At 60.5% G+C, this 57,671-nt stretch carries 49 protein-coding genes and 3 tRNA genes (2 of these 52 cut by a window edge); 33 read left to right on the forward strand and 19 right to left on the reverse strand.

Annotation, left to right across the window (positions count from 1 at the left end; translation table 11 throughout):
- A protein-coding gene (locus tag M1D97_RS07715) for a 3-deoxy-7-phosphoheptulonate synthase (RefSeq protein WP_456270147.1) crosses the window boundary here: on the reverse strand, nt 1–514 show its start. 560 nt of this gene lie to the left of the window's left edge; the window shows 514 of its 1,074 coding nt (coding positions 1–514); it begins with the start codon at nt 512–514; its stop codon lies beyond the left edge, outside the window.
- Between the two features lie 312 nt (nt 515–826).
- On the opposite strand from M1D97_RS07715, the gene rpoE reads away from it, so the two are divergent.
- The 16 genes from rpoE (at nt 827) to M1D97_RS07795 (ending at nt 20,253) form a co-directional block, all read left to right on the forward strand.
- Nucleotides 827–1,435, forward strand: a complete 609-nt coding sequence (gene rpoE, locus M1D97_RS07720) for an RNA polymerase sigma factor RpoE (protein WP_456270148.1) — start codon at nt 827–829, stop codon at nt 1,433–1,435.
- Nucleotides 1,436–1,567: 132 nt separating this feature from the next.
- Nucleotides 1,568–2,251: a sigma-E factor negative regulatory protein gene (locus M1D97_RS07725; RefSeq protein ID WP_456270149.1), complete on the forward strand. Its 684-nt coding sequence runs from the start codon at nt 1,568–1,570 to the stop codon at nt 2,249–2,251.
- A 16-nt stretch (nt 2,252–2,267) separates the two neighbouring features.
- The gene (locus M1D97_RS07730; protein WP_456270150.1) at nt 2,268–3,299 is read left to right on the forward strand and encodes a MucB/RseB C-terminal domain-containing protein; all 1,032 of its coding nucleotides are present in this window, start codon (nt 2,268–2,270) and stop codon (nt 3,297–3,299) included.
- A 183-nt stretch (nt 3,300–3,482) separates the two neighbouring features.
- On the forward strand, nt 3,483–4,892 hold the full coding sequence (locus M1D97_RS07735) for a DegQ family serine endoprotease (RefSeq protein ID WP_456270192.1): 1,410 nt from the start codon (nt 3,483–3,485) through the stop codon (nt 4,890–4,892).
- A 205-nt stretch (nt 4,893–5,097) separates the two neighbouring features.
- Nucleotides 5,098–6,915 (forward strand): translation elongation factor 4, encoded by a 1,818-nt coding sequence (gene lepA / locus M1D97_RS07740; RefSeq protein ID WP_456270151.1) that lies wholly within the window; start codon nt 5,098–5,100, stop codon nt 6,913–6,915.
- Nucleotides 6,916–6,956: 41 nt separating this feature from the next.
- Nucleotides 6,957–7,757: a signal peptidase I gene (gene lepB / locus M1D97_RS07745; RefSeq protein WP_456270152.1), complete on the forward strand. Its 801-nt coding sequence runs from the start codon at nt 6,957–6,959 to the stop codon at nt 7,755–7,757.
- Between the two features lie 118 nt (nt 7,758–7,875).
- Nucleotides 7,876–8,559 carry a ribonuclease III gene (gene rnc, locus M1D97_RS07750; protein ID WP_456270153.1) on the forward strand — a complete coding sequence of 228 codons (684 nt, stop codon included), beginning with the start codon at nt 7,876–7,878 and terminating at the stop codon, nt 8,557–8,559.
- A gap of 75 nt (nt 8,560–8,634) precedes the next feature.
- On the forward strand, nt 8,635–9,573 hold the full coding sequence (era, locus tag M1D97_RS07755; RefSeq protein ID WP_456270154.1) for a GTPase Era: 939 nt from the start codon (nt 8,635–8,637) through the stop codon (nt 9,571–9,573).
- Nucleotides 9,574–9,575: 2 nt separating this feature from the next.
- Nucleotides 9,576–10,286, forward strand: coding sequence for a DNA repair protein RecO (gene recO, locus M1D97_RS07760; RefSeq protein ID WP_456270155.1), 711 nt, complete (start codon nt 9,576–9,578; stop codon nt 10,284–10,286).
- 10 nt (nt 10,287–10,296) lie between these two features.
- The gene (gene pdxJ, locus M1D97_RS07765) at nt 10,297–11,076 is read left to right on the forward strand and encodes a pyridoxine 5'-phosphate synthase (RefSeq protein ID WP_456270156.1); all 780 of its coding nucleotides are present in this window, start codon (nt 10,297–10,299) and stop codon (nt 11,074–11,076) included.
- 70 nt (nt 11,077–11,146) lie between these two features.
- Entirely contained in the window at nt 11,147–12,043 is an 897-nt protein-coding gene (gene cysM / locus M1D97_RS07770) for a cysteine synthase CysM (protein WP_456270157.1), read from the forward strand.
- A gap of 2 nt (nt 12,044–12,045) precedes the next feature.
- Entirely contained in the window at nt 12,046–13,419 is a 1,374-nt protein-coding gene (locus M1D97_RS07775) for a TRAM domain-containing protein (RefSeq protein ID WP_456270158.1), read from the forward strand.
- Between the two features lie 25 nt (nt 13,420–13,444).
- Entirely contained in the window at nt 13,445–15,712 is a 2,268-nt protein-coding gene (gene relA / locus M1D97_RS07780) for a GTP diphosphokinase (protein WP_456267180.1), read from the forward strand.
- A gap of 32 nt (nt 15,713–15,744) precedes the next feature.
- Nucleotides 15,745–16,584: a nucleoside triphosphate pyrophosphohydrolase gene (mazG, locus tag M1D97_RS07785; protein WP_456267181.1), complete on the forward strand. Its 840-nt coding sequence runs from the start codon at nt 15,745–15,747 to the stop codon at nt 16,582–16,584.
- A gap of 105 nt (nt 16,585–16,689) precedes the next feature.
- A complete protein-coding gene (gene ppc / locus M1D97_RS07790) occupies nt 16,690–19,413 on the forward strand; it encodes a phosphoenolpyruvate carboxylase (protein ID WP_456267182.1) in 2,724 nt (907 codons plus the stop codon).
- Between the two features lie 207 nt (nt 19,414–19,620).
- Nucleotides 19,621–20,253: a superoxide dismutase gene (locus M1D97_RS07795; protein ID WP_456267183.1), complete on the forward strand. Its 633-nt coding sequence runs from the start codon at nt 19,621–19,623 to the stop codon at nt 20,251–20,253.
- Nucleotides 20,254–20,347: 94 nt separating this feature from the next.
- On the opposite strand, the gene M1D97_RS07800 is transcribed toward M1D97_RS07795, so the two are convergent.
- Nucleotides 20,348–22,306 carry a DNA topoisomerase III gene (locus M1D97_RS07800; RefSeq protein WP_456267184.1) on the reverse strand — a complete coding sequence of 653 codons (1,959 nt, stop codon included), beginning with the start codon at nt 22,304–22,306 and terminating at the stop codon, nt 20,348–20,350.
- A gap of 4 nt (nt 22,307–22,310) precedes the next feature.
- A complete protein-coding gene (locus M1D97_RS07805; protein ID WP_456267185.1) occupies nt 22,311–24,212 on the reverse strand; it encodes a hypothetical protein in 1,902 nt (633 codons plus the stop codon).
- A 170-nt stretch (nt 24,213–24,382) separates the two neighbouring features.
- Between M1D97_RS07805 and M1D97_RS07810 the strand changes: the two genes are divergently transcribed.
- Nucleotides 24,383–26,215: an SEC-C metal-binding domain-containing protein gene (locus M1D97_RS07810; protein ID WP_456267186.1), complete on the forward strand. Its 1,833-nt coding sequence runs from the start codon at nt 24,383–24,385 to the stop codon at nt 26,213–26,215.
- A 39-nt stretch (nt 26,216–26,254) separates the two neighbouring features.
- Here the strand turns inward: M1D97_RS07810 and mltA are convergent, their stop codons facing one another.
- A complete protein-coding gene (mltA, locus tag M1D97_RS07815; RefSeq protein ID WP_456267187.1) occupies nt 26,255–27,388 on the reverse strand; it encodes a murein transglycosylase A in 1,134 nt (377 codons plus the stop codon).
- A gap of 71 nt (nt 27,389–27,459) precedes the next feature.
- Nucleotides 27,460–28,701, reverse strand: coding sequence for an AmpG family muropeptide MFS transporter (locus M1D97_RS07820; RefSeq protein WP_456267188.1), 1,242 nt, complete (start codon nt 28,699–28,701; stop codon nt 27,460–27,462).
- Between the two features lie 89 nt (nt 28,702–28,790).
- On the opposite strand from M1D97_RS07820, the gene M1D97_RS07825 reads away from it, so the two are divergent.
- Nucleotides 28,791–28,988, forward strand: coding sequence for a transcription termination/antitermination NusG family protein (locus tag M1D97_RS07825; RefSeq protein WP_456267189.1), 198 nt, complete (start codon nt 28,791–28,793; stop codon nt 28,986–28,988).
- A 398-nt stretch (nt 28,989–29,386) separates the two neighbouring features.
- Here the strand turns inward: M1D97_RS07825 and M1D97_RS07830 are convergent, their stop codons facing one another.
- The 3 genes from M1D97_RS07830 to M1D97_RS07840 form a co-directional block, all read right to left on the reverse strand.
- Nucleotides 29,387–29,941, reverse strand: coding sequence for a transglycosylase SLT domain-containing protein (locus M1D97_RS07830; RefSeq protein WP_456267190.1), 555 nt, complete (start codon nt 29,939–29,941; stop codon nt 29,387–29,389).
- A gap of 37 nt (nt 29,942–29,978) precedes the next feature.
- Complete coding sequence (locus M1D97_RS07835; RefSeq protein ID WP_456267191.1) at nt 29,979–31,685, reverse strand: proline--tRNA ligase; 1,707 nt, start codon at nt 31,683–31,685, stop codon at nt 29,979–29,981.
- A 412-nt stretch (nt 31,686–32,097) separates the two neighbouring features.
- Nucleotides 32,098–32,676: an outer membrane beta-barrel protein gene (locus M1D97_RS07840; RefSeq protein ID WP_456267192.1), complete on the reverse strand. Its 579-nt coding sequence runs from the start codon at nt 32,674–32,676 to the stop codon at nt 32,098–32,100.
- 358 nt (nt 32,677–33,034) lie between these two features.
- Between M1D97_RS07840 and miaE the strand changes: the two genes are divergently transcribed.
- A complete protein-coding gene (gene miaE, locus M1D97_RS07845; protein ID WP_456267193.1) occupies nt 33,035–33,652 on the forward strand; it encodes a tRNA isopentenyl-2-thiomethyl-A-37 hydroxylase MiaE in 618 nt (205 codons plus the stop codon).
- Nucleotides 33,653–33,712: 60 nt separating this feature from the next.
- On the opposite strand, the gene M1D97_RS07850 is transcribed toward miaE, so the two are convergent.
- Both M1D97_RS07850 and M1D97_RS07855 read right to left on the reverse strand, forming a co-directional pair.
- On the reverse strand, nt 33,713–34,468 hold the full coding sequence (locus M1D97_RS07850; protein WP_456267194.1) for a UDP-2,3-diacylglucosamine diphosphatase: 756 nt from the start codon (nt 34,466–34,468) through the stop codon (nt 33,713–33,715).
- A gap of 60 nt (nt 34,469–34,528) precedes the next feature.
- Nucleotides 34,529–35,026: a peptidylprolyl isomerase gene (locus M1D97_RS07855; protein ID WP_456267195.1), complete on the reverse strand. Its 498-nt coding sequence runs from the start codon at nt 35,024–35,026 to the stop codon at nt 34,529–34,531.
- A 207-nt stretch (nt 35,027–35,233) separates the two neighbouring features.
- On the opposite strand from M1D97_RS07855, the gene M1D97_RS07860 reads away from it, so the two are divergent.
- Together M1D97_RS07860 and cysS are read left to right on the forward strand one after the other, a co-directional pair.
- The gene (locus M1D97_RS07860; protein WP_456267196.1) at nt 35,234–36,913 is read left to right on the forward strand and encodes a glutamine--tRNA ligase/YqeY domain fusion protein; all 1,680 of its coding nucleotides are present in this window, start codon (nt 35,234–35,236) and stop codon (nt 36,911–36,913) included.
- A gap of 12 nt (nt 36,914–36,925) precedes the next feature.
- Entirely contained in the window at nt 36,926–38,302 is a 1,377-nt protein-coding gene (cysS, locus tag M1D97_RS07865; RefSeq protein WP_456267197.1) for a cysteine--tRNA ligase, read from the forward strand.
- A 92-nt stretch (nt 38,303–38,394) separates the two neighbouring features.
- Here cysS and folD read toward each other — a convergent pair whose 3' ends face one another.
- Nucleotides 38,395–39,252 carry a bifunctional methylenetetrahydrofolate dehydrogenase/methenyltetrahydrofolate cyclohydrolase FolD gene (folD, locus tag M1D97_RS07870; RefSeq protein WP_456267198.1) on the reverse strand — a complete coding sequence of 286 codons (858 nt, stop codon included), beginning with the start codon at nt 39,250–39,252 and terminating at the stop codon, nt 38,395–38,397.
- 208 nt (nt 39,253–39,460) lie between these two features.
- Here folD and M1D97_RS07875 point away from each other — a divergent pair.
- The 10 genes from M1D97_RS07875 (at nt 39,461) to M1D97_RS07920 (ending at nt 49,668) form a co-directional block, all read left to right on the forward strand.
- Nucleotides 39,461–39,537, forward strand: a tRNA-Pro gene (locus tag M1D97_RS07875).
- Between the two features lie 66 nt (nt 39,538–39,603).
- Nucleotides 39,604–39,680 (forward strand) — tRNA-Arg (locus M1D97_RS07880).
- A gap of 34 nt (nt 39,681–39,714) precedes the next feature.
- Nucleotides 39,715–39,789, forward strand: a tRNA-His gene (locus M1D97_RS07885).
- A 277-nt stretch (nt 39,790–40,066) separates the two neighbouring features.
- A complete protein-coding gene (gene tig / locus M1D97_RS07890) occupies nt 40,067–41,413 on the forward strand; it encodes a trigger factor (protein ID WP_456267199.1) in 1,347 nt (448 codons plus the stop codon).
- Between the two features lie 86 nt (nt 41,414–41,499).
- On the forward strand, nt 41,500–42,120 hold the full coding sequence (gene clpP, locus M1D97_RS07895; protein ID WP_456267200.1) for an ATP-dependent Clp endopeptidase proteolytic subunit ClpP: 621 nt from the start codon (nt 41,500–41,502) through the stop codon (nt 42,118–42,120).
- Nucleotides 42,121–42,186: 66 nt separating this feature from the next.
- A complete protein-coding gene (clpX, locus tag M1D97_RS07900; RefSeq protein ID WP_456267201.1) occupies nt 42,187–43,473 on the forward strand; it encodes an ATP-dependent Clp protease ATP-binding subunit ClpX in 1,287 nt (428 codons plus the stop codon).
- A gap of 160 nt (nt 43,474–43,633) precedes the next feature.
- A complete protein-coding gene (gene lon, locus M1D97_RS07905) occupies nt 43,634–46,048 on the forward strand; it encodes an endopeptidase La (protein WP_456267202.1) in 2,415 nt (804 codons plus the stop codon).
- Nucleotides 46,049–46,221: 173 nt separating this feature from the next.
- A complete protein-coding gene (hupB, locus tag M1D97_RS07910) occupies nt 46,222–46,494 on the forward strand; it encodes a nucleoid-associated protein HU-beta (RefSeq protein WP_456267203.1) in 273 nt (90 codons plus the stop codon).
- 213 nt (nt 46,495–46,707) lie between these two features.
- Complete coding sequence (locus M1D97_RS07915) at nt 46,708–48,546, forward strand: SurA N-terminal domain-containing protein (RefSeq protein WP_456267204.1); 1,839 nt, start codon at nt 46,708–46,710, stop codon at nt 48,544–48,546.
- A gap of 117 nt (nt 48,547–48,663) precedes the next feature.
- Nucleotides 48,664–49,668 (forward strand): NADP-dependent oxidoreductase, encoded by a 1,005-nt coding sequence (locus M1D97_RS07920; RefSeq protein ID WP_456267205.1) that lies wholly within the window; start codon nt 48,664–48,666, stop codon nt 49,666–49,668.
- 53 nt (nt 49,669–49,721) lie between these two features.
- On the opposite strand, the gene M1D97_RS07925 is transcribed toward M1D97_RS07920, so the two are convergent.
- The 7 genes from M1D97_RS07925 to M1D97_RS07955 all read right to left on the reverse strand — a co-directional run bounded on the left by M1D97_RS07925 (nt 49,722) and on the right by M1D97_RS07955 (nt 54,678).
- Complete coding sequence (locus M1D97_RS07925) at nt 49,722–50,021, reverse strand: YkgJ family cysteine cluster protein (RefSeq protein ID WP_456267206.1); 300 nt, start codon at nt 50,019–50,021, stop codon at nt 49,722–49,724.
- Nucleotides 50,018–50,866, reverse strand: coding sequence for a 6-pyruvoyl trahydropterin synthase family protein (locus M1D97_RS07930; protein ID WP_456267207.1), 849 nt, complete (start codon nt 50,864–50,866; stop codon nt 50,018–50,020). The genes M1D97_RS07925 and M1D97_RS07930 overlap by 4 nt, the downstream gene beginning before the upstream one ends.
- Entirely contained in the window at nt 50,866–51,510 is a 645-nt protein-coding gene (queE, locus tag M1D97_RS07935; protein WP_456267208.1) for a 7-carboxy-7-deazaguanine synthase, read from the reverse strand. Before queE ends, M1D97_RS07930 begins: the two co-directional genes overlap by 1 nt.
- Before the next feature lie 2 nt (nt 51,511–51,512).
- Entirely contained in the window at nt 51,513–52,196 is a 684-nt protein-coding gene (gene queC, locus M1D97_RS07940; RefSeq protein WP_456267209.1) for a 7-cyano-7-deazaguanine synthase QueC, read from the reverse strand.
- A gap of 146 nt (nt 52,197–52,342) precedes the next feature.
- Complete coding sequence (locus M1D97_RS07945) at nt 52,343–53,335, reverse strand: asparaginase (protein WP_456267210.1); 993 nt, start codon at nt 53,333–53,335, stop codon at nt 52,343–52,345.
- 161 nt (nt 53,336–53,496) lie between these two features.
- On the reverse strand, nt 53,497–54,114 hold the full coding sequence (locus tag M1D97_RS07950) for a CBS domain-containing protein (RefSeq protein WP_456267211.1): 618 nt from the start codon (nt 54,112–54,114) through the stop codon (nt 53,497–53,499).
- A gap of 63 nt (nt 54,115–54,177) precedes the next feature.
- Nucleotides 54,178–54,678: a hypothetical protein gene (locus tag M1D97_RS07955; RefSeq protein WP_456267212.1), complete on the reverse strand. Its 501-nt coding sequence runs from the start codon at nt 54,676–54,678 to the stop codon at nt 54,178–54,180.
- 205 nt (nt 54,679–54,883) lie between these two features.
- On the opposite strand from M1D97_RS07955, the gene M1D97_RS07960 reads away from it, so the two are divergent.
- The gene (locus M1D97_RS07960) at nt 54,884–55,474 is read left to right on the forward strand and encodes a hypothetical protein (protein ID WP_456267213.1); all 591 of its coding nucleotides are present in this window, start codon (nt 54,884–54,886) and stop codon (nt 55,472–55,474) included.
- A gap of 75 nt (nt 55,475–55,549) precedes the next feature.
- Here M1D97_RS07960 and M1D97_RS07965 read toward each other — a convergent pair whose 3' ends face one another.
- Nucleotides 55,550–56,146 carry a rhomboid family intramembrane serine protease gene (locus M1D97_RS07965; RefSeq protein ID WP_456267214.1) on the reverse strand — a complete coding sequence of 199 codons (597 nt, stop codon included), beginning with the start codon at nt 56,144–56,146 and terminating at the stop codon, nt 55,550–55,552.
- 158 nt (nt 56,147–56,304) lie between these two features.
- On the opposite strand from M1D97_RS07965, the gene M1D97_RS07970 reads away from it, so the two are divergent.
- Nucleotides 56,305–57,671: the 5' portion of an ethanolamine ammonia-lyase subunit EutB gene (locus M1D97_RS07970; protein WP_456267215.1), read on the forward strand. Its footprint extends 22 nt past the window's final position; the window shows 1,367 of its 1,389 coding nt (coding positions 1–1,367); the start codon lies at nt 56,305–56,307; its stop codon lies off the right edge, out of view.

Here is a 57,671-nt window from a genome sequence, read left to right on the forward strand (position 1 = left end):
TCTGCGATTCGGTGGTACGGGCACCGATGGCGGACCAGCTGATGCAGTCCTGCAGATACTGGGGCGAGATCGGATCAAGCGCCTCGGTCGCCAGCGGCAGCCCCATCTCGCACAGCTCCACCAGCAGGCCGCGCGCAATATGCAGCCCCTTTTCAATGTCAAAGGAGTCATTGAGATGGGGGTCGTTGATCAGCCCCTTCCAGCCGGTCGTGGTACGGGGCTTCTCGAAGTAGACCCGCATGACGATGAACAGCGAGTCACTGACGCGCTCCGACAGGGCCTTCAGACGCCGGGCATAATCCCTGGCGGCCTCGGTGTCATGAATGGAGCAGGGGCCGATGACGACCAGCAGGCGCGGGTCGTCACCGCTCAGGATGCGCTCGATCGTGCGGCGGCTTTCGATAACGGTGCTTTCGGCCTCCTGCGAAAGGGGAATCTCGCGCTTGAGGGCCTCGGGCGTGATAAGCACGTCCTGGGAGAGGACGTTGAGATTGTTGACCTGTTGCTGTGACATGAGCGTGCTATCCGGCAGTGCTTGAAAATCGAAATGAAAGGGGATCTGCATGATACGCGGCTGGCAGCGAATACTACCATGGAACCATGCTGCATTCTTGTGGTCTCAATACTTTACAGTCTTCGGGAGGCTCGTGTCCGTTGGACAGGATATCGACTTGATGAGGCGTCGATAAAGGGGAACACTAACGCCATGAATCAAGGCCCGGAGCTTTCAGGTTATCACCATGATTTCAATTGTTTGTTACTTTCCTGAAGGGCCTGGAAAGACAGGTTCGAAAGGTTTGAACCCTGTCGTTGCGGGGGATCGCGAATGGGGTTGAAGGAAACGGATCATCAGCTGGTCGAACGGGCGCAAAAGGGAGACAACCAGGCCTTCGATCTTTTGATACGCAAGTATCAACACAAGGTCATCGGCCTTGTGGGTCGCTACGTGCACGACCAGGCAGAAGTGCATGACGTGGCGCAGGAGGCCTTCATCAAGGCCTATCGCGCGCTGGGGCGCTTTCGCAATGAAAGTGCCTTTTATACCTGGATGTATCGCATCGCGATCAATACGGCGAAAAACCATCTGGTCGCTCGCGGGCGTCGTCCGCCCAACAGCGACATGGATATCTCTGATGCAGAAGTGCTGGATCAAAGCGGTCGGCTGGCGGACATCGATACGCCGGAGTCGGCCATTGCACGTGATCAGCTCGAAAAGGCGGTATTCGAGGCCATCGAAAACCTGCCCGAGGATCTGCGCACGGCCATCACACTTCGAGAGTTTGATGGACTCTCCTATGAGGATATTGCCAGCATCATGCAGTGTCCGGTCGGCACCGTGCGCTCGCGCATCTTTCGGGCGAGAGAGGCAGTGGATAATCGGATCCGGCCACTGCTTCATCCGGAGCAGCAGGATGACATGGTGCATGAGCAATGACTTTGAACACGGGAGTTACCCATGAGAAGGAGTGCCGACGGTGATCAGTGAGTCATGGGTAAAACTTAATCGGTTTTGGACTGTCTACCATAGCGTGACAATGCGTCACGACGGGTTTGAGGGTGTCTGGGTATGAATCAGAAAGTACGGGAATCCCTTTCGGCATTGATGGATGGCGAGTGCAGCGAGTTCGAGACTCGACGTGTACTGAAGTCGCTGTCCGAAGATGCCGGTGAAGAGGCCGATACCTGGCGTCGCTACCATCTCATGCGCAGCATCATGCAGCGTGACAGCGCAGTCGATGTATCGACCGATCTGTCTGCTTCCATTCGGGCGCGACTCGAGCAGGAGACCATGGAAGACGGGGTCGAACCGCCGGAAACACACCGGCGCACGGTCCCGTTTTCCTTCATGGGCAGTGCCGCCATCGCGGCGGCCGTCAGTCTGATGGTCATGACCGGGGTGCAGGTCTATCGGGCCAATACCGGCGCCGACAGTGTGCCGGGCGGCGCCGGCACCAGCCTGGCATCCCGCGATGCGACCATTAACGGCGGAGTCGTGACCGGCAATGAAGGTGCCACGGCATCCCTGGCCGCCTTCCGTGGCACCGGTGGCGACGAGAGCGGCAGCGTGATGCCCATTGGTGCACAGACCTCGTGGTTCATGGCCCCGGGGGAAGAGGATGCCGCGCGCAATGACCGTCAGCAGGTCGAAGTGCTTCAGGATTATCTGGATCGCCATGTCGAACAGGCAGGCTATCGCAGCAATGTCTGGATGGCGAACATGCAGGGGCTGGCACCTGCCAGCGGCGAGTAAGGCGGGTCTTTACGCAATGCGACAGTGGTTTTGTGCTTCCCTGATGGGCGCTGTGCTGTTTTCGCCCATGGCGGCCGTGGCTGCCCAGACCGACACCGGCGATTCACGCACCGATGGCAGGGCGCAGATTGCCTGCAGTCAGATGGATCAAGCGACGGGGGACGAGGGCGAGCAGTGGTTCCGACGCAGCCTGATGGCGGAGCGCTGCCATGCCTTTCAGGCGGTGGCCCTGCGGCTGGGCATGGGCTCGCTGCGTACCTTTTTGTTTGAACATCGTATTGATAACGGCCAGGAGCAGGAACGCATTCAGTTTCTGGATGGCCCCGCCGAGACCATCGAGCACAACGGGCATCCTCCGGGGCTCTGGTGGACAGGGCGTTCGGGCAGCTCACCCCGCCTGGCGTCCATCGATGACACGGTCGAACAGCTTCAGGATCACTACGATTTCAGCCTGATCGCGCGTGATGTCGTGGCGGGTCGCAAGGCGGTCGTGCTCGATATTACCCCGCGCGATGATCAGCGGTTTCCGCATCGGCTGTGGCTGGATGTCGCCAGCGGCCTGCCGCTTCGACAGCAGCTGTTGAACGCTCAGGGGCATGCCGTTGATACCGTACAGATCGTGCGTATCGATTCCCTGGTGCGCTCCGGCGAGACCCTCTATCTCGAGGAGCCGGACAGCGATGCGATCCCCGAGACCTCCTGGCAGGCCGAATGGCTGCCGCCGGGGTTCTACCGCCAGCCGGCAGCGCTGGAGGTCACCCTCAATGGTGCCAGTCTGCAGCGCGAAATCTACAGTGATGGTCTGGCGGCCATGAGCCTCTTTGCCGGCCCGGTCGATGAGGGAACGGCGCTGCGTGAAGGAGTCCATCAGCTGGGGAACTTTCGGGCCGCAGCGCGTCACGTCCAGCATGATGGCAGCACCTGGCAGATCATTGCCGTGGGCGCTCTGCCGGCTGACGTGCTGACCCGGGTGGTCTCTCGGGTACATCTGCAGGAGAGCACCGATCAACAAGGCAATGAGCATCACGACACGTCGAACGCTCCCTGAGTCGAGAACTTGATCGATGCTCAAGGGTCTACAAGAACGACAGGACAGGACATTAGCGGTCCTGAGCTGGTCACCGTATCCGCTACCGCCATAGCCCATAAGAGTATCCGGAGTTCCAAGATGGCCGATCTCTCTTTCACTGATACTTTCGTCAGCCGATACCGCACCCGTCGATGGCAGGCCATGAGCCTGATGCTGTTGATGATGACAGCGCTAATGGTTCTATCATTGCCGGTCAGGGCCGTTGAGCAGAAAAATGGCCTTCCCGACTTTACGGCTCTGGTCAAAAACGCCGCCCCCGCCGTTGTGAATATCTCGACCACCCGGGAAGCCGCCACCCGCTCCGGCATGATGGGCCCCGATCAGCAGCTGCCGGATATCTTTCGCCACTTCTTCGGTGATCAGCTGCCGCCCGGATTTGGCGGTCTGCCTGACCGGGGCGGTAGCAGAACGCTGAGCTCGCTGGGGTCGGGATTCATCATCAGCGAGGATGGCTACATCCTGACCAACGCCCATGTGATCGATGGTGCCGATACTGTCACTGTCAGGCTCAACGATCGCCGCGAATTGACGGCCGACGTTATCGGTCAGGATCAGAAAACGGATATTGCCCTGATCAAGGTGGACGCCGATGATCTGCCCACGCTCAGGATGGGCGATTCCGACGGCCTCGAAACCGGCGAATGGGTGGCGGCCATCGGTTCGCCCTTCGGCTTTGATCACTCGGTGACGGCCGGTATCGTCAGTGCCATCAACCGCACGCTGCCGACCGACAGCTATGTGCCCTTCATTCAGACCGATGTGGCCATCAATCCCGGCAACTCCGGTGGACCGCTGTTCAATCTGGATGGCGAGGTGATCGGCATCAATTCGCAGATATTTACGCGCAGCGGCGGCTTCATGGGCGTGTCGTTTGCCATCCCCATCAATGTGGCCATGGACATCGCCGATCAGCTCAAGGATAACGGACGCGTCGATCGCGGCTGGCTGGGCGTGGTCATTCAGCCCGTCTCCGATGATCTGGCCGACTCCTTCGGTCTGGATCGCGCTCGCGGCGCGCTGATCGCCGATGTGGCACCGGATAGCCCGGCGGCGACATCGGGCCTTCGTTCCGGTGACATCATCCTTCGCGCCGGCGACAGCGATATCGATACCTCTGATGCGCTGCCGCGCCTGATCGGGCGCGTCTCGCCCGGTGACAGCATTGATCTGCGCGTTCAGCGTGACGGTCGTGAGCAGACCATTGATGTGACAGTGGGACAGTGGCCCGACAGCGAGGGTGCCTCCAGTGACGTTGCCGACGCCGGCAGTGACAGCCTCGGACTGGCGGTATCGGCGCTGAGCGCCGAGCAGCGCCAGCAGCTGGGCATCGAGGCCGGGGTGCTGGTACAGCAGGTGGCGCCGGACAGCGCCGCGGCCCGTGCCGGTCTGCAGCCGGGCGATGTGGTCGTCGAGCTGGCGGGAGAGTCGGTGGATTCCGTCAATACGCTGCGTCGGCTGGTTGACCAGCTGGATGAGAACAAGGCGGTTCCCATGCGGATCAGCCGCGATGGCGCCACGCTGTTTGTGCCGCTGCGGCCGGGTGCGCGCTGATCGCATCGGCCGATCAAGGGGCCCGTACAGGGCCCCTGTCCTTGCGGTTGCGCCGCCCGGCGTCAGCGGTTGCAGCGCCATCGCGGAGTGGTTGCCTATCACCTGATTCGTCAACACGCTACAATGCGCCCATTTTCAGCCATGGTCAGCGCCGATCGTACAGCGGTGCCATGGCTCACGGCGCTTTAACAGGTGATCACCTCGAATGACGAATGACGCAAGCAACGGAACGCTGAAAAACATCCGTAACTTCTCGATCATTGCCCACATCGACCACGGCAAGTCGACGCTGGCGGATCGCATCATCCAGATCTGTGGTGGTCTGACCGAACGTGAGCTCAAGGAGCAGGTGCTCGACTCGATGGACCTCGAGCGCGAGCGTGGTATCACCATCAAGGCACAGTCGGTCACGCTCGATTATCGCGCCCCGGATGGCGAGCTCTATCAGCTCAACTTCATCGACACGCCCGGCCATGTCGATTTCTCCTATGAGGTGTCGCGCTCGCTCTACGCCTGTGAAGGGGCGCTGCTGGTGGTGGATGCCGGTCAGGGGGTCGAGGCACAGTCGGTAGCCAACTGCTATACCGCCATCGACCAGGGTCTTGAAGTGCTGCCGGTGCTCAACAAGATGGACCTGCCTCAGGCCGACCCGGCGAAGGTCAGCCACGAAATCGAGGAGATCATCGGGCTTGAGGCCGATAACGCGCCGCAGGTATCGGCCAAGACGGGCCTTGGCATGGAAGCGCTGCTGGAAGAGCTGGTCCGCTTTATTCCGCCGCCCAAAGGCGATGTCGACAAGCCGTCACAGGCGCTGATTATCGACTCCTGGTTCGATAACTACCAGGGCGTGGTGTCGCTGGTGCGTCTTTTTGACGGCACCATCAAAAAGGGCGACAGGATTCTGATGAAGTCCACCGGTCGCGAGTGGGAAGTCAGCGATATCGGCATTTTTACGCCACGCCAGAAAAGTACCGGCATGCTGCGGGCCGGTGAGGTGGGTTTTATCATCGCCGGGATCAAGGATATCCAGGGCGCGCCGGTGGGCGATACCATCACCCACGCAAAGACCCCTCAGGTCGAGCGTCTGCCGGGCTTTCAAAAGGTCAAGCCGCAGGTCTACGCCGGCATGTTTCCGATCAGTTCGGATGACTACGAGGATTTCCGCGACGCGCTCGAGAAGCTGGCGCTCAACGATGCCTCGCTGGACTACATCCCGGAAAACTCGGACGCGCTGGGCTTTGGTTTTCGCGTCGGTTTTCTCGGCACCCTGCACATGGAGATCATCCAGGAGCGCCTCGAGCGTGAATATGGTCTTGACCTGCTGACGACGGCGCCGACCGTTATCTATGAGCTTGAAATGAACGATGGGGAAGTCCTGTACGTCTCCAATCCTTCCAAGCTGCCGGACATGGGATCGGTCAACGATATTCGCGAGCCCATCGTGCGCGCCAATATCCTGGTACCACAGGAGTATGTCGGCAACGTCATCAATGAGTGCGTCGTGCGTCGCGGTGTGCAGCTCGACATGCAGGTGCTGGGCAGCCAGATGCAGCTGGTCTATGAGCTGCCGATGGGCGAAGTGGTGATGGATTTCTTCGACCGTTTGAAGTCGATCTCCAAGGGCTATGCGTCGCTTGACTACAGCTTCGAGCGCTTTGAATCCGCCCGCCTGGCCCGCCTTGATGTCCTGATCAACGGCGATCGGGTCGATGCGCTGGCCACCATCGTTCATCGTGACCAGTCCCATCAGCGTGGCCGTGCGCTGGTCGAGCGCATGCAGGAGATGATTCCGCGCCAGATGTTTGATGTGGCCATCCAGGCCGCTCTCGGTGGCCACGTTGTGGCACGCTCGACCGTCAAGGCCCTGCGCAAGAACGTTACGGCCAAGTGCTATGGCGGTGACGCGTCGAGAAAGCGCAAGCTGCTGGACAAGCAAAAGCAGGGCAAAAAGCGCATGAAGCAGGTCGGCAAGGTGGAAATCCCTCAGGATGCCTTCCTGGCCGTACTGAAAGTCAATGATTGAGCGCAGCCCGGCTGCGCTCCCGTGAGTCGGGAAAGCACGTAATGGATTTTTCACTTCTGCTGGTGGTGGCCGTTCTGGTAACAGGGGCAATCTGGCTGCTGGATATTACCGTACTGCGCCGCAGGCGCCACGCCTCGTCAGGAGAGAGTCGTCCGCCTGGAGAAGTGACACATGACACGGCAGCACCCGGGGCGCCCAAAGAACCCTGGTATGTGGACTACTCCAGGGCCTTCTTCCCGGTGCTGCTGGTCGTGCTGGTGCTGCGCTCCTTTATCATTGAGCCCTTCCAGATTCCGTCACGCTCCATGGAGCCCACGCTGGACGTCGGTGATTTCATCGCCGTCAGCAAGTTCTCCTACGGACTGCGCCTGCCCGTGATCAATACGAAGATCCTGGATATCGGCGAGCCCGAGCGTGGCGATATCATGGTGTTTCGCTTTCCCGGCGATACCTCGGTCAATTACATCAAGCGCGTCATCGGGGTGCCGGGGGATCGCATCCGCTATCAGGACAAGCAGCTCTATATCAACGGGCAGCCGGTGTCAAAGGAACTGCTGGATGACAGCAGCGGCATCAATAATGCCCAGACGCTCTACCGGGAGTCCTTCAGGGGCGTCGAGCACCATATCTTCAACAATCCGAATGCGCCCGGCCCGCAGATGAATGAAGTGACCGTCCCGCCCGGTCACTACTTCATGATGGGGGACAACCGCGACGACTCCAACGACAGCCGCTACTGGGGCTTCGTACCGGAAGAGAACATCGTGGGACGCGCCTTTGGCGTCTGGATGCACTGGGACAGCGGCCTGCCGGACTTCACGAAGGCAAGACTGCTGCACTGAGTGTCTTCACGCCTTTTCTGTCAGAATATCCTGATGGAAAATCCCGACTGACAGAAGCTGTCGAAGGACAGCTTCTGTTATCATTTGTGCCTGTTTCATTGAACAAAGCGACTATCTCGTGAGCAGCTCCCTCAATACCCTCAGCGATCGTATCGGCTATCGTTTTGACGACAAGAGCCGGCTTGAACTGGCCCTGACCCATCGCAGCTATGGCGGGGCCAACAATGAGCGACTCGAGTTTCTGGGCGATTCCATCGTCAATTTCGTCGTCGGCGAGGCGCTCTATGAACGCTTTCCTCAGGCCCGCGAAGGTCAGCTCTCAAGGCTCAGGGCGCGTCTGGTCAAGGGCGAGACGCTGGCCGAGCTGGCGCGCGAATTTGAACTGGGGCAGTTCCTGCGGCTGGGCTCGGGGGAGATGAAAAGCGGCGGCCATCGCCGTGATTCCATTCTCGCCGATGCCGTAGAGGCCATCATCGGCGCGATCTATCTTGATAGCGACATGAGTGCCGCCCGACGCTGTGTGCTGGCCTGGTATGACAAGCGCCTCGAAGCACTCAATCTCGAGGATACGCAAAAGGACCCCAAGACGCGCCTGCAGGAGTTTCTGCAGTCACGCCAGATTCCGCTGCCGCGCTATGAGGTGCTCAATATTGAAGGGGAGGCGCACGCCCAGCAGTTCACGGTCAGCTGTCATGTGGAAGTGCTTGATGCTCCGACCACCGGCGCCGGCGCCAGCCGACGTCACGCCGAACAGCAGGCCGCCGAAAAGGCGCTGAAGCAAATCGACGCGATACGTCGATGATCGGGAATCGTTGCCTGAGCGCTGCGGCATGTCTCACCTTTGCAACACCGGACACACGTTAACGTGGAGCATTTCATGAACGATATCACCACGGACGACACGCCCGAATCCGGTGCGCCCACGCGCTGTGGATTTGTGGCCATTGTCGGCCGCCCCAACGTGGGCAAATCGACCCTGATGAACCGCATTCTGGGTCAAAAGATCTCCATTACCTCCCGGCGTCCCCAGACGACCCGGCATCAGGTCATGGGCGTCAAGACCGACGCCGATACGCAGACCATCTATGTGGATACGCCCGGTATTCACCTCATGCAAAAGGATCGCAATCGGGCCATCAACGCCTTCATGAATCAGGCCGCCACCCAGGCGCTGCGTGATATTGACTGCGTGGTCTTTATCGTGGATCGCACGAAGTGGACCAGGGAAGACGATATCGTCCTCGAAAAGCTTGCCAGCGTGCAGGCGCCGGTGATCGTGGCCGTTAACAAGGTGGACTGGATCGAGGACCGCTCCAGGCTTCTGCCGTGGCTTGCCGAGCTTGAAAAGCGCCGCACCTTTGCCGCCATCGTGCCGATCTCGGCGCGCCATGGCACCAGCGTTGACGCGCTTGAGGCGGAAGTGGCCAAACATCTGCCGCAGAACGTGCATTTCTTCCCGGAAGATCAGATTACCGATCGCAGTCAGCGCTTTCTGGCCGCCGAGCTGGTGCGTGAAAAGGTCATGCGTCAGCTCGGCGATGAGCTGCCCTATCAGATGACGGTGGAGATCGAGCAGTTCCGCGATGAAGGCCACATCATCCACATTCATGCCCTGATGCTGGTCGAGCGTGAAGGTCAGAAAAAGATTCTGATCGGCGAGGGGGGCGAGCGCATCAAAAAGATCGGCCAGGAAGCGCGGCTGGAGATGGAGCGCGCCTTTGACTGCAAGGTCATGCTCAAGCTGTGGGTCAAGGTCAAGCACAACTGGTCTGACGATGCGCGGGCGCTGAAAAGCCTTGGCTACGACCTGGACTGATCATGGAACTGCAGCCGGCGTATCTGCTGCACCGCCAGGCCTGGCGTGAAACCAGCGCCCTGGCCGATATCCTGACACTGCATGACGGCCGCATCCGTGCCGTGGCACGTGGCGTCATGCGCCCGGGCAGCCGAACGCGCCATCGCCTGCAACCCTTTACGCCGCTGCATCTGACCTGGCAGGGCGAGGGCGAGCTGAAAACACTGCGAATCATCGAATCCCAGGGGCCGGGCGCCATGCTGGCCGGGGAAGGCCTTATCTGCGGGCTTTATGCCAATGAACTGATGACACGTCTTTTGCCCCTGTCGCTGCCGGTGGATACCCTCTTTGCCTTCTACGCCGCGCTGCTTGAGGCCCTGCCCTTTCCCGACCGGCGTGGCGGCGCGCTCAGGCGCTTCGAGATCACCCTGCTCGAGGCGCTCGACAGCGAGCCGGTCTTTCTTGACGAACAGGACAGACCGCTGGACCGTGAAGGGCGCTATCTTTATGACCCTGCCCTGAAACGGTTTCGTCCGGCACCTTTCGAGGGGCCGGCCTTTGAAGCGCGGGCGCTGGGCTGGCTGGCCCGCGGTGACTGGGACGCGCCGGGGCTTGCCGGTACCGCACGGGTGCTGACACGCCAGGCACTGGCGCCGCTGCTGGGCAGTCGTGAACTGCGCTCGCGTGAGCTGATGAATGAACTGTTGCGCCGTCGCCGCACGGGTGAGCGCTAAAGGAGACAGTATGTCGGATCAAGCCACCAGTGGCCTGCCACCGCGCCTTCTGCTGGGCGTCAATGTCGATCACATTGCCACGCTGAGACAGGCGCGCGGCACACGCTTTCCGGATCCGGTGCAGGCCGCGCTGGTCAGTGAGGAGGCCGGTGCTGACGGCATTACCATGCATCTGCGCGAGGATCGCCGCCACATTCAGGACCGCGATATCGAGCTGGCCATGCAGATGCTCAATACGCAGTTGAATCTTGAGATGGCCGTGGTCGAGGAGATGATCGCGCTGGCCGAACGATTGAAGCCGGCCAATGTTTGTCTGGTACCGGAAAAGCGCGAAGAGTTGACCACCGAAGGCGGGCTGGACGTGGTCGGCAGCGGTGATCGCATTCGGCGGGCCTGTCAGCGCCTTGAGGCAGCAGGTTGTGAGGTCTCGCTGTTTATTGATCCGGAGCCGGATCAGATCCGGGCCGCCTTCGATGCCGGGGCGCCGGCCATCGAGCTGCATACCGGCGCGTGGGTGGACGCCCCGCGTGCGCAGGCCGACGTTGAGCTTGCCCGCATCGCCGCGGCAGCGGAAATGGCCCATACCCTGGGTCTGACCGTCAACGCCGGTCATGGCCTGCACTACCACAACGTGGAAGCCATTGCGGCCATGCCCTGGTTTCACGAGCTCAATATCGGCCACGCCATTGTGGCCCGTGCGGCGCTGACCGGTCTGGGTGAGGCCGTACGTGAGATGAAGCGTCTGATGGTGCAGGCACGCACCTTCAGCACGTTCGATCGACCGGCCTGACGGCAAAGCGTTAAGCGGGCCGCGCTATAATAGGCTCTTTTCTGGTATCCCGTTGATTCTGGAGCGCTGCATGGATTACCCCACCATTGAATCCACCATCGGGCATACCCCGCTGGTGCGCCTCAAGCGACTACAGGTCGGCAGCAACACGCTGCTGGCCAAGCTGGAAGGCAACAACCCTGCCGGTTCGGTCAAGGATCGCCCGGCACTGTCGATGCTCGCTCACGCTGAAGCGCGCGGCGAGATCGCCCCGGGCGATACCCTGATCGAGGCCACGTCCGGCAATACCGGCATCGCCCTGGCCATGGCCGCGGCCATCCGCGGCTATAAAATGGTCCTGATCATGCCCGAGAGTGCCAGCAGCGAGCGCAAGCAGGCCATGGCCGCCTATGGCGCCCGGCTGATCGAGGTCACGAAAGAGCAGGGCATGGAAGGTGCCCGCGACCTGGCCGATGAGATGATCGCGCGCGGAGATGGCAAGCCGCTCAATCAGTTTGCCAACCACGACAACCCACTGGCGCACTTCGAGACCACCGGTCCCGAACTCTGGGAGCAGACCGGTGGCAACATTACCCATTTCATCAGTTCGATGGGCACCACCGGCACCATCATGGGCGTGTCGCGCTATCTGAAGTCGAAAAACGATGCCATTCAGATCATCGGGCTTCAGCCCGAAGACGGTGCCAGCATTGCCGGTATCCGGCGCTGGCCCGAGGCCTATCGCCCGAGCATTTTCGAGCAGTCGCGCGTGGACAGGGTGCTCGATATCGGCCAGCACGACGCCGAAGAGCACATGCGCCGTCTGGCGCGTGAAGAGGGCATTCTCGCCGGTGTCTCCTCGGGCGGCGCGCTGGCCGGCGCCCTCCGGATCGCGCGCGAAGTCGACAACGCCGTGATCGCCTTTATTGTCTGTGATCGGGGGGATCGCTACCTCTCCACCGGTCTTTATGCCCCGGAGCAGCACTGATCATGGCCATGTTGGGACAGCGCCGTCAAAAGCGGCCGTCGACGCGCAAGCGTCTGGAGTCGTCGGGCGCCGGACGCGACAATGAGGGCCGTGTCGTGATCGAGCGTCTGGCCCACGACGGGCGTGGCGTGGCACGCGATGGCCACGGCAAGACCCTTTTCATCGAGCAGGCCCTGCCCGGTGAAACGGTCGAGGTGGCGATCCATACCCAGCACGGCCGCTATGACGAGGGGCATGTACGTCACATCCTCGACGCCTCCGATGAACGGGTCACTCCCGGCTGCGCGCATTTTGGCCGCTGTGGGGGCTGTGATCTGCAGCATCTTGCCATCGAGGGCCAGCGACGCCACAAGCAGCAGGTACTGCGGGAGCATATGGCGCGTCATGACATCGCGCTTCCCGAGCCGGAGCTGCTGGCGGGCGAGGCATGGGGCTATCGTCGCCGGGCGCGTCTGGGGGTGCGTGTTGGCAGCGATGATCGCATTCATATGGGCTATCGGGTCCGGGGGCAGGACCGGCTGTTCAACATCGAGCAGTGCCCCATTCTTGAACCACGCCTGGAAGCGCTGCTCGAGCCGCTGCGGGCCCTGATCGGGACACTGGAAGCGCCGCGTCGGCTGGGACACATCGAGCTGGTGGCCGGCGATGACCATGTCATGGTCACCCTGCGCCAGCTTCGCCGCGTGCCCGGCGATCTGGCGCGCTGGCAGCAGTTCGCGCGTGAGCATGATCTACTGTTGAGCGTGCTGGCCGGCGAGGGCGAACAGCCGGTACTGGCGCGGCTGGACGACCGGCCTGATACATGGCCGCACTATCGGGCGCTGTCCGATGCTCACGGTGCGGCCATCAGCATTCACAGCGGTGATTTTCTGCAGGCCAATGCCGACGTCAATCATCAGCTGGTGGCCCGGGTGCTCGAGTGGGCCGACGTCCATGACGACATGACGGTCGTGGACCTTTTTGCCGGCGTGGGCAACTTCTCCCTGACGCTGGCCGCCGCCGGCGCCCGGGTCATCGCCTACGAAGGTCGGGAATCAATGGTGCAGCGACTGCGCGATAATGCACGGGCCTCGGGGGTATCGGATCGCATCGAGGCCCGCTGCAGCGATCTTGCCACTGCCCCGGCGGGGCTCGAGGACGCCGGATTGGTCGTGCTCGACCCGCCCCGTGCCGGGGCCCAGGGCATCTGTCAGTCACTGGCCGAGAGCGGACCTTCAAGGCTGCTCTACGTCTCCTGCGAACCGGCTACCCTGGCACGTGATGTGCATCATCTGGTCAGCGGCGGCTATCGCCCGGTTCGAGCGCTGGTCGCCGACATGTTCCCACAGACGGCGCATCTGGAATCGCTGGTGCTGCTCGAGCGTCAGCCGACATAACAAGACATGACGGGAAGTGCGTGACATGGTCAAGGTTCGCGAAGATCAGCCGCTCGATGCCGACGGACGGGTCGATATCACGACCTGGATTACCCATTTACAGGGGGAAGTGACCCTCAAGGACCCGGCCGAGCTCGAGCGCGCCTGCCGATTCGTGGCGAGCGTCAACCAGGAGGCGGCCAGCCGGCAGCCGGCCTGGCGCGATATCTATTCCGCCTTTCGCATCGGCCTCGAGATGGCCGATATCCTCAGCGAGCTCAAGCTCGATCAGCAGGCGATCACGGCCGCAGTGCTCTATCGCAGCGTGCGCGAGAATCTGGTGCGCCTGGACGTGGTCGAGCGCGAGTTCGGCAGCGAGGTGGCCACCCTGATTGATGGCGTGCTGCGCATGGCCGCCATCTCCCAGCTGCAGGCGCCGGGACAGTCCATGACCCAGCACAACCAGCAGGAGAACCTGCGCAAGATGCTGGTCGCCATGATCGACGATGTCCGCGTGGCGCTGATCAAGATCGCCGAGCGCACCTGCATGCTGCGTCAGGTACGCGACGGCTCGCGTGAGCGCGCCCTGCGCGTGGCGCGCGAGGTGTTCGATATCTATGCGCCGCTGGCCCATCGCCTGGGGATCGGTCAGATCAAGTGGGAGCTCGAGGATCTCTCCTTTCGCTATCTGCACGAAAGCGATTACATGACCATCGCCCGGCAGCTGGCGGAAAAGCGCCTCGATCGGGACCGCTACATTCATGATGTGGTGGACACGCTCAAGCGCCTGCTCGAGGCGCAGAACATCACGCGCTATGACATCTCGGGGCGTGCCAAGCATATCTATTCGATCTGGCGCAAGATGAAGCGCAAGCACATCGACTTCTCCCAGGTCTACGATGTCCGGGCGGTCCGGGTGCTGGTGCCCGAGGTCACCGATTGCTACACCGTGCTGGGCATCGTGCATTCGCTCTGGCACCACGTGCCCAACGAATTCGACGATTACATCGCCAATCCCAAGAAAAACGGCTATCAGTCGCTGCATACGGCCGTGTTCGGGCCGGAAGGCAAGGTGTTCGAGATTCAGATCCGTACCTTTGCCATGCATGAGGATGCCGAACTCGGGGTCTGTGCCCACTGGCGCTACAAGGGCACGGATGTCGATTCCAAGAGCCGCAGCTATGAAGAGAAGATCGCCTGGCTGCGTCAGGTGCTGGACTGGCAGGAGGAGGTCGGCGAACTGACCGATCTCACCGAAGGGCTCAACTCCGATATCGCGCCGGATCGCATCTATGTCTTTACCCCCGAAGGGCACGTCATCGACCTGCCGCGGGTTGCGACCCCCATCGACTTTGCCTACCGCGTGCATACCGAGGTCGGTCACCACTGCCGGGGTGCCAAGGTCGACGGGCGAATCATTCCCTTGACCTATCAGCTCAAAACCGGCCAGCAGGTCGAGATCCTGACGGCCACCCAGGGCGGGCCGAGCCGCGACTGGCTCAACCCGAACCTTGGCTATGTACGCACTTCCCGGGCGCGCGCCAAGATCCAGTCGTGGTTCAAGCAGCAGGCGCGCGACCAGAACGAGGAAGAGGGGCGGGCGCTGCTGGAGCGCGAGTTTCGCCGGCTTGATCTCGAACGGCTGGATCGCACGCGGCTGGCGCAGGCGGTCAACTACACCACACCCGAAGACATGTACGCCGCCATCGGCGCCGGCGATCTGCGTATTGGCCAGGTGCTCTCCCAGGCGCAGCATCTTTTTGGCGAGACCGACGATACCGACGAACTGGATCGTCTGCTGGCGCGCCCGCGCCGTCAGGGCGTGCGGGAAAATACCGATACCATTACCGTGCTGGGGGTCGGCAATCTCAAGACGCAGATGGCCAACTGCTGTCATCCGGTGCCCGGCGACGACATCGTGGGTTTCATCACCCATGGGCGGGGCGTGACGGTGCATCGCCAGGATTGCCCCAATATCCTGCAGCTTCGAAGCGATGAGCCGGCGCGTATCGTACAGGTCGAGTGGGGCCAGCAGCAGCCCATCCAGTATCCGGTGGATATCGAGATCAAGGCGTGGGATCGCTCCAACCTGCTGCGCGATGTCACCGGCATTCTGTCCAACGAAAAGGTCAATGTGCTGGGCGTCAACACAACGACCAATCGCGATGATCACATGGCCACGATGAAAATCACGCTGGAAGTCTCGGGACTCGATGTGCTTTCGAAAGTGGTCAATCGTATCGGCCAGCTGACCAACGTGACCGATATCCGCCGGCTGCGCCAGGGCGGCGGCAGCAAGCGAGTGTCTTCATAGGCCGGGATGGTCCGGAGAACAGGGGTATTTCGATGCAGGAATCACGGCGCTACACGCTGGATGATCTATTGACGCTGATGCAGGTGCTGCGCGACCCGCAGCAGGGCTGCCCATGGGACGTGGCCCAGCACTGGGACGCCATCGTGCCCCATACCCTTGAAGAGGCGCATGAAGTCGCCGATGCCATCGAGCGGCGCGCGTTCGACGAACTGCCCGGCGAGCTGGGGGATCTGCTGTTCCAGATCGTCTATTACGCGCAGTTTGGCAGTGAAGAGGGCCGGTTCGATTTTCACGATATTGTTCATGTGCTGACAGCCAAGATGATTGCCCGTCACCCGCATGTATTCCCCGACGGCCATCTCGGCTCGCGTCGACAGGGTGTGGCGGCGGTCGATGTGGATACCTCGCAGGTCAACCGGGGCTGGGAGGCTCGCAAGGCCGATGAGCGTGAGGCACGCGAGGCCACGTCCCACCTGGACGATATCCCGCTGGCGCTGCCGGCGCTGTCGCGCGCCGCCAAACTCTCCAGCCGCGCGTCCCGGGCGGGCTTTGACTGGCCGGATCATCGCGGGGCGCTCGAGAAGATTCGCGAGGAGCTGGCCGAGCTGGAAGCTGAAATCGAGACCGGCCATCAGGCCAACATGAACGCCGAGCTGGGGGATCTTCTCTTTGCCGTGGTCAATCTGGCCCGCCATCTGAAGATTGATCCGGAGCAGGCGCTGCGCGGCACCGGCCAGCGATTTGAGCGTCGTTTCCGCCATGTTGAGGGGGCCGTACGGGAGAGCGGGCAGGCCATCGACGCCACCGACCTCGAGACCCTCGAGCATTACTGGCAGGCGGCCAAGCGCACCGAGCGCGAGCCCCGGAGCTGAGGCCGGTGTCTTCGACTTTGGTCGCAAGTCATGGTTGTAGTGTTGTTGTTGCTCCCCGAGCGCGTCAGGCTCTTGCTTCCTGTCATGCGCCTTGCGGAGTCTTTCATGCAACACGCTTCTTCTTCTGCCCCTGACGCTGGCTCTTCAGGGAATGGTTCCAATAACGACAGTGCGCTGGAAGACAACGTGCTCCATGCGTCATTGCGTGAGCATGTGCGGCGGCTCGGCGACAGCCTGGGACACACCATCGCCGATGATCTTGGGGACGACTTTGTTGATCAGATCGAAAAGATCCGGGCGCTGGCCAAGCAGGGGCGCAAGGATGGCGCTGCGCGCGCCGAGCTGATCGACTATCTGCGCAACCTGCCCGAAGAGCGCATGCTGCCGGTTACGCGTGCCTTCAATCAGTTCCTGAATCTGGCCAATCTGGCCGAGCAGCACTATCGCGGCCGCTTCCGCCGGGTCGAGGATTATCGTCCCGGCACTCAGCCGCGTCTGGACGATCTACTCGAGCGTCTGTCGCAGACAGGCCATGACGGTGACGCCCTGATCGAGCGCATTGCCTCGATGCGCATCGAGCTGGTCATGACGGCGCATCCGACCGAAGTGGTCAGACGCACCCTGATTCGCAAGTATGACGCCATCAATGCCTGTCTCGGCGACATCAACGGCAGCGAAGAGTATCCCGAGCGCCTGGAGCAGCTGCAGGGGCGTCTGAACGAGCTGGTCAGTCAGGCCTGGCATACCAGCGAAATACGCGCCGAGCGGCCGACGCCGGTGGATGAGGCGCGCTGGGGGCTGGCGGTGATCGAACAGTCGCTGTGGCAGGCCGTGCCGACCTTTTATCGCGAGCTGGATCAGCTGCTGCTGTCACGCGCAGGCCGCCGTCTGCCGCTGGATGCCGCGCCCATCCGGTTTGCCTCCTGGATGGGCGGGGACCGCGATGGCAACCCCAATGTGACCTCGGCCGTCACCCGCGAGGTGCTGCTGCTCGAGCGTCATCGTGCGGCTGAAAGCTTTCGCCGGGATGTCGAGCAGCTGCGCCTTGAGCTGTCGATGTGGAAGGCCACGCCGGCGCTGATCGAACTGGCCGGCGGTCCCTGTCCCGAGCCCTATCGCAAGGTGCTCAGCGACCTCGAACAGCGCCTGGCCGCTACCCGTGACAAGGCACAGATGATCTGGGAAGGGCACGGCTGGAGCGGTGAGCGGCCCACGGTCGACACGCGTGAAGCGCTTCAGGCCCCGCTGGAAGCCTGCTATCACTCGCTGATGGCCTGCGGTCTTGACGTGATCGCCAATGGCGCGCTGCTGGATACCCTGCGCCGGGTGGCCTGCTTTGGTACCACCATGACCCGTCTGGACATCCGTCAGGAGTCCACACGCCATACGCAGGTGTTTGAAGAGCTGACCCAATATCTGGGGCTGGGCAACTATGGCGAGTGGGATGAGGCGACCCGTCGTGACTTTCTGCTGAAGGAACTGGCGTCGCCGCGTCCACTGATTCCGGCGCAGTGGCCCTGTTCGGACGAGGTTCGCGAGGTGCTCGACACCTTCGAGGTAATCGGCTCCGAATACAGCGAGGCGCTGGGATCCTACGTCATCTCCATGGCCGGGCAGGCCAGCGATGTACTGGCCGTGGCACTGCTCATGAAGGCGGTGGGCGGCCGGGTCAATCTGCCCATCTCACCGCTGTTTGAAACCCTCGACGATCTCGACCGCGCCGGCCACGTGATCGATGACCTGCTGGGCATGGCGGAATACCGCGCACTGATCGATGCCCGTCAGGAAGTGATGATCGGCTACTCCGACTCGGCCAAGGATGCCGGACAGCTGGCGGCGGCCTGGGCGCAGTATCGTGCCCAGGAGCGCCTGGTGGATATCTGTCGGGAACACGACGTGACGCTGACGCTCTTCCACGGTCGTGGCGGCACGGTCGGCCGCGGCGGCGGTCCGGCGCATGCGGCCATTCTGTCCCAGCCGCCGGGATCGGTGCAGGGCAGCCTGCGGGTGACCGAACAGGGTGAGATGATCCGCTTCAAGTTCGGCCAGCCCCGTATTGCCGTGCGCTCCATGGAGATCTATCTCAGTGCGGTGCTGGAAGCAACGCTTCTGCCGCCGGTCGAGCCGAAGCAGGAATGGCGCGAGGAGATGGACCATCTGGCCAGGCGTGCCCACGAGGTCTACTCGGGCATCGTGCGGGAAGATCCGGCCTTTGTGCCCTATTTCCGCGCTGTGACGCCTGAAACGGCACTGTCCGGGCTGCCGCTGGGGTCTCGTCCGGCCAAGCGCCGTGCCACGGGCGGTGTCGAAACGCTCAGGGCCATTCCCTGGATCTTTGCCTGGACACAGACGCGTTTGATGCTGCCGGCATGGCTGGGCAGCGACGCTGCCTTTGCCGAGCGCAGTGACAGCGAAGAGGGTATGGCGCGGCTGCGCGAGATGATGAATGAATGGCCGTTTTTCGGCACCTTCCTGGATATGCTCGAGATGCTGCTGGCCAAGGCAGACGCCGACATCAACGCCTATTACGAGGAGCGTCTGATCGAGGATGACGACTCCCGTGCGCTGGGCAGTTCGCTGCGCGAACGTCTGGAGGGGCTCGAAAAAACGCTTTTGAACATTCGCGGACAGCGCCAGCTGCTGGAGCATGCGCCATTGATTCGTCAGGCAGTGGATGTGCGCAACCCCTATATCGATCCGCTGCACGGACTGCAGGCGGAGCTGTTGTATCGAAGCCGCCAGCTCGAAGGCGATATCTCGCCGGATCTGCAGCGTGCCCTGATGGTGACCATGGCCGGCATTTCGGCGGGGCTTCGCAATACCGGATAGAGAGGGTGCGCGTTTTGATGTCACAAATGACCAACAAAGAATTGTGCCATCGACCTTGAAAAGACAGCGTGGACACCTAATGTCTTACAGGACACACACGGAGCTGGTCCGCCACGCTTGGTGTGTCCTCAACTTTCATGGCGATTGCAGGGATTAGAGGCAGTCGCCGGTTTAAATCCGCTCAGCGAGCGAAAAAGGAGTTTGACCATGGCTTACAAGCTTCCCGAACTGCCCTATGCATTTGATGCACTCGAGCCGCACATCGATGCGCAGACGATGGAAATCCACCATGGCAAGCATCACAACACCTATGTGACCAACGCAAACGCCGCGCTGGAAAAACTCCCTGAAGATCTGGCCGGGCTCGAGGCATCCGAGCTGCTCAAGCAGCTGGATCGCGTTCCGGAAGAGCAGCGTACCGCTATCCGCAATAACGCCGGCGGTCATGCCAACCATTCGCTGTTCTGGGAAATCATGACGCCCAACGCGCAGGGGCTGAAGGAATTCCCCACGCTGATGAACGACATCGAAAAGACCTTCGGCAGCGTCGAAGCCTTTGCCGAGAAGTTCGAAACGGCTGCCAAGGGTCGCTTCGGTTCCGGCTGGGCATGGCTGGTGGTCAAAAACGGCAATCTGGAGATCATCTCCACTGCCAACCAGGACAGCCCGGTCGCCTCGCCGGCTTACGGCGGCTATGACGCCACGCCGATCCTGGGCGTCGATGTGTGGGAGCATGCCTACTATCTGAACTACCAGAACCGTCGCCCCGACTATCTCAAGGCGTTCTGGAACGTGGTCAACTGGGCAGAAGTCGAAAAGCGCTACAACGCCGCCAAATAAGCGCGTCGTGCGCTGACAGGACTTCCTGTCTGCCACCCGCATCAGCGTACGCTGATGCGGGTTTTTTTTTGGGCCGGGCATGGCCCTCGCCACGCTACTGTCCCGTATTGCGACCTTTCGAAGTGCGTCGCCCGGTGCTCCTGCGCGCGCTGGACGCCGTACGCCGGGGGCTTTTTTTGCCGCGGCCGGAGGCGTTCCTTTTTCCGGGGGTGGCTGCCGGCTGTTCCCCGCCTGCCTGTTGCATGGCCTGCTTCAGACGTCCGGCATCGACATCCCCGACCAGGGTTTTCAATTCGCCGGCCATGTCATCGAGAAAGGCTTCCAGGCTATCACTGCCTTCCCGCACCCGGGACAAACGCTGCTCCCAGAGTGCCGTTCGCTCGGGGCCGGAAAGGCTCTCGGGCAGGGCGTCGATCAGTCCGCGCCCGCGTTGGGTAGCGCGAATGGCACCCGATTGCCGATGGATATACGCCCGCGTCAAGAGTGTTTCGATCATGCTGGCCCGTGTGGCCTCGTTCCCCAGGCCGTCCGTTTCCCTGAGCGTGGCCCGCACGGTGTCATCGGTCACGTAACGCGCCACATGGGTCATGGCATTGATCAGACTGGCATCGGTAAAGGGGTCGGGCGGGCGTGTCTGGCGCGTCTGCACCTCGCACGCGGTGACGCGGGCATCATCCCCCCGGGTCATGGCCGGCAGGATGGCATCCTCATCGGGGGCGTTGAACAGCGCGCGCCAACCCACCTGAAGGATTTCGCGCCCCCTGGTCATGAAGGCCTCGTCAAGCGCTTTTAGCGTGACGCGGGTATCCCGGTACTCAAAGGGTGGGTAAAACTGGGCCAGCACATTGCGTATTACCAGGGTGTAGACGTTTTGCTCCTCCCGGCTCAGCGTCTGCCAGCGCGGTGACTGTCCGGTGGGCGCGATGGCGTGGTGCGCCCCGATCTGCTTGTCATTGAAGGCGCGCGACACCCGGGTGGTGTCGATGCCGCCATGCCATTGCTGGAGCGTGTCATCGCCCTGACAGGCGTGGCGCAGCGTGGTGTCGATGCCCTTGAGATAGTCTCGTGGCAGGTAGCGACAGTCCGAGCGCGGATAGGTGATCAGGCGATGTCTTTCATACAGTCGCTGGGCACAGTCGAGTACCGATTGCGCCGACATTTTATAGCGTCTGGCGGCATCGATCTGAAGCGTCGACAGCGAGTAGGGCAGTGGCGCGTTCTGGCGCTGTTCCTTTTGTTCGACGTCCCGGACGGTGGCAGGCTGCCCCGGTAGCCTTGCGGCCAGTGCTCGAGCGGGGGCAGGGTCCAGCAGGCGGCCCTGATCATCCATGCGGTGCTGTTCGCCCGGCTGCCACCAGGCGCGCACGGTGCCTTCCCGGGTCGCAAAATCGGCCCATAGCGGATAGAAGTCCACCGGCTGAAAGTTTTCGATGGTTCGATCGCGCCGCACGATCAGTCCCAGCAGCGGTGTCTGCACCCGGCCGATGGAAAGCACGCCCTTGAGTCCCGCCTGCTGGCCCGTCACCGTCCAGGCTCGGGTCAGGTTGATGCCATACAGCCAGTCCGCTCGCGAGCGGGTCAGCGCCGCTCGGTAAAGCGACTGAAAGCGGGCATTGTCCTCGAGCGCCTGCCAGGCCCGCTTGATGGCGGGCGTGTTCATGTCGCTGATCAAAAGCCGGTCAATGGGGCCCTTCCAGCCCAGATATTCGATGGTTTCCTGAACGAGCAGCTGGCCTTCGCGGTCGGGGTCGCCGGCGTGAATGACCCTGTCGGCGGACTTGATCAGGCGGCGCAGGATGCTCAGCTGGCCGCGCGCCTTCGGCCGGGGCGCCAGTTTCCATTGCGAGGGAGTAATGGGCAGATCGTCCAGTCGCCAGCGCTTGAAACGCTCGTCGTAGACCTCGGGGGCCGCCTGCTCGAGTAGATGGCCAAAGCACCAGCTGACCGTGATATCAGCGCCCTGCAGTGCCCCTTCCGTCTGGCTGAAGCGTCCGGGCAGGGCGGTGGCAATGGCGCGGCCCAGCGAGGGTTTTTCGGCGATAATCAGCTGCATGACGTCAGTTCAGTGCTCGTTTGGCCTTGATCAGCGCCCGGTACCAGCGTCTGGGGATACTGCCGATGCCGGCAGGACGCTGGCTGAGCAGGCTGACATTGCGATGGGCGGTCTGATCGATATTGGAAAGAATGTTGAGCGTCGAGGCGCGGGCGCCGTATTGACGAATCAGAAAGTTGATCGCTTCGGGTTCCAGTGCGACCCGGTAGTGGCGTACCAGGGCGATGGCCAGCGATTCGGCGCTGCGTGACAGGTCATCATTGATCTCGTTGACCATGGCCGCACCCAGTGCCGCCTTGGCCGCGGCCGACAGGTCCGGCTCCAGATGGCCGAAGTAGGCGGCGTTGGTGGCGTTGATGGCGCGCTGTACTTCCGGGCGCGACAGATGGATGTGCGGCTCGAGGGCGAGGGCAATCTCGATGGCCAGATGCTTGGCCATCCCGATATCGCTGCCGTCGGCGGCACTGCCGCGGGCATGGTCATGCTGAAAGGCGCGCTCGCGGTCGGCCCGCGTATCGTTGAGATAGCGCGCCAGGTGACGACAGACGCGGGCCTTTTCGCCATCGGTCAGGGCAATATGGTTTTCGTGAATGCGCAGCCCGCGCTTGCCCGGCCCGACCTGCAGATGCGTGGCCTTGTCATTCATCCGCTCGGTAATGGCTTCCCAGCGCTGGGAGTGGCGAATCAGGGTGGCGTGACTGCGGGCGATCTGGCCGTGGTTTTCCTGCACGCTCTTGAACAGCTTCAGGGCGTTGGTCAGGATCTCGGCGCGCTCCTGCAGCTCCTGACGCAGATCGCCGCGGCCCTGCTGGACGCCGCTGGCCAGATGCTCGATCTGTTCGGCTAGTGCATCCATGGCCTGGCGACAGCGCGCCGTCAAAGTTTCGGCGCGAAGCCCCGCGGCGGCATCTTCGACCAGCGTGCCCGACTGTTCGGCCAGATAGACGGTCAACGCCTTGAGGCGTGACAGGCCGGTGGCCTGCTGAATGCGATAGCGAGAGCGCGTCTGCTCAAGGGCGTCGAGCGCTCGTGCCAGCTCCCACCGACCGCGGTACTCGAATGTCAGCATGGGGATGCGACGGCCGCAGAGCAGCTCGAATGCCAGGATGATCATCTCCTCGACATCCTGCAGCGTCATGAGCAGCGCGTTGTCCTGCTCGATGGCGGCCAGCACGCGTTCGATGAAATTTTCATCCCGATGCACCCCCTGGTGCAGGTCGGGCGCTCGTCCGGCAAACCGGTCACGCAGCAGTGAGATGGCCTCGGGGGCCACATCGGCCAGCTCGTTGAGACGTGGGTCGATATGCTCACGATGCAGGGCAACCAGGTCACGAATACGTGATTGCATGCCGATCCGTCGGTAGATATCGATCTGGGCAATGCGTCGGGCGCTCTTCCGGTCATCAAGCAGCTCCAGTGCGGCCAGCTCCACGCCCTCGGGCGAGAGATCATGCTTGCGCAGCAGCATTGCCGCAGCCTCGCGACGGCGGGCATCGCCTTCAAGGCTTTCAACGATCAGGTTGCGAGTGACCAGCACCAGCTCCGGCAGGGTATCCAGCACCTGGGAAACCCGGGCCGCGGCCCGCTCATGCTTGCGCCCCCGGGTCAGATGGTGTGCAAAGTTGGCGATGATACCGGCAAGGCCCGTAATCAGGGCGTAGCTGATGAAGAACACATAGTTCTCCATCGACGGCCCGCGGCCATAGCCCAGCAGATAACCAACCCAGGCCCCCAGCAGGGTGACGGGGCCGCTGACCCAGAGAATCTGCATGGTGCTGTTGGTCCAGGGGACCTTGTCCATCGCCTGGGTAATGCGACGGATACGGTCGCGGCCTTCACGCTCAAGGCGAACCCGGGGCTCATCAGGGTTCTGGCGTCGGCGAAACGGTAAGCGGACTGAGAACAAGCGGGGATTTCCGGAACTAGAGTAGACGTAGTGAATGCAGGTGTTGCGTCAGAGAATGGGCAGCAGGTACTGCTGATCGCTGATGGGGCATCAGGGTAACATGAGGGCGTTATCATGAGACGCATGCCGTCAGCGTGCTAGCATAAGCGTGATCATGGTGGAGGAACAATATGCTGGCAGCCTGGGTGGACCAACTCCTTGGGTTTTCGACGGGAGCGCTTGATGCCATACGTCGCGATGAGCGTTACCCCTCACTGATGGGCTGGGCGAGACAGGAAGGGGCCGAGCTGCTGGGCAAGGACGTGGCACTGGCCCAGGCGCTGGCGCCGGTGCTATGGAACCAGATGCCGCTCCAGCGCCTCGGCTTTCGGATCGAAACGCTGGCCATGCCGACTCCTCGGGAGCCGTGCTGGTGCGACTCCGGCAAGCGCTACGGCGACTGCTGTGCCCGCGTCACGCTGCCGGGTCAGGTACCGCCGCATCTGATGTGGATGCTGCTGTTGCAGCGCCTCAAGGGCAAGGAGCTGCATGAGGCGCTGGCCTCCGGCCATGTGCCGGCACAGGCGCTGCTCGAGGCCGGCATCGTCAGTGCCGAGGGTGGCCAGCCGGGGCGGGCTCAGAGCATCCTTGAAGCGCTTTTCAACGGTCCGGACTGGCAAGGACTGCCTCAGGAGAGCGAACCCGCTTTCGAGCTTTTGAGCGATCTGTATCAGGAGCGCGGCTTTACCCGCAAAAGAGCTGCATTAATGGACAGCGCCGTCGAGCATGGCCCCGACTTCCTGCGCGGCGCGGCCCTGAAGCGGCTGTGTCTGCGATACATGGACAGTGATGATCTGCCCAGCGCCCGCGAAACCTTTATTCGAACCCTGGAGGTCATGCCCAACGAGCCGGCGTTGGCCTATCTCGAAAGCATGCTGCTGCTGCATGAGGGCTGCCCCGAGCAGGCGCGTGCGCGGGCCGATTTCTGGCGCCGCCGGCTTGTTCATCGCAGTGATCTTGACGACGACCAGCAGGCATTTCTCGAGCAGCTGGCGGATGACCCCGAGGCCACGCTGGCCGAGCAGATGATTTACGCGGACGAGGAGCTGGCCGAGCCGCTGGATACCCTGACCCGGCTATTGCAGGAGGTTTCCAGCACCTCGCGGCTTTCGCTGTCGATCAATGCGGATGGACGGCTCGAGTATCAGCAGGGCGATCTGGAGAACGCCCGCTACCAGATGTGGCGACAGCACTTTACGACCGATAACGAAGAAGCCCCCGGCAGCGGGTTTCAGGGAGACCCTTGGTTTGATGCCCGGCCCTGGCTTGACGCGCTGTGTCTTCACCCTGAATGGCTGACGACGCCGGCCATTCTGCAGGAGCTGGCCATGGCGCTGGCAGGGCGTTTCGGCAATCTTCCGTGGATGTTCGAGTCTGTCTTTGCTCCCCTGGCCCGGCGTTTTGAAGACTGGCTGGTGGCGATCGAGGCGGCCGATACCCCCTTTGTGTGGGCCGATGGCGATAACCATGTTCTGTTTCGGCTCGGGCTCGGGCTGATCATCGGTATGGAACGCGGGGCACGTGAACAATCAAGGCAGCTGGCCGAGCGTCTGATTCGGCTCGACGGTGAAGACCGCATGGGGCTGCGCGAGCTGCTGCTGGAGCAGCTTTTGAGTGATGGCCAGAATGACCGGGCGCTGAGCCTTATCGAAGAGATCGAGCAGGACTGGGGCGATGGCGAGAGCTGGCTCGGGCTGCTGCTGGGCAAGGCACTGGCCCTTTACCGGCTGGCACGGCTTGATGAAGCCCGTCAGGCGCTGATCATGATCGAGCGGGCCAACCCCTGGATGCTCAAGCTGCTGGTGCGTGATAACCCCAGGCGTGAACCCGTCACCGGTCATTCACCGCTTCCCGGTTCACGAGCCGAGGCCTGGCAGTACCGGGTGCTCATGCGCCCCCACTGGGTGGCGACCCAGGGGGCGCTTCGATGGGTGGACGCCAGACTGCGGGCAAGCGTCGAGTAGCGCCACGGCCGTCCATGCCTCGCTACCGGGGCGTGTCGGCTATTGCCGGTTGGGCAGGAACACCCACATCTGCCCGGGCTGCTTCATGCGCCCGGCATTGAGACTGGCCTCGTCGCCGTGGCCCCAGAAGAAGTCCGCGCGCACTGTACCCTTGATGGCACTGCCCGTGTCCTGCGCCAGCATCAGACGCTGCATGCGCTGGTTGGACAGCGGTCGCGTAGTGGACAAAAAGACCGGCGCTCCCAGCGGGACCTTGTCGGGGTCGATGGCGATGCTGCGCTCCGGCGTCAATGGAACGCCCTGCGCTCCGATCGGGCCGTCGCTGCTCTTGTGACTGCTGTCGAGCTCCCTGAAAAAGACGAATCGCGGGTTGACGTTGAGCATCTCCTGCACCCGACCGGGATTGGCGTTGGCCCAGGCCTTGATACCCGGCAGGGTGGCCTGCGCCGGGGTGATTTCGCCATTGTCCAGAAGCCAGCGCGCAAAGGACTGAAAGGGCTGGTCGTTGGCGCCGGCGAAGCCTACCCGCATTTCGCCACCCTCTGCCAGGTTGATGCGTCCCGACCCCTGAATCTGCAGGAAAGCGGCCTCTACCGGATCATCCACCCAGACCAGTTCGCGGCCACGCAGTACGCCACTGCTGATCAGCTGGCTGCGGCTGGCGGCCATCAGGCTGCTGTCGCCCACGTTGCGATAAAGCGGTACCTGATAGGGGCCGTGACGCGTACGAGAGCCTTGAAGCACGGGTTCGTAATAGCCGGTAATGGTGCCCACCGTCGACCCATCGCTATTGATCAGGGTGAAGGGGGTAAAGCGTTGCTCGAAATAGCGCCGGATGGCGCGGCTGTCCAGCGGGTCGACGTGGCGAGCATCATTGCAGACCGAGGCCCAGTCCGGTTTGCGCGCGAGTTTTTCACAGCTGGTTCGAAAGGCGCTCCAGGCACTCAGCAGATTGTCGTCGTGCCAGCCGGGCAGTTGCTGCCAGCTGGTGGGCTGCATGGGGCGCTGATCGCTGGAGTAGTGCGGTGTTCCGGCCGGCTGAAATCCGGACTGGCCGGTCGAGCAGGCCGTCAGAAACACGCCGGCCAGCAGTATGCCGGCGCACTGGTGCATGATGCGAGCCAGAGAGGGAAGGCCCCGGGGACGACACATGGCGATGGATACAAAAGGCAAGATCAGGGTCTCTTCAAGTGGCGCGGCCCGAGGGGCCGGCGCCCGTGTCACGGAAAAAATGCAAAGCAGTATCACTGTCGGGGAGGGTCGGTGATATCGCGCCACTGGCGAAAATACCAGAGGATCATGAGCCCCGGAATAGCGGCCAGCGTACAGATCAGAAAGAAGCCGTCCCATCCCACGGCCTCCGACAGGATGCCGCCCGGCGCCGAGATCACGACCCTGGGCAGGCCCATGATCGAGGAGAGCAGGGCATACTGACCGGCGGTAAAGCGCTTGTCGGTGAGCGCGGCCATGAACGCCAGAAAGGCGGCAGTGCCCATGCCGGCGGCGGCATTTTCAAAGCTGACGACTGCTGCCAGTGCCGTAATCGAATGCCCCACATGGTTAAGCCAGATAAATCCGGCGGTGGAGATCATCTGCAATAGTCCGAACCACCACAGCGAGCGGTAGATGCCGATGCGCAGGATGACCAGCCCCCCCAGGAAAATACCGCCCAGCAGCGGCCAGAAGCCGAAAATCTTGACCGTGGCGCCGATCTCGGCGTTGGAAAATCCCAGCGACTTGTAAAAGGGCGTGGTCAGATTGCCGGCGACCGAGTCTCCCAGCTTGTAGAGAAGAATGAAAAGCAGCAGCCAGAGGGCGCCGGGGCGCGTCAGGAAGTTGCGAATGGGATCCAGAAAGGTGTCCCGCCAGTTCTGTGACTGTATGGGGCGCTGCGCGTCGGGCTCGGGCACCAGAAGCGTGACGACCATGCAGGCCCCCAGCAGGGCGGCCATGGTCAGGTAGGTGGCACGAAAGCCAATGCTGTCAGCCAGCATCAGTCCGCCGCCGGAGGCAAACAGCATGCCGGTACGATAGCCATAGGTATAGAGACTGGAACCGATGCCGAGCTCCTTCTCGGGCAGGTGCTCGCGGCGATAGGCGTCGATGACGACGTCCTGGGTGGCACTGAAAAAGCTGATGCCCAGCGCCACGATGCCGACGGTCAGGGGCGCAAGACCCGGGTCGGAAAGGGCCAGCAATACAATCAGGGAGGTCAAAAGCAGCTGTGTCAGCAATAGCCATCCGCGTCGTCTGCCCAGAAAGGGCAGTTCGAAACGGTCCAGCAAAGGGGCCCAGAGAAACTTGAGGGTGTAGGGAATGCCTATGAGCGCCAGCAGGCCGACCGCATCCAGAGCGACGCCGGCATCGGTCATCCAGGCCTGAAGGACACTGCCCGTCAGCAGCAGCGGCAGGCCTGACGCCAGCCCCATCAGGAACGTGATACCATGGCGCGCAACGGCGGCCCGGGCTGTAGCAATCGAAGTCAACGGTCTTATCCAGAAGTCGCGGGCATTTGAATGGCGCGCCGATTCTCTCAGACCGCTGCGCCCACGGCTACTGACCGGGGGTGGTTTTCATGACGGCAACAGAGCCCGAGGGGCTACGCTGGTATGGCGTTCAGTGCAAGTCGGGGGATTCCTTCCGTGCCGTCGAACATCTGCGCCATCAGGGGTACACGGTCTTTCATCCGGTGATACAGCGGGAAAACGCCAGCGCCACAAAACCATCCGGGTCGTCGAGCCCCTGTTCCCATGGTATCTCTTTATCCGCATGAATCGGTTACAAAATAACTGAGCGCCCGTTCGTTCGACACGCGGGGTGGTCAAGCTGCTTGCCTTTGGCCGGGAGCCGGTACCTGTTCCGGACGTGCTTATCGATATGCTGCGTCAGCAGTCAGCAGTCAGCAGTCAGCAGTCAGCAATCAGCCGGCGGCGTCCCGGGCGTATCGGTTCAGCGCGGGCGAGCGCATCGAGATCACCAAGGGCCCCTTCAGGGCGCTGGAAGGGGTTTTTTATGGCAAGGGAGAGGAGCGGGTCATTGTGATGCTCAACATCCTGCAGCGAGAGCATCGGGTTACGGTGGCGCGGGGCAGACCAGGGTGTCGCAACAACACTGAGCCCTTGGCGTGTGGCGTGTGGCGTGTGGCGTGTGGCGTTTGGCGTGTGGCCGGGGTCAGCCATCAACCCACCAGCGGTTGTCCCAGCGCGCCATGACCTGTTCCGGGTAGCGCGTCTTGCCGAGGCTGCCGTTATAGCGCGCCAGAGCGCGGGTCACATCACCCTTTTCGACCTTGAGATACCACGCCAGAATCGTACAGCCGTAGCGCAGGTTGGTGTCGGGGTCGAAAAGATCGTCGTCTGCTCGGCCAATCTCCTTTTTCCAGAAGGGCATGACCTGCATGAGCCCCTCGGCGCCGGCACTCGAGATTGCCTTCGGGGCAAAGCGGCTTTCGACGTCGATGACCGAGAGCACCAGCTGCAGATCCAGCGAGGCGCGCAGCGCTTCCCGCTGAATGCTTTCCAGCAGGGCGAGCCGCCGGGACGTCTCGGCAATATAGGGCATCAGGCGCCGGTTCATGTCGGTTAGCCAGACCTCGGCCTCGAAATGATCCTCAAAGTGCTGATCATTTGATACGGCGCTCGAGAGCTGGCGGATCAGGCGGGCCGACACGTGCTGCTCCGGGACGGCAGCGGCCAGTGCGGTGGATGCAAAAAGGGCGCCTGTCATCAGACAGGCGCCCAGAAGACATGCTTGAAGGCCGGCCTCAGGCCAGCTTTTGACGGATAAACTCGATGGCCTCCTGTTGCGCCACCATTGTGATATCGTCGTCACGTCTTCCCTTGTACTCCAGTTCACCATTTTTAAGGCCGCGATCGCCGATGACGATACGATGCGGAATGCCGATCAGTTCAAGGTCGGCAAACTTGACGCCGGGGCGCTCGTCGCGATCATCCAGCAGGACTTCGATGCCTGCTTCATTGAAGGCGTTGTAAAGGCGCTCGGCCTCATCGCGAACGGCCTGCGACTTGTGTGCGTTCATGGGCACCAGCGCCACCTGATAGGGGGCCAGGCTGGCGGGCAGGGCGATACCGCGCTCATCGTGGTTCTGCTCGATGGCGGCTGCCACTACCCGACTGACGCCGATGCCGTAACATCCCATCTGCAGCGGTACATTGTTGCCGTTTTCATCGAGTACGGTGGCGCCCAGTGCTTCGGAGTACTTCGTGCCGAGCTGGAAGACGTGACCGACTTCAATGCCGCGGGCAATGGAGAGTGTTCCCTGGCCATCCGGTGGCGGGTCGCCGGCGACGACGTCGCGGATATCGGCCACCATCGGCAGGGGCAGATCGCGCTCCCAGTTGATGCCAAAAAGGTGCTTGTCATCGCGATTGGCACCGGCACCGAAATCACTCATGACCGCCACGCTGCGATCGATGATCAGCGGTATCTCAAGGCCGACCGGGCCGAGCGAACCGGGACCTGCGCCGACGGCCTCGCGAATCTCTTCTTCACTGGCCATGACCAGCGGCGACGCCACCTGAGCCAGATGCAGCGCCTTGACCTCGTTGAGCTGATGGTCACCGCGCACCATGAGTGCCACCAGGCCGCCGTCAGCACCATGAACGATCAGTGTCTTGACGGTCTTTTCAATCGGCAGCCCGTGCTTTTCCACCAGGGCTGCAATGGTTTTGACATTCGGTGTATCGACCTCATACATGCTTTCTTGAGGGGCCGCACGTTCCTGACGCTCGGGCAGTGCTTCCGCCTTTTCGATGTTGGCGGCATAGTCGGAGCCCGTCGAAAAGATAACGGCATCCTCGCCGGAGTCGGCCAGCACGTGGAACTCGTGAGAGGCGCTGCCGCCGATTTCACCGTTGTCGGCCTGAACCGCGCGGAAATCGAGTCCCAGTCGAGTAAAGATGCGAACATAGGCGTCATACATCTTCTGATAGGAAACTGCCATCGCTTCCTGGCTGAGATCGAACGAGTAGGAATCCTTCATGATGAACTCTCGCGCGCGCATGACGCCAAAGCGGGGGCGGGTTTCATCGCGAAACTTGGTCTGAATCTGGTAGAAGTTGCAGGGCAGCTGGCGGTAGGAGCGCACCTCATTGCGGACCAGATCGGTAATGACCTCTTCATGGGTCGGGCCATAGCAGAAGTCACGATCGTGACGGTCTCGCAGACGAAGCAGCAGGTTGCCGTACTGGTCCCAGCGGCCCGACTCCTGCCAGAGTTCGGCAGGCTGCACCGCGGGCATCAACACTTCCTGGGCGCCGGCGCGGTCCATTTCCTCGCGCACGATCCGCTCTACCTTTCGCAGCGTCCGCAGCCCCAGAGGCAGCCAGGTGTAAAGGCCCGAGGCCAGTTTTCGAATCATGCCGGCACGCAGCATCAGTTGGTGACTGACGATTTCAGCGTTGGCGGGCGTTTCCTTGAGCGTGGATAGCAGCAGTTGACTGGCGCGCATGAACCGAATATTTCCCTTGAGCCGGATGAAATGAACCGCATTGTACGAGCATTCGTTGCCTGTCGGCAAAAGACGTTTCCCGCAGCCGACAATGATGGTATGTGTTCATCAGGGCTGCGCATTCAGACAGGCAGATTGTCATTAAACGATAACAGGCGGGGGGCAGTATGCAGCGTCGATGGGGCGGTGTTGTGATGACCGTGGTGATACTGGTGGTCTCGGGGTGTGCGGGACGCAATGATACGGAGTTTGTCTGGCAGCCTCCCCGGGTCAACGACCAGGGAACCCAGGCGGGGCAGCGGGCCTGCATGCCCGGGCCCGATGGTCCCAGCAGCTGTAACCGATAAATCTGTCGACATAAAAAACGGCACCCGAAGGTGCCGTTTTGTCAGAGTCACTTGAGTGAGTCTGATTAGAACTGGACGCCGACAGACGCCATGGCAGCATCGATCTTGTAATCGCTGTCCAGGTCGTAGCGAGTGTACTCGGCGCGAGCGAAGACCGGAACGGTTTCGAACTGGTACTTCAGGCCCAGACCGTAAACCGGGTCGGTGCCGTATTCGTTGCTGGCCGGGCCGCTCTGCGCATTGGCCTTCCAGTAGGCAGCGCCAACGCGTGCATAGCCGGAAACACCGTAGAACAGCGGCAGTTCACCGATAGCGCTCAGGCTGTAGGTCTTGGTCTGGTAGTTGCCGCTACCCTGATCAGAGGTGTAATCAATGTCGCCCAGATCGGCGTAGTTGATCTCGGTGGAGAACCAGTCGTTGAACTTGTAACCAACGAAAGCGCTCTGAGCAGTGTCGTTGTTGTCAGTGATGCGATCGCCGGTCTGAGTGCCACTGCTGAAGCTGCTGATATCGGCATCATGGACCTGAGCACTACCCGCACCAACACCCGAATAGATGCCGGTGCTGGTGTCAGCCATGGCCATCGGCGCGACTGCCAGAGAGGAAGCGAACAGCGGTGCAGCGAAAAGTGCGACTTTTTTCATGATGATCTCCTTGCATGAAACCTTTGTTGACTGGAGCGTCCTGCTCCAGAATCAAAATCGATTAAGTGAGCTGTTATTACTCGAACAGTGTTTTCAAAAACATTTTTAGCATGAGAATCGGTTCACGTAAAGATTAAAATGCATTAACGACTTCAATGAAGTTGGTTGCAAAACTCTTTACCCGAGAAGGGCCGACAGTATAGCAACAGTCTGCCCTTTCGCCCTGCGCCGACCAATATTTAGTGTTCGAGTGACGTGATGACAGGGAAGTTGCCGCTTTTATCGAGACACTCCCTGTTATCCGGTGATGCGTGTAACATGCCCGGCTGCATTTTCATGTTTTCTATCCGGTTACGATATGTCCCACGAACTGATGCCTTCCGAACTGCTCGATTTTCTGCCCTGCCGGACCCCTCAGCGCTGGGTGGACGCAGCGCTGGGCAACGAGCGGCTTTTGATGATTGATCATGCCCAGTGCGAGAAAAAGGCAGCCTCGACGGCCATGAGCCTCATGTATCGCTATACCAGCCGCGTGGATCTCCTTACGAAAATGTCCCAGCTGGCACGCGAAGAGCTGCTCCATTTTGAGCAGGTCGTGACGCTGATGCGTGAACGCGGCATTGCCTACGAACATGTATCGGCTTCGCGCTACGCCCAGGGGCTGCGTGAACACGTTCGGGAGCAGGAGCCGGGAAGGCTGGTCGATGTACTGATCGTGGGCGCTTATATCGAGGCACGCTCCTGCGAGCGTTTTGCCTGCCTGATTCCTCATCTCGACGAGACGCTGGCGAAGTTCTACCGCAGTCTGGTGAAATCCGAGGGGCGGCATTTCGAGGATTATCTGGAGCTGGCTGCACAGTACGCCGATGAGCCCATCGATGAACGGGTGGCGTTTTTCGGAGAGATCGAAAGATCGCTGATTGAATCACCGGATCCCGAGTTTCGATTTCACAGCGGGGTTCCGACCGCGGTCTGAAGGAATGACCGGCAGCCGGCCCGGATATGTGACGCCCCGGTTCGAGGCGTCAGACCCTGATTAGTGATAGGGCAGTTCCGACAGGCTGAAATGTTCCAGTGTCAGGGTCATGCCATCCATGCGGACTTCCCAGCCTTCATCCCGGTCGGGCTGCCAGTCACCCAGGACGTAGCGCTTGGCGACTTCGTCGTCGTGCAGACGGAAGTCGTGTACATCGGGGCGATGGGTATGGCCGTGAATCAGCGTGCGCACATGGCATTGCTGCATGATGTCCTCCACGGCCTCCTGACTGACATCCATGATGTCGTCGGATTTACCGCCGTTGGCGCTGCCGGAACCTTCACGCATGCGATCCGCCAGCAGGCGGCGCTGCTCGATCGGCAGGGCCAGTGTCTGCGCCTGCCACTGTGGGTCGCGCGTCATGGCGCGAAACTGCATGTACTCGTTATCCTGCGTGCAAAGGCTGTCGCCATGCATCAGAAGAACAGGGACATCGTCGTCGATGGTAATGATGGCGGGATCATCAATCAGTACGGCGCCGGCCAGCTCGGCGAAGCGCTCACCCAGCAGGAAATCACGATTGCCGTGCATGACATAAAGGTGTCTGCCACCGTCGCTGAAGCGTCGCAGGGCATCGATAATCTGCTGCTCGAACTCGCCGATGGCATCATCGCCAATCCAGCTTTCAAATAGATCGCCCATGATGTAGAGCGCATGAGCGTCCCGGGCGCGATATTCCAGATAGTTCAAAAACGCCCGGGTCAGCTCGGGCGCGTCCTGCTGCAAGTGCAGATCGGCAATAAACAGTGTCGTCATGACCTCTCCTGCTGGAAGGGCGCAGTCGTGTGCTGCGTCTGAAACATTATTGTTCGGCGATCAGGCATCAACGAAACGGGCCGACTCGATCACAACGTCTTCGGCAGGGACATCGGCGTGTCCATTACGTCGTGTGGTGGCCACGCTCTTGATGCTGTCCACGACATCCATGCCCTCGACAACCTGACCGAACACGCAGTAGCCCCAGCCCTGGGGCGTGGGAGAGGTGTGGTTCAGAAAATGGTTGTCGGCCACGTTGATGAAAAACTGTGCCGTGGCCGAGTGCGGATCACCCGTTCGGGCCATGGCAAGATGGCCGCGATCGTTTTTAAGGCCGTTGTCGGCTTCATTGTTGATGGGCGCATGAACCGGCTTCTGATCGAACCGGGTATCAAACCCGCCGGCCTGAATCATGAAGCCGTCGATAACACGATGGAAAAGCGTGTTGTCATAGTGGCCTTCCCTGACGTAGCGCTCAAAGTTTGCGGCTGTCCCGGGCGCGGCATCATGAAAAAGCTCGATTTTGATGTCGCCGGCGCTGGTAGAAAAAATGATCATGAAGAAATTCTCTGAAAGACAACAAGGAAACAGCTTCAGAAAAGCTGTGCAAGGGATGGCGCACACCGAGCTGTGGGGCACTCACGACGTCGGTACTGATACCTGCATGGCATGGTCCCGGGCGCTCACGCTATAATAGCGGCTTTATTCGGGCAGGCGAAACCGCGCCTGCCGGTATCCGTTGTCAACAAGGCCTGATCACGTCCCATGAGCTCAGAAAGCACCAGCGCACCGAATTTCATTCGTACACAGATTCGTGAAGAGATCGAGCAGGGACGCGTTGATACCGTCGTGACGCGCTTTCCGCCCGAACCCAACGGCTTTTTGCACATCGGTCATGCCAAATCGATATGTCTCAATTTTGGTCTGGCCGAGCAGCTCGGAGGTCAGTGTCATCTGCGCTTTGACGATACCAATCCCGCCAAAGAAGAGCAGGTCTATATCGATGCCATCCGCGAAGACATCGAGTGGCTCGGCTTTGAATGGAGCGGTGAGGTGCGTTATGCCTCCAGCTACTTTGATCAGCTTCATGAGTGGGCCTGTCAGCTGATTCGTGACGGTCTGGCCTATGTCGACGATCTCGATGCCGAGCAGATGCGTGAATATCGCGGCACGTTGACCGAGCCCGGTCGGCCCAGCCCCTGGCGTGATCGCAGCGTTGAAGAAAATCTGGCCCTGTTCGAAGCCATGAAAAACGGCGAGTTCTCAGAAGGCGAGAAAGTGCTGCGCGCCAAAATCGATATGGCTTCTCCCAATATCAATCTGCGGGACCCGACCCTGTATCGAATTCGTCATGCCTCGCACCACCAGAGCGGCGACAAGTGGAAGATTTACCCTTCCTATGACTTCACGCATGGCCAGTCCGATGCCATTGAGGGGATTACCCACTCCATCTGTACGCTCGAGTTCGAGGATCATCGTCCGCTGTACAACTGGTTCCTCGATAACCTGTCCGTGCCGGCGCGTCCAAGACAGATCGAATTCGCGCGTCTGAATCTGAATTATACCGTTACATCCAAGCGCAAGCTCAAGCTACTGGTAGATCAGAATATCGTGGATGGCTGGGACGATCCGCGGATGCCGACCATCTCGGGCATGCGCCGTCGCGGCTATACGCCGGCCTCCATCCGCAAATTCTGCGATATGGTGGGCGTTTCGCGTGCCGCCGGTGTCGTGGATATCCAGATGCTTTATCACGCCATTCGCTCGGACCTTGAAGACAACGCGCCCCGGGCAATGTGTGTCATGAAGCCGCTCAAGGTTGTGCTGACCAACCTGCCGGAAGATCACGAAGAGGTCTTTGAAGTGGCAGGACATCCCGCCCGTGAAGACATGGGTACACGCCATCTACCGCTCAATCGCGAGATCTGGATCGATCAGGAAGACTTCATGGAGAAGCCGCCGAAGAAGTTCTTCCGCCTGGCGCCCGGCAAGGAAGTGCGTCTCCGCAATGCCTATGTGATTCGCTGCGATGAGGTGATCAAAAACGCGCAGGGCGACATCGAGGCGCTGCACTGCAGCGTTGACCTGGAAACCCTGGGGCAGAACCCCGAGGGCCGCAAGGTCAAGGGCGTGATTCACTGGGTCAGCGCGCGTCATGGAGTTGATGTTGAGGTGCGCAATTACGACAACCTGTTTCAGGTCGAGGCGCCGGACCGGGACAAGGATGTCGATTTTCTGGAGCACCTCAACGCACAGTCGCTGGAAGTCGTTCACGCCATCGCCGAGCCTGCGCTGGCACAGGCTGAAGCCGAGCAGCGTTTCCAGTTCGAGCGCGTCGGCTATTTCTGTGCCGACCGCCACGACCACAGGGATGGTCATCCGGTCTTCAATCGCACGGTCAGCCTGAAGGATGGCTGGGCCAGGGCGCAGAACAAGGCCGGCTAAGGGGCAGTGCACATGCAGATTTACAATACCCTGACGCGACAGAAGGAAACCTTCGTCCCTCTGGAAGCCGGCAACGTACACATGTATGTCTGTGGCATGACGGTGTATGACTACTGTCACCTGGGCCATGCGCGAATGCTGGTGGCCTTTGATGTCATTGCGCGCTGGCTGCGTGCCAGCGGCTATCAGCTGACTTATGTGCGTAATATCACCGACGTCGACGACAAGATCCTGGTGCGTGCCCGGGACAACAATGAGCCCATTGCTGATCTGACAGAGCGCATGATCAATGCCATGCACGAGGACGAGCGCCAGCTGGGCGTGCTGCCGCCGGATCGCGAACCCCGTGCCACGGCGCATATCAGCGACATCATTGCCATGATCGAAACATTGATCGATCGGGGCTATGCCTATCACGCCGACAATGGCGACGTGTTCTATCGGGTACGACGCTTTGAGCGCTATGGCGCGCTTAATAACCGCAATCCGAATGACATGCGCTCCGGGGCACGCGTCGATATTGATGAGGCCAAGGAAGATCCGCTGGATTTCGTGCTGTGGAAGCGCGCTCGTCCGGAGGAAGAGAGCTGGTCATCGCCGTGGGGTAATGGACGTCCGGGGTGGCATATCGAGTGCTCGGCCATGTCGACCTGCTGCCTGGGCGATACGTTTGATATTCACGGTGGCGGTCCGGATCTGTCCTTTCCGCACCATGAAAACGAGATCGCCCAGAGCGAGGCCGCCACGGGGCAGAAATATGTCAATACCTGGATGCATGCCGGGGCGCTGCGTGTCGATAACGAAAAAATGTCCAAGTCGCTGGGCAATTTCTTTACGGTACGCGATGTTCTGAAGGCACATGATCCGGAAGTTGTGCGTTACCTGCTGGTGGCCAGTCACTATCGCAGCGCCATCAACTACGCCCCGGATACGCTCAAGGACGCCAGGCGCTCGCTGGAGCGCTTTTATAACGCGCTGGCGGATGTCGAGATCGTCGAAGGTGAAGTAAGCAGTGAATTTGCCGAGCGCTTCACCCGAGCCATGAATGATGACTTCAATACGCCCGAGGCGCTGGCGGTCATGTTCGAGATGGTGCGGGAAATCAATCGCCATCGCGAGGATGCTTCACGCGCTGGTGCCCTGGCACATGAGCTTGTCCGGCTTGGCAATATGCTGGGGCTTTTGGAGCGTTCTCCGCAGGCGTTTCTGAAAGGAGCCCACACAGGCATTAATGATGAAGAGATTGCCCGTCAGATCGAGGCCAGAAACGCGGCACGACGCAACAGGGACTTCGCGGAAGCCGATCGCATTCGCGATGCGCTGGCCGAGCAGGGCATCATTCTCAAGGACAGTCGTGAAGGCACGACCTGGGTCAGTGAAAACCGCTGAACACCCTGCGATCTCCTGAAGTGTTGCTGGAAACTGAAAGCCCCGCCGATGGCGGGGCTTTTCATATCGAGGCGGCTGACAAAAAACCGGTTTCAACCGTGATCGTGCAGCTCGGCAGCCGTCAGCGTGTTCTCGAGCAGCGAGGCCACGGTCATCGGTCCTACACCGCCCGGCACCGGAGTAACGTAAGAGGCGCGTTCTCGTGCCCCCTCGAACTCCAGATCGCCGGTAAGCTTGCCATCGTCATTACGGTTGATGCCGACATCGATCACGATGGCGCCGGGGCGGATCCATTCACTCTTGATCAGCCCCGGGTTGCCCACGGCCACGATCAAAAGCTCGGCATCTTCGACATGTTTTTGAAGATCGCGCGTAAAGCGATGACATACCGTAATGGTGCAGCCTGCCAGTAGCAGCTCGAGCGCCATCGGGCGGCCAACGATGTTGGAAGCACCCACGATGGTGGCGGTCATGCCGCGCACATCAAGCTGATGTTCATTAAGCAGCGTCATGACCCCCATGGGCGTACAGGGGCGGAGCGTGGGCATACGCTGCGCCAGACGTCCGACATTGTAGGGATGAAAGCCGTCAATATCCTTGTGCGGATGAATGCGTTCAAGCAAGGGGCGCGCATCCAGATGGCCGGGCAGGGGTAGCTGCAGCAGAATGCCGTCAACGCTCTGGTCAGCATTCAGCTGGTCAATCAGGTCTTCCAGTACCTGCTGGGTGGTGTCCGCTGGTAAATGATGCTGGAAGGAAAGAATGCCGGCCTGTTCGCAGGCGCGATGCTTGTTGCGTACGTAGACTTCCGACGCAGCGTCATCGCCTACCAGTACCACGGCCAGTCCGGGCGCTCTTTTACCTTCCCGGCGACGCTCGGCTACCTGCCGGGTAACCTTGTCACGCACCTTCTGTGCCGTAGCCTTGCCGTCAATCAACTGTGCACTCATCTATATTCTGTCCCGGTGGCGATTCAAGCGAGCTTCGCTCATTAAGGGCTGCAATTGTCGCATCCCGCCGCATGCAGTCAATCAATGTTCCTTTCGATGCCATGGAAAGGCAGAAAAGGGCAATGTGACAAGTTATACTTGACCCGGGTCGATGATCAGTTAAAATGCGCCTCGCATTGGCAGCGGCCTCGGCAGAGGTGCTGGTGTGCGGGGTATAGCGCAGTCTGGTAGCGCGCCTGCTTTGGGAGCAGGATGTCGGGGGTTCAAATCCCTCTACCCCGACCAACTCATTGATTGTGATAAAGATTTTTCAATCAAGGGGTTGACAGCAAAAGCCACGGTCAATAGAATGCGCCCATAGCTCAACCGGATAGAGCAACGGCCTTCTAAGCCGTAGGTTGCAGGTTCAAGTCCTGCTGGGCGTGCCAAGGCAATAATATTGCACGGCTCGCAACGATAATGGTGGATGTAGCTCAGTGGTAGAGCCCCGGATTGTGGCTCCGGTGGTCGTGGGTTCGATCCCCATCATCCACCCCATTATTTCGGATGTTGATGGTATCAATATTCATCTTGAAAAGGGCAGCCCCTAGCGGGCTGCCCTTTTTGTTATGCGTATCATGCGTCGACAAATGTTCTGGCTACGCGGAGCTGCATTGAAGCCCGATTGCAAAGAAATCCGCATTTTGCCCTTGAAATCGCATTAATCGGCGCCAATTAAGGCTTCGAGCTTGCCAGTATTTGATGGGGTTCTTAAAATCTGCGCCCTTGAGTTTTTTATTTCGAACACGCCACCTGAGTGGGTAGAGGATCATTCATGCAAGTTTCAGTCGAAACGACTTCACCGATCGAGCGTCGTGTAACCGTCCAGGTCCCGGCTCAAGAAGTGGACAACAATGTCGATGAGCGACTCAAGGATACCGCTCGTCGTGTGCGCTTGGATGGTTTCCGTTCAGGACGCGTGCCCATGAGCGTGGTACGCCAGCGTTTCGGTCGTGACGTTCGCAACGAAGTCGTTGATGAAATGATGCGTCAGCATTATGTACGTGCCATTACCGAAAACGAGCTGAATCCTGCGGGCCAGCCGTCGCTGGAAGCGACCGTTAATGAAGCCGGCAAGGATCTCGAGTTTGTAGCAACTCTGGAAGTGTATCCCGCCATTGAGCTGACGCTGCCGGAAGGCGAGCAGATCGAGCGTCCTCAGGCCGAAATTACCGATGCCGATATCGATGAAATGATCGATACGCTGCGCAAACAGAATGCCCAGTGGAATGATGTGGAGCGTGCGGCGGCCGAAGGTGATCAGGTCACCATCGACTTTGAAGGTTTTCTGGGCGATGAAGCCTTTGAAGGCGGCAGTGCCGAAGGCCACCAGCTGGTGCTGGGGTCCGACAGCTTCATTCCCGGTTTTGAAGAACAGCTCGTGGGTGTCCAGGCAGGCGAGTCGCGTGACGTAACGGTCACCTTCCCCGAAGATTACCAGGCGGAACATCTGGCCGGCCAGGAGGCACGCTTCAAGACCACAACACACAAGGTCCAGGCGCAGGAGCTTCCCGAGGTCGACAATGAGTTCATGTCGCGCTTTGGGGTTGAGGATGGCGACAACGACAGCTTCCGCTCCGAAATTCGCAACAATATGCAGCGCGAGCTGGACAACGCCATTGACAACCGCGTGCGCCAGCAGCTGATCGATGCTCTGAAGTCGCGCAATGAGGTGGCGGTGCCCAGCCCCCTGATCTCTCAGGAAGTCGAAGGGCTCAAGCGTCAGGCTGCGCAGCAGTTTGGTCTGGGTGAAGACTTCGACGTTTCCCAGCTGCCGGACGAGCTGTTTGCCGATCAGGCTCGCGGTCGCGTCGAAGTGGGTCTGCTGCTGGCAGAAGTGGTCAGCCACTTCGAGCTGGATGCCGATGATGATGAAATTCGCGCGTTCATCGAAGAGCAGGCCGGTCAGTTTGAACAGCCCGAGCAGGTTGTCGAGCAGTACATGGGCAACGAGCAGATGAAAAATCAGGTGAAATCTGCTGTGCTTGAACGCAAGGCGATCGACAGGCTGATGGAAAAGGCAGACGTTGTCGAAACGCCCATGAGCTATCAGGAAGCGCTTCAGGCTGCACAGCAGCAGGGCGCTGAAGAAGCCGAGGAAACCGAAGAGCAGGCCGGCTGATACCTGGCATCACAGCCAGGGCTGGCAGCCAGGACCCGGCGAGAGCCGGGTTCTATCATTGGCCCACATTACTGTAAGGTTGCGACATGAGAAGCGAGTCCGATATTACCAATGCTGGTGGGCTGGTCCCCATGGTGGTGGAGCAGAACGCACGTGGCGAGCGGTCCTACGACATATATTCGCGCCTGCTCAAGGAGCGTGTCATCTTTCTTGTTGGCCCGGTCGAGGACTACACCGCCAACCTGATCGTGGCGCAGTTGCTCTTTCTGGAGTCGGAGAATCCTGACAAGGATATTCATCTCTATATCAATTCTCCGGGCGGGTCCGTGACTGCCGGTATGTCGATCTACGATACCATGCAGTTTATCAAGCCGAATGTTTCAACGGTCTGTATCGGTCAGGCAGCCAGCATGGGGGCGCTGCTTCTGGCAGGTGGTGCAGAAGGCCAGCGCTACTGCCTGCCACACTCGCGCATGATGATTCACCAGCCACTGGGCGGTTTCCAGGGTCAGGCCAGTGATATCGAGATTCATACACGCGAGATCCTGACGATTCGCCAGCGTTTGAACGAAATTCTGGCGCACCATACCGGACAGGATATCGAGAAGGTTGCACGCGATACCGATCGCGACAACTTCATGAACGCCGAACAGGCTGTAGAGTACGGGCTGATCGATGCCAAACTGGCGCATCGCCCGGTATCCTGATAGCGTTGATTCAGAGTTTGACCATGATGGCGTGCCAACGCGCCGCTATCTTCAAGAGGTACGCGAATGGCTGACGGCAAAGGCAAGGACGAAGGCGGCAAGCTGCTTTATTGTTCATTCTGTGGCAAGAACCAGAATGAAGTACGCAAGCTGATCGCTGGACCCTCTGTTTACATCTGCGATGAATGTGTTGATCTATGCAACGACATCATTCGCGAAGAGGTCGTGGAGTCCGAAGCGTCTTCCGACGACGAGCGTCTTCCTGCTCCGCGGGAAATTCGCAATACGCTTGACGATTATGTGATCGGCCAGGATCGCGCCAAGATGGTGCTGTCCGTTGCGGTCTACAATCACTACAAGCGTTTGAGAACCGGTCAGCAAAAGAGCGAGGAACGGGTTGAACTCGGCAAGAGTAATATCCTGCTGATCGGTCCCACCGGTAGCGGCAAGACGCTGCTGGCAGAAACCATGGCGCGCCTGCTGAATGTGCCCTTCACCATTGCTGATGCCACGACGCTGACGGAAGCGGGCTATGTCGGTGAAGATGTCGAAAACATCATTCAGAAACTGCTGCAAAAGTGCGACTACGATGTTGACAAGGCCCAGAGAGGCATTGTCTATATCGATGAAATCGACAAGATTTCGCGTAAATCGGACAATCCGTCCATTACGCGGGACGTGTCAGGCGAGGGTGTTCAGCAGGCACTGCTCAAGCTGATCGAAGGGACTACCGCTTCCGTGCCCCCGCAGGGCGGGCGCAAGCATCCCCAGCAGGAGTTTCTGCAGGTCGATACCGGTAACATCCTGTTCATCGTGGGTGGTGCCTTTGCCGGACTGGACAAGGTCATCAGTGATCGTGCCGAGCGTAGTGGTATCGGGTTTAACGCTGTCGTCAAGAGCAAGGACTCCAACAAGGGTGTTGGCGATATCCTGGCCGGCGTGGAGCCCGAGGATCTGGTCAAGTACGGCCTTATTCCGGAATTCGTGGGCCGTCTGCCTGTCATCGCAACGCTCAACGAGCTTGACGAGCAGGCGCTGATCCAGATTCTTACCGAGCCCAAGAACTCTCTGATTCGTCAGTATGTACGTCTTTTCGAGATGGAAGGCGTGGAGCTCGATTTCCGTGAGGATGCGCTCAGGGCGGTTGCCAACAAGGCCATTGTAAGAAGAGCAGGCGCTCGCGGTCTTCGTTCGATACTGGAATCCGTACTGCTGGATACCATGTATGAAATTCCTTCCACCGAAAACGTCGTCAAGGTGGTCATCGATGAGACCGTCATCAACGGTGACAGTAAACCATTGTTGATCTATGCCAATCAGCAGGAAAGCAAGCTGGTTGTTGGCGACGAGTGATAGTCAGTACGCTGATGATTGATCGGGGGGCCGTCATGGCCCCCCAGTCGTATCGGACTCCTGCCTGATAAACGGTTGTATTTCCAGCCGTCATCCCCATATTGATGCCATCAATAAGTCGCTTCCTGCGGCCCACACACAAGATTCGAGGTTGTCTGCGATGGAGCGTAACCCCGCACAGACGTTAAACATACCCCTGTTGCCACTGCGTGATGTTGTTGTCTATCCGCAGATGGTCATACCGCTGTTCGTGGGTCGCGAGAAATCGATTCGTGCCCTCGAAGCGGCCATGGAATCGGACAAACAGGTGCTGCTGGTCGCTCAGCGTGACGCCGGCCAGGACAATCCCGGGATCGAGGATCTCTTCGAGATTGGCACCATCGCCAGCATCATGCAGCTGCTTCGACTGCCGGATGGTACCGTCAAGGTGCTTATCGAAGGCGGCTCGCGGGCCGATATTGCCCGGGTCGATGATGATGACAGTGACGATGGCTACCCAACGGCCAGCGTTACCTCGAGAGAGAGCGAGCCCCTGAGCGAGCGCGAACAGGAGTCTCTGGTACGCGTTTTGCTGGACCAGTTCGAACAGTATGTAAAGCTTTCCCGCAAGGTACCCAACGAAGTACTGAGCTCGCTGCAGGGCATTGAGGATGCCAGCCGGCTGGTGGATACCATCAGTGCCCATCTGTCTCTCGAGATCGGTGACAAGCAGTCACTGCTGGAAATGGACAGGGTGCGCGACCGCGTCGAGCATCTGATGACGCTGATCGAGTCGGAAATCGATCTGCTGCAGGTAGAAAAGCGTATCCGCTCCAGAGTCAAGGAGCAGATGGAGAAATCCCAGCGCGAGTACTATCTCAACGAACAGATGAAAGCCATCCAGAAGGAAATGGGTGAGCTTGAAAATACGCCCAACGAGGCGGACCAGTACGAACAGAAGATTGCCGAATCCGGCATGTCGGCTGAAGCCGAAGAAAAGGCGCGCCAGGAGCTCAACAAGCTCAAGATGATGGCGCCGGCTTCTGCCGAAGCAACGGTCGTTCGCTCCTACCTTGACTGGATTCTGGCCGTGCCGTGGAAGAAGCGTACTCGCGTTCGCCATGACATCGATCACGCCGAAAAGGTACTGGAAGACGATCATTACGGTCTGGAAGAGGTCAAGGAGCGCATTCTTGACTACCTCGCCGTGCAAAAGCGCGTACGCAAGCTCAAGGGACCCGTATTGTGCCTGGTAGGACCGCCGGGCGTGGGCAAGACGTCTCTGGGTCAGTCGATCGCGCGTGCCACCAACCGCAAATACACGCGGCTGGCGCTGGGCGGTGTCCGTGATGAATCGGAAGTTCGTGGCCATCGCCGCACCTATATCGGCTCGATGCCGGGCAAGGTACTGCAGCGCATGAGCAAGACCGGTGTCCGCAATCCGCTCTTTTTGCTGGACGAAATCGACAAGGTGGGCATGGATCACCGCGGCGATCCTTCTTCAGCGCTGCTTGAAGTGCTTGACCCGGAGCAGAACGACAAGTTCAGTGATCACTATCTGGAACTTGATTACGATCTCTCGGATGTCATGTTCATCTGTACTGCGAATTCGATGAACATTCCCGGTCCGCTTCTGGATCGTATGGAAGTCATCCGTATTCCCGGCTACACCGAAGACGAAAAGCTGGGTATCGCCCGACGTTACCTGGCACCCAAGCAGCTCAAGGCCAATGGCCTGAAAAAGGACGAGCTGGTGCTGACAGATGAGGCACTGCTTGAACTGATTCGCTATTACACGCGTGAGGCCGGCGTTCGTGAGCTTGAGCGCCAGATTGCCAAGGTAGCCCGCAAGGTGCTGCGTGAACGCATCGGTAACGAGGCCACGCAAGGCAAGGAGGCCGCCCAGCATCTGGAAGCGGCCGATATCGAGCGCTATGCTGGTGTCAGGCGCTTCACCTACGGTCTGGCCGACCAGGCACATCAGATCGGTCGAGTGACCGGGCTGGCATGGACCTCCGTCGGCGGTGAAATTCTCAATATCGAATCGGTCGTGACCCCCGGCAAGGGTCGAGTCAACAAGACCGGCTCTCTCGGGGATGTCATGAAGGAGTCGGTGAGCGCTGCCCACACGGTGGTGCGCTCGCGAGCCGGTCTGCTCGAAATCGATCCGGAGCGTTTCGAGAAGGAAGACCTGCACATTCACGTGCCGGAAGGGGCCACGCCCAAGGACGGTCCGAGTGCCGGTGTCGCCATGGTCACTGCCATGGTATCAGCCTATACGGGGCGTGCCGTTCGCGCTGACGTTGCCATGACAGGCGAGGTCAACCTTCGTGGTGAGGTCATGCCGATAGGGGGGCTCAAGGAGAAATTGCTGGCCGCCCGGCGTGGTGGTATAAAGATTGCCCTGATACCCGAAGAAAATCGCCGGGATCTCAAGGAAGTCCCTGATACCATCAAGGACGCACTTGACATTCGTCCCGTGCGCTGGATTGACGAGGTTCTCGATATTGCCCTGGTTCAAAAAGGCGATGATGATTTTGAGGAGAGACGGGTCGAAGAAAAAAATACTTCGCAACCATCCGTAAATACTCATTAGTATGATTTTTGAAGAATGTTGGCCAGCGAAGCCTGAAATGACGGGCCTTGTTGCCAACATTGCTTGACGGTATTTGGGGTCGTTGATATAAAATGCGGCTCGTTATGATTGCGTATGCTGTTCGATTGCCGCGCTTAATCCTAGCAACGATTGTTATAGTCAAGGGGTGAAGAGTGAATAAATCCGAGCTGATTGAGGCTATTGCTGCTTCTGCAGATATTCCCAAGGCAGCGGCCGGTCGGGCTCTCGATGCCATGATCGATTCCGTTACCGATAGCCTTAAACAGGGTGATTCCGTAGCACTGGTAGGTTTCGGAACATTCAGCATCAAGGAGCGGGCTGCACGTACCGGTCGCAACCCGCAGACCGGCAATACCATCGAAATCAGCGCTGCCAACGTGCCGAGCTTCAAGGCCGGCAAGGCGTTGAAGGACGCTGTCAACTGATAGCGGTGTTACTGCAATGGAAGGCGTGAGTTCAGGTGTCTTCCCTGTATGAGATAAACGCATCGTGAAAACGATGCGTTTTTTTATGAGACAGGCCCGGACCGACACAGCCTTCAGCCAGATCCCGTCTTGTGCCATGTCGGTTTGTGCCATGTGTCGTTATAATCCTTCGCCAATCCCATTTAACATCCATCAATTGCAAGGGCCTGCTGCATGCTGCAAAAGATCAGAGATCGGGCACAGGGCTGGATTGCCAGAATCATAGTGGCTCTGATCGCGCTGACGTTCACGCTGTTTGGCGCAGAATCGTTGCTGAGCTATTTCAACGGCAGTCAGCGTGACGAAGCCGCTTCTGTCAACGGTGAAACCATCAGCCGTCAGACCCTGGATATCGAGGTTCAGCGAGCCGTACGCTCGGGGCGCGTCCCTCCCGAACAGCAAAGCGAGGCGCGACGCGCCATACTGGATTCCCTGATTACCCGTACGGCCATGGAGCAGTATGCCCGCGATGGCGGCATGAGCTTTTCCGATCAGCAGGTGGACCAGCTTTTGGTCAATCGTCAGGAGTTTCAGGACAGCAACGGCCGCTTTTCTGCCGAACTGTTCCAGAGACGGCTGGGCAGCGCCGGCTATACCCCTGCAGAATTCCGACGCCAGCTCCAGGAAGACATGCTGACCCAGCAGCTTCAAAACGGGCTGATTGCAAGCACCTTCCTGCTGCCTTCGGAAACACAGCGTCTGGCCGAGCTTCGCTATCAGTCGCGTGATTTTCGCTATGCCACGCTCAATGAGACCTCGCTCGAGCAACCGGTCCGCGTCAGCGATGCTGAAGTACAAACATGGTATGACAACCACCAGCAGGCCTATCAGCGTCCCGAGCAGGTCAGGCTCGAATATGTCGTGCTCGACCGCAGCCAGCTGCCCGACACCGATCAATCCGTCGATGAGCAGCAGCTTCGCCAGCGCTATGAACAGCGCCGTGCCACGGCACCTCGTGAAGTGTCGGACATTGTCGTGACCTTTGGTGATGAGCGTACCCGCGCGCAGGCACAAGAGCGTGTTGATGAAATCGAATCACGCCTGCAGGACGGAGAAGACTTCGCGGCGCTGGCACAGCAGTATTCCGATGACCCGTCCAGTGCCGACCAGGGGGGCCGGATGGGCGTCGTCAGCGAAGGCATCTTCGGGCAGCCCTTCGATGAAACCGTCTCCACCATGGCGCCGGGAGAGATATCGCAGGGCGTGGAGAGCGACGGCGTCTTCCACATTATCCGTGTCGATAACATCGACATCGAAAGCTTTGATGACATGCGCGACGAGCTGGCCCGGGAAAGCCGTCAGCAGCAGCGCGACGAACGTTTTCAGCAGCTTGCCCAGCAGCTCAGCGATGAAAGCTTTTCGGCTGACGATCTTGAAAGCGTTGCCGATCGCCTGAACCTGTCGCTGCAGCGTACGGACTGGGTTTCGCGTGATGATCAATTCGAGGGCGACAACGCCGTGCTGGGCGAAGCCGGCGTCATGGATGCTGCCTTCAGTGAGGATGTGCTCAACAACGGCTACAACAGTGAGCCCGTCGAGCTGGGACAGGATCGTCGCGTTGTCGTGCGCGTGACCGAGCATCGTCCTGCCGCCACGCTGGCGCTCGAGGATGTTCGTGACCAGGCAAGGCGTTCAGCCCTGCAGGAAAAGCGTCGTCAGGCGCTTGCCGATCAGGCGGAGCAAACGCTTACGGCCCTTCGTCAGGGAGACACTCCGGAAGGGCTCGAATGGCAGGAGGCCAATGGCGTCACGCGTGACGGTCAGGACGAGCTCCCGGCCGAACTGATCGATGCCGCTTTTGCCATGCCGCATCCGCATGATGGCCAGCCCGGCTATGGCCATGCCGGTGTCGGCGATGAGCAGGTCATCTTCGCCATCGACCGGGTCGATACCGATATCGATACCCAACAGACCGCGGCAGTGTCGGATGGTCTCTGGAATGCCCAGGCAAGTCAGATGATTGATCTCATGACTGACACCATTCGCGATCAGGCCGATGTCTCGACAAATTAAATAGTCTGCTATCTTTTCAGGGGCGCAACGCGAGTTGCGCCCCTTTTTTATTTTGTGGCCCGTGAACCGTTCACCGGCCTGCTGTTGACACTCTTTTGACGTTCCCAGGAGTCCCTTATGACACAGTCACGCTATTTCACGATCGGGGAGCATCCCGAAGGTCTTCCCGAACGTTCGCTGTTCCAGCTTGAAAGCCGTGAACTGCCCGAGCTGAAGGAAGGTGAGGTGCGCATTCGCAACCACTGGCTTTCCGTGGATCCCTACATGCGTGGCCGTATGAGCGGGGTCAAGACCTATGTGGCACCCTTTGAGCTGAATGAACCCATGGAAGGCGGCGCACTCGGGGAAATCATCGAATCCCGTCACCAGCAGCTCAAGCAGGGGGACCGCGTCGTTCACATGGGCGGCTGGCGAGATATCGCTCAGGTGGATGGTGATCAGGTGCAGCCCCTGCCGGACATCGATGTCCCGCCGCAGGCCTTTCTGGGGGTGCTGGGCATGCCGGGAATGACCGCCTGGACCGGCCTGACGCTGGTGGCAGAGCTCAAGCCCTCGGACACCGTGCTGATTTCGGCCGCCAGCGGCGCTGTCGGATCACTGGCCGCGCAGCTGGCCTCTCAGAAGGGCTGCACGGTCATCGGCAGTGCCGGCAGTCAGGAAAAGCGCGAGTGGCTGGAAGCGCGCGGCATCACGGCCATCGATCACCATCAAAGCGCTGATGACATCAAGAAGGCGCTGAAGGAAGTCGCCCCCCAGGGTGTGGATGTCTACTACGAAAACGTCGGTGGCCCCATGCTCGAGGCGGCCCTTGATGCCATGAACGATTTCGGGCGCATCGCCGTGTGCGGGATGATTTCACGCTATAACGAAGCGGCGCCCTCGGCCGGGCCGGCCAATATTGCCGCCGTGCTGACCAAGCGGCTGCGCATGCAGGGCTTTATCGTGCATGAGTGGGTCAAGGGCCATGAACAGACGTTCTACCAGCAGGTGGGCCCGCTGGTCGCCGATGGCAGCATCGAATACCGCGAAACCGTGGAAGAGGGGCTCGAGCGCACCCCGGATGCCTTTTTGGCCCTGTTTGAAGGGAGCAATGATGGCAAGATGCTCGTGAAACTGGACTGATCGTCAGATTCAGGATGCCAGTGCTGAACCCGCCTTGTGCGGGTTCAGTCATGTCATGGCGTGCTGCCTTTCTCGAGCAGCGCAATCGTGTGAAGCGCTTCGTCTCGCGTGTGGCCACAGAATTCACGATCAAAGGTGAAGTCATGGCAGACCTGCGGTCTGCGTGGATCACCAAACAGCCGGCACAGGTTGTCATCATCGAGCTGGATACAGCGTGTGCCTGCCGGCTTGCCGTTCGGCATGCCGGGAATGGCGGAGCTGATGGACGGCGCGATGCAGCAGGCGCCGCAGCCCGGGCGGCACCCGTCATCGTGGCTGGTCGCGATCAGGTAATCCTGTTTATCGGCGCTCATGCCGGATGGCAATCGCCGTGGGCAGTGGCCACCGCGCCCTTGTCAATGCCTTCAAAGGCCTGTACCCGTACGCTGCCACCGTGCAGTGACGCGATCTCGCTGGCCATCCAGTTGGCGATCTGTTCGACCGTTGTTGGTGTGGGCAGTATTTCGGCGCGCTCCCGGGGCAGGCGTATCGAAAAACGTCCCTGTGCCGACTCATAGCCAACGTGATAGACACCGCCGTCGTCATTGATCAGATCGGCCTGATCGATCAGATAGATATCCTCGAGACGTTGTGACCACTGCGCTTCCAGCATGTCGCTGCGCTGCCCGTCATGCCAGATGGCCAGACGCGAGCGATGGCCGTGCGCGATGCGCTGGCAGTTGCCCTTGTGGCGTCGAAGGCCGTGACTATAGGTATAGCCGCCGGCGTCATGAGCCTCTTCACGCAGCGTGACGCGTATGTTTTCCACCTGCGCCGGCGGGCGCCGTGACAGCTCCGCCGACAGATAATCGCCCAGCCGCTCCGGTGTGATCTGCTGCCAGGGCAGCAGCGTATAGGCCTGGCGTGGCGCCCGTAGCTCCATGGGCCACGGGTGACGTGTCTGCAGGCGCAATCCCTCGCTGCATTCACCTATCGTAATATCGTGCGCCTTGGTGGGCACCAGCAGGGTGTGGTCCACGGTGGCGTCGATACGTGACTTGATCCAGGGTTTGACGTCGCCGAAATCGAACAGCATGCCGTCATCGCCCAGCGGTCCCTCCAGCTCGACATCGACATGATAGCTGGCGCCGATCAGCCCGCGCTGCGGGCACCAGATGGAGACATCCAGCGCGCTCAGGGCATTTACGAAAAGAATCATCAATCAATACCTGCAATCTTGTGCGTCTGCAGGGAGAGCCGCCACTGCGGGTGTGCCATGCAGTAGGCCACCGTGTCGGCCATGGTGTTGCCTGTCTCACCGCGCGGTGCCAGGTCCATGGGCTGCAGAAAGAAGTGATCGAACTCGAGCGCCGTGAAGCGCTCGGGCAGGGCGTCCTCCTGTGGGTAGACCAGCTTGAGCTCGTGACCTGACAGCTGTTTGAGTTCGGCGCGCCCCTTGGGGCTGACACAGAGCCAGTCGATGCCCTCGGGGGCCGGCAGCGTGCCGTTGGTTTCCACGGCGATCTCAAAGCCGCGCTCATGCAGCGCCTCGATCAGGGCGGCATCCAGCTGAAGCAGGGGCTCCCCGCCGGTAAAGACCACGTAGGGGCGGGCATGCGCCGCCTGCTCCGGCCACAGCGCCTCGATGTGCGCCGCCAGCTCGGTGGCGTGGCGAAATTTGCCACCGTTCTGACCGTCGGTTCCGATAAAATCGGTATCGCAGAAACGGCAGATACTGCTGGCACGATCCTTTTCACGCCCGGACCAGAGGTTGCAGCCGGTGAAACGGCAGAACACCGAGGCACGCCCGGCCTGACCGCCTTCACCCTGCAGGGTGTAGAACGCTTCCTTGACGCTGTACATCCTCATGCCTCCCGCGTGCGATAGGGCAGCGGATCCTCAAGGCCCCGGGCCGCAAAGGCCTGGAGACGCTCCCGACAGCTGCCACATTCGCCGCAGGCCAGCGCCTCGCCCAGATAGCAGGTCCAGCTGTGGGCATAATCAAGTCCCATCGCCAGCCCTTCGGCAAGAATGTCGTCCTTGCTGGCATGCAGATACGGGGCACGTATCTCCACGGGCGTATAGTTGGCGATCGCCGCGACATCGTTCATGCGCTCGACGAACTCGGGGCGGCAGTCGGGATAGATGGCATGATCGCCCCCGTGAGCCCCGTAGTAGCAGATTTCTGCTTCCAGGTTCACGGCATGGCCGATGGCCAGCGAGAGCAGAATCATGTTGCGATTGGGGACGACCGTCGACTTCATGTTGTCTTCGGCGTAGTTGGCACGTGGCATCGGCTGCGTGGTATCGGTCAGGGCCGAGGCACCGATGAGCCCGTGAATGGCGCGTATATCCACGACCTGATGGGCGATCCCCAGCGACTGGCAGACCTGGCTGGCAACATCGAGCTCACGGGCATGGCGCTGGCCATAATGGAAGGAGAGGGCGTGAACCTCATACCCCTCGCGCAGGGCGCGGTGTAAAACGGTATAGGAGTCCATGCCGCCGGAATAAATCACGACGGCGCGTGATGCAGTCTGTTGTGTCATGACGGAGAATTTCTTTGCCGATGAAATCGACGCCCGGGATCCGGTCCGGGCGAGTGAGGGGCGGCAGTGTAACGCCAAATCGCAACGATGTCAGCTGCCTGTTTTATACCGTTATCTTTTTCCCAACCAAACCCAAAAAGAGACTTTTAAAAATGAGTCAGCGCATGACGGTAACGCATCAAACAATGCAGGCGCGTAAAGGCCGCTTCGGGCGTCATGTCAGCACCATCGATCACGCCCAGTGAGGCGAGGGCTTGGCCGGTGGCATAGCTCTGCAGATTGGTGCGACCAAAAGGGCATTGGCTGATCACCACAATCGCCACGCCACGCTCGATGGCCCGGCGCAACACTTCCTGTAAAGGAGCCACGTCAGGCAGATTGCCGCTGCCCCAGGCTTCGAGCACCACGCCATCGGCGTGTTCAAGCAGGGCGGCAAGCTGCTCGGCGCTCATGCCCGGCCAGAGCACCAGACGGGCGAGTTGCACGGCCCGTGGGGGCGTTGATGGCCGAGGCAGTGGCCCGGGCAGGGCCCTGTCAGCCTCTGTGGCCAGCATGGCCCGGTGCTGCTGCCAGTATCCCGCCACCGCTGCGTTGGGAGACGTAAACGCCCTGTCGGCTTCGGTGTCCCATTTACGGGCGTGATCACCCCGCAGCAAAACGCCCCCAAAGGCCACATACACTCCTGTCAGCGACTCTAGGGCGGCAAAGGCCAGGGCCTGCTCCAGATTGTCGGTACCATCGCTGTCGGGGGCTTCCAGCGGCCGCTGGGCTCCGGTCACGATCACCGGCAATCCCGTGCCCGCCAGCTGCCAGGTCAGGCTGGCAGCGGTCCAGGCCAGGGTGTCGGTGCCATGCAGCACGACCACGCCATCGCAGGCGTTCTGTCGGGACAGGATGTCGCTGCCGATGCGATACCAGTGATCGGGGTGGGCGCTGCTGGAGTCGATGGGATCGTCGTATTCGAGAAATTCGAGCGCCGGCAGGGCGCCATGGCGTGCCGGCGGCAGCTGCGCCAGTGTGGCACGGGCGCGTTGTTCAAGGCCCCTGCCGGGTACCAGGCCCGTCGGTCCGGGCTGCATGCCGATGGTGCCGCCGGTGCAGATCACCAGTACCCTTGCTGTCGAAGCCTTGTGTGTCATTGCCCTGCCTGCCAAGCCAAAATGGAGAGGGCGCATCCTAAAAGAAAGGCAGAAAACTTGCAGCAGGACGCTGACGCACTGTCGATGCGTTCGGGCGGGAAGCAGGGAGAAGGCGCCAAAAGGACAGGGGCAACGAGCGGCCCCTGTCCTTTCAGGACCATTTACAGATCGTGGCCCAGAACGACCGAGCGGATGGCCGAGAAACTGTGGGCTTCAGGCGGGTGATCAAGATCGATCCCCAGGGCGTTGCTGACTTCCCGGGCAGAGATCACGCCACGAATACGCAGGCTGCCGTCGTCGTCATGATCGGTGACCAGCACATGACGATCGCCCGACGCTTTCAGGGTCTGGACCAGATCCCCCACCGTGGCGCGCTCAAGCCGCTCGTGGTCGATGGCATGAAGCTCCTCGCGCGGTAGTTGGATCATGTCGACCGTGACGTCCTCGCGGGCCAGCGCGCCTTCCTGCATGGCGCGTGTCACGGCGCTGCCGCCAAACAGGATGCGGGCACTCACGACCCCGGTAAATTCGCCCTTGTCGTTGATCACCAGCAGCATGTGAATGCTGTTTTGCTTCATCGTCTGCAGGGCATCATCAGCGCTGCTGTGCGACGAGACGGTGAAGGCACGCACCTGCTGAAAGTCCGTCAGCAGCGTGAGTGCCGGGCTGTCCATGTTCAGCGATGCGGACGGCGTATGGCGTCCCGGACGGCAGATACTGGTAACCCCGCCCATCTCCTTGAGCGGCAGATGGCTGTAGGGGGAAGGGGTGTTGTCCATGAGCGTCTCCTGTGCATGCCTTGTCGGGCGTTGTCTTGACGTAAGAAAGCAGGCTCGATTCGATTACAGATGGGGTTTCAGATCACCCCGGACAAGATCCACAAAGGTGATGAATCGGTTGTCGCGATCATCATCGCTGCGATCCACCCGGCACCCCAGCTGCATGGTGTTTTTGACCAGCAATTCGTCAAAGATTTCAAGCGTGACACCGATGGCCGGCATCGAGCCCGGTGTAATCTCACCGTGTTCGAGCGTAAAGGTTTCCAGCAGGGAGGCCCTGACGCGCGTCGTACCGCCCTCTGCGATCACGCGACGCACAAACAGCCAGCCTTCGCAGGCGAGCTCTTCACCGTTGTCATGACGACGGCTGAACAGCGTGCGATAGCATGCCCCTTCGGCGGCGGCCCGCTCGGCCATGCTCTTGTAGGACGCGGCCATGCGTGTCGCCATGGCGCCCGATTTTGCCAGTTTCTGTACGGCACCCCGATGCTCCTGATCGAGCTTTTCCTGTCTGGAGAAACGCTGCCAGTGCCGGTATTCCTCTAAGATTGAAGTCACATCCATCCCTGTTGTCGGTCGCTGAGGGTAATAGCGTCGGAGGCTATCTTGCCGATACATGACGTTTCTCGCCAGCCCGTCCTCGAAATATGGCCCGTTGCGGTGCTGAAATCACGTGTTATCCCGGCCCGTACAGGCAGACCGCGCCACCATCCGTTACAATCAGCGCATCTGACAGGCTGACACCCATGGGAAGTGACTCAAGATGATGATGAAAAGGACATGGATGGGCGTTGCCGCACTGACGCTGATGACAGGGTGCGTCTCGGGGCAGTACATCCTGGATGATCGGGTCGCCGACAGCCGTGAAATCAATCCCGTTCAGGGCGTGGATGGTGACTACCTGGGCTCCTTTGCCGTGCGCCGGCCCTATACCGAAGTAACGCCCACACAGTTCGCGCAGTGCCTCGACACCAGCGTACAGGGACAGCAGGTCGACCTGGCCACGGGCGTACTGCGCAACCCGGTCGGGTACCGGGAGCAGATCACCTTCAACGCCATGCCCGGAGAGGGCGATGACGCGGGTGTGACCGGTGTTACCCGCCATGACGGACGTGATATCGCCTACCGGCTGGAAATACAGCGTCTGCCGGAGGCCAACTATTACTACTTCGACCGGCTGGGTGAAGCCAGCGGCGGGCAGGACAATCAGTTTGCCCCCATCGGTGCCTGGGCCGACGCCTCTCCCATCCAGGCCACCCGGGGGCTGGAAGCCGTCGCTGATCGAATGCAGTCCTGTCTGGAGCGCGGTGCCACCAACCAGCCCGGCGAAGACCCCACCGGCTGGCAGCCGCAGTCCTGATCGCACCGCTGATCGCATTCAAAAGGCCCCTTCTGCTGAAGGGGCCTTTTTTGTGTCATCGATAACAGGCGGTGATCAGAACGCCATGATCTGTTCCAGAAATCGCGGGCCCAGCGCCGGCTCCATGAGCAGGGCAAACACCACCCCGTAGGCCGCCCCCCACAGGTGCGCGCTGTGATTGACGCTGTCACTGCCGCGGCGGCCGGCGTAGATCGACCAGCCGGTATAGACCACGGCAAAAACGATCGCCGGCACCGGAATGACCAGCACATAGAGCGTGGTCCAGGGCGCGGCCAGAATGAAGGCGAACAAGACGGCAGAGACCGCGCCCGAGGCGCCCAGGCTGCGATAGTTCGGATCGTTGCGATGCGAGAGATAGCTGGGCACGATGGCCGCCACGATCCCGCCCAGATAAAACCCGATAAATCCCGCCACGCCGATATAGGAAACAAAGAAGCGCTCAATGGCGCGACCGAAGAAAAAGAGCGTGAACATGTTGAAAAAAAGATGCGCGCCGTTGGCGTGCACGAAACCATGGGTCACGAAACGATACACCTGACCGCGCGCCACCGCCGGCGGCCAGAACAGCAGTTTGTCGAGCAGTCGATGATTGTTGAAGCACGGCAGGGAGACCGCGCAGGTCACCGCAATGATCAAAAGCGTCAGCGTCATGCCTTTCTCGCATTGAAGATGGGAGGCGCTCGATCATACCGCAGTGCTCGCGGGCGTGCCTGTTTCGCCCACCAGCCTCCCGGTGGGCAGCCGCTTCCCGTCTCGTTTATGCTGAAAGAAGGCATCACGACAAGACCAACAATGTATCGGAGGTGCGCATGAGCGGTTACTACCATGACGTTGGCGACAAACGCTATCGCTTCGAGAGCCTGAAAACGCTGATGGCGTGCGCCACGCCCGAGCGCTCCGGCGATCAGCTGGCCGGCATCGCGGCACCGGACAGCGAAACACGCGCCGCCGCTCAGCTGGCGCTGGCAGAGGTCCCGCTGAGCCGCTTTCTTGAAGAGATGCTGGTGCCCTATGAAGACGATGAAATCACGCGTCTGATCATCGACGGCCATGACCGGTCGGCGTTTTCCAGCATTGCCCGCATGAGCGTGGGCGAGTTTCGCAATTATCTGCTCTCGCATGAGGTCGACAGCGAGGTGCTGGCGGCCCTGTCGCCCGGGCTGACGCCCGAGATGGTCGCCGCCGTGGCCAAGATCATGCGGCTGCAGGATCTGGTGCTGGTGGGGCGCAAGTGCCGCGTGGTGAGTGCCTTTCGCAATACGATCGGACTGGAAGGGCGGCTGTCGACCCGGCTGCAGCCCAACCACCCGACGGATCACCCCACCGGCATTGCCACCAGCATTCTCGACGGACTGCTTTACGGCAACGGCGATGCGGTGATCGGCATCAACCCGGCCACCGACAATACCGGCGCGGTCACCACACTTTTGAAAATGCTTGATGACATCATCGGGCACTACGAGATCCCCACCCAGAGCTGTGTGCTCACCCACGTCACTACCGCCATCGAGGCCATCAATCGCGGCGCCCCTACCGACCTGGTCTTTCAGTCCATCGCCGGCACCCAGGCCGCCAATCAGGGCTTCGGCATCGATCTGGCCCTGCTCGGGGAAGGCCGCGAAGCAGCACTGTCACTGGAGCGCGGCACGGTGGGCAACAACGTCATGTACTTTGAAACCGGCCAGGGGAGCGCGCTGTCGGCCAACGGTCACCACGATGTGGATCAGCAAACGCTCGAAGCGCGGGCCTATGCGGTGGCGCGCGAGTTCAAGCCGCTGCTGGTCAACACGGTGGTCGGCTTTATCGGCCCGGAGTATCTCTTCAACGGCAAGCAGATCATGCGCGCGGGGCTGGAGGATCATTTCTGCGGCAAGCTGCTGGGCGTGCCGATGGGGTGTGACGTCTGCTACACCAACCACGCCGAGGCCGATCAGGATGACATGGATGTTCTGCTCACGCTGCTGGGCGCCGCCGGCTGCAACTACGTGATGGGCATCCCCGGCTCTGACGACATCATGCTCAACTACCAGACGACCTCCTTTCACGACGCCCTCTACGTGCGCGAGGTGCTGGGCCTGCGCGCTGCCCCGGAGTTTGAAGCCTGGCTCGAGCGCATGGCGATTACCGACCGGCAGGGTCGCATCATCGTGGATCAGCACCTGCCGGATTCCTTTGC

The organism is Kushneria sp. AK178, assembly GCF_053903105.1.

Excerpts from the sequence above, each read along its gene's own strand:
- mazG (WP_456267181.1), top strand. The coding sequence starts at position 15,745 with ATGCAGGAATCACGGCGCTACACGCTGGATGATCTATTGACGCTGATG.
- lepB (WP_456270152.1), top strand. The coding sequence starts at position 6,957 with ATGGATTTTTCACTTCTGCTGGTGGTGGCCGTTCTGGTAACAGGGGCA.
- relA (WP_456267180.1), top strand. The coding sequence starts at position 13,445 with ATGGTCAAGGTTCGCGAAGATCAGCCGCTCGATGCCGACGGACGGGTC.
- M1D97_RS07945 (WP_456267210.1), bottom strand. The coding sequence starts at position 53,335 with ATGACACACAAGGCTTCGACAGCAAGGGTACTGGTGATCTGCACCGGC.
- M1D97_RS07920 (WP_456267205.1), top strand. The coding sequence starts at position 48,664 with ATGACACAGTCACGCTATTTCACGATCGGGGAGCATCCCGAAGGTCTT.
- M1D97_RS07725 (WP_456270149.1), top strand. The coding sequence starts at position 1,568 with ATGAATCAGAAAGTACGGGAATCCCTTTCGGCATTGATGGATGGCGAG.
- queC (WP_456267209.1), bottom strand. The coding sequence starts at position 52,196 with ATGACACAACAGACTGCATCACGCGCCGTCGTGATTTATTCCGGCGGC.
- rpoE (WP_456270148.1), top strand. The coding sequence starts at position 827 with ATGGGGTTGAAGGAAACGGATCATCAGCTGGTCGAACGGGCGCAAAAG.
- M1D97_RS07955 (WP_456267212.1), bottom strand. The coding sequence starts at position 54,678 with ATGGATGTGACTTCAATCTTAGAGGAATACCGGCACTGGCAGCGTTTC.
- M1D97_RS07850 (WP_456267194.1), bottom strand. The coding sequence starts at position 34,468 with ATGACGACACTGTTTATTGCCGATCTGCACTTGCAGCAGGACGCGCCC.
- era (WP_456270154.1), top strand. The coding sequence starts at position 8,635 with ATGAACGATATCACCACGGACGACACGCCCGAATCCGGTGCGCCCACG.
- M1D97_RS07960 (WP_456267213.1), top strand. The coding sequence starts at position 54,884 with ATGAAAAGGACATGGATGGGCGTTGCCGCACTGACGCTGATGACAGGG.
- M1D97_RS07860 (WP_456267196.1), top strand. The coding sequence starts at position 35,234 with ATGAGCTCAGAAAGCACCAGCGCACCGAATTTCATTCGTACACAGATT.
- M1D97_RS07735 (WP_456270192.1), top strand. The coding sequence starts at position 3,483 with ATGAGCCTGATGCTGTTGATGATGACAGCGCTAATGGTTCTATCATTG.
- lon (WP_456267202.1), top strand. The coding sequence starts at position 43,634 with ATGGAGCGTAACCCCGCACAGACGTTAAACATACCCCTGTTGCCACTG.
- lepA (WP_456270151.1), top strand. The coding sequence starts at position 5,098 with ATGACGAATGACGCAAGCAACGGAACGCTGAAAAACATCCGTAACTTC.
- cysS (WP_456267197.1), top strand. The coding sequence starts at position 36,926 with ATGCAGATTTACAATACCCTGACGCGACAGAAGGAAACCTTCGTCCCT.
- M1D97_RS07830 (WP_456267190.1), bottom strand. The coding sequence starts at position 29,941 with ATGACAGGCGCCCTTTTTGCATCCACCGCACTGGCCGCTGCCGTCCCG.
- M1D97_RS07930 (WP_456267207.1), bottom strand. The coding sequence starts at position 50,866 with ATGATTCTTTTCGTAAATGCCCTGAGCGCGCTGGATGTCTCCATCTGG.
- M1D97_RS07840 (WP_456267192.1), bottom strand. The coding sequence starts at position 32,676 with ATGAAAAAAGTCGCACTTTTCGCTGCACCGCTGTTCGCTTCCTCTCTG.
- M1D97_RS07800 (WP_456267184.1), bottom strand. The coding sequence starts at position 22,306 with ATGCAGCTGATTATCGCCGAAAAACCCTCGCTGGGCCGCGCCATTGCC.
- M1D97_RS07965 (WP_456267214.1), bottom strand. The coding sequence starts at position 56,146 with ATGACGCTGACGCTTTTGATCATTGCGGTGACCTGCGCGGTCTCCCTG.
- clpX (WP_456267201.1), top strand. The coding sequence starts at position 42,187 with ATGGCTGACGGCAAAGGCAAGGACGAAGGCGGCAAGCTGCTTTATTGT.
- tig (WP_456267199.1), top strand. The coding sequence starts at position 40,067 with ATGCAAGTTTCAGTCGAAACGACTTCACCGATCGAGCGTCGTGTAACC.
- M1D97_RS07775 (WP_456270158.1), top strand. The coding sequence starts at position 12,046 with ATGGCCATGTTGGGACAGCGCCGTCAAAAGCGGCCGTCGACGCGCAAG.
- M1D97_RS07950 (WP_456267211.1), bottom strand. The coding sequence starts at position 54,114 with ATGGACAACACCCCTTCCCCCTACAGCCATCTGCCGCTCAAGGAGATG.
- M1D97_RS07855 (WP_456267195.1), bottom strand. The coding sequence starts at position 35,026 with ATGATCATTTTTTCTACCAGCGCCGGCGACATCAAAATCGAGCTTTTT.
- M1D97_RS07810 (WP_456267186.1), top strand. The coding sequence starts at position 24,383 with ATGCTGGCAGCCTGGGTGGACCAACTCCTTGGGTTTTCGACGGGAGCG.
- M1D97_RS07915 (WP_456267204.1), top strand. The coding sequence starts at position 46,708 with ATGCTGCAAAAGATCAGAGATCGGGCACAGGGCTGGATTGCCAGAATC.
- ppc (WP_456267182.1), top strand. The coding sequence starts at position 16,690 with ATGCAACACGCTTCTTCTTCTGCCCCTGACGCTGGCTCTTCAGGGAAT.
- M1D97_RS07925 (WP_456267206.1), bottom strand. The coding sequence starts at position 50,021 with ATGAGCGCCGATAAACAGGATTACCTGATCGCGACCAGCCACGATGAC.
- M1D97_RS07795 (WP_456267183.1), top strand. The coding sequence starts at position 19,621 with ATGGCTTACAAGCTTCCCGAACTGCCCTATGCATTTGATGCACTCGAG.
- clpP (WP_456267200.1), top strand. The coding sequence starts at position 41,500 with ATGAGAAGCGAGTCCGATATTACCAATGCTGGTGGGCTGGTCCCCATG.
- cysM (WP_456270157.1), top strand. The coding sequence starts at position 11,147 with ATGGATTACCCCACCATTGAATCCACCATCGGGCATACCCCGCTGGTG.
- pdxJ (WP_456270156.1), top strand. The coding sequence starts at position 10,297 with ATGTCGGATCAAGCCACCAGTGGCCTGCCACCGCGCCTTCTGCTGGGC.
- folD (WP_456267198.1), bottom strand. The coding sequence starts at position 39,252 with ATGAGTGCACAGTTGATTGACGGCAAGGCTACGGCACAGAAGGTGCGT.
- miaE (WP_456267193.1), top strand. The coding sequence starts at position 33,035 with ATGTCCCACGAACTGATGCCTTCCGAACTGCTCGATTTTCTGCCCTGC.
- queE (WP_456267208.1), bottom strand. The coding sequence starts at position 51,510 with ATGTACAGCGTCAAGGAAGCGTTCTACACCCTGCAGGGTGAAGGCGGT.
- M1D97_RS07835 (WP_456267191.1), bottom strand. The coding sequence starts at position 31,685 with ATGCGCGCCAGTCAACTGCTGCTATCCACGCTCAAGGAAACGCCCGCC.
- M1D97_RS07825 (WP_456267189.1), top strand. The coding sequence starts at position 28,791 with ATGACGGCAACAGAGCCCGAGGGGCTACGCTGGTATGGCGTTCAGTGC.
- recO (WP_456270155.1), top strand. The coding sequence starts at position 9,576 with ATGGAACTGCAGCCGGCGTATCTGCTGCACCGCCAGGCCTGGCGTGAA.
- M1D97_RS07730 (WP_456270150.1), top strand. The coding sequence starts at position 2,268 with ATGCGACAGTGGTTTTGTGCTTCCCTGATGGGCGCTGTGCTGTTTTCG.